Here is a 56277-nt window from a genome sequence, read left to right on the forward strand (position 1 = left end):
ACGGAAGAAATCGCTCAAGACTTATTGGGGTGTTTAGTCATCAAAGAAACTGATGAAGGGGTGACATCGGGTTGGATCGTTGAGACGGAAGCTTATTTAGGCGAAATAGATGGAGCGGCTCATAGTTATGGGTTAAAGAAGACGCCTCGTTTAGCATCTATGTACAAAGAATCAGGAACGATTTACATCTATAGTATGCACACTCATCTAATGTTGAATGTCGTTGTTCAAGAAGAAGGAAAACCAGAAGCAATTTTAATTCGAGCTATTGAACCTTATACAGGTATGGATTTAATGGCTGAACGGAGAGGGAAAGCTGGTTTTGTAGTAACCGATGGCCCTGGTAAATTAACAAAGGCAATGAACATCACTAAGTTGGATGACGGCACACTTGCCTGGGATCCTCCTTTAAGAATTGATGTCGACACAAGAAAAAGCCCTAAGAAAATTGAAGTATCGCCTAGAATTGGCATTCCAAATAAAGGGAAATGGACGGATGCGCCGCTTCGGTATACTGTTGCAGGAAATCCATATGTGTCAAGAAAAAAAGGTAAAATTGAAGCAGATTTCGGCTGGGATGAACCAACAAATTAATGGAGGCGAAAAAGAATGGCACAAGAAACACTAGTAGATTATTTAGGTGAAGCGTTAGAAGAAAGTGATTTTGAATTTGATTGGAAATTAGAATGGAATAAAAAACAGCATGTTATTGAGGTATATTTTTCAATTTTTGCAGAACAGAAAGAAAATAATATTATTATTGAAGATATTGAAGGAACAGCTACACAAAATGAAATCATTCAGTTTGAAGACGCAATCTGTTTCTTTGACCCTAAGAAATCAAAGATCCAAATGGATAATTATTTAAAAGCGTTTCCGTTTGATTTTAAAATGGGTGTCGAAAAAGGGTATATTGATGCCATACTTAAAACCTTGCGCATCGTTGTAACAGAAGGCCAATCTGATTTGTTAGATTTTGCTACTGATCCAGCAATTGAAGAATTTGAATTAAACTGGAATGATCTGAATTTTGACGGAACAATTAAAACGTTGAAAGATATCAATCGATATAGTGAAGAGAAACTACTTTATCCAAAATATTAAATTAACCGAAGAAAATTGTTAATTGGAGGCAAAGCGATAAAATGAAGTGGACTGAATTACAAATACAAACCTCAAATGAAGCGGTAGATGCTGTTTCAAATATTCTGATTGAATCTGGCTCGCAAGGAGTTGCGATTGAAGATAGACAAGATTTTTTAAATACACCGGATGATGGTTTTGGTGAAATCTGGGCCTTAGATGAAGCCGACTTTTCTAAAGAAGGCGTTATTATCAAAGCTTATTTTTCAGACACGCTTTTTTTACCTGAATTGGTTCCTAGCATTCAACAAAGAATCAAAGCTTTAGAGAGTTTTGGTTTAACGATTGCCCCAAATAGATTGAAAATTGAAGAAGTAACGGAAGAGAACTGGGCAACCGCTTGGAAAAAATATTACCGTCCATTGCAAGTGACCCGCTTTTTAACCGTTGTCCCAAGTTGGGAAGATTACGAAGTGCAACATGCGGATGAGCGTGTGATTCGCTTAGATCCAGGTTTAGCATTTGGTACAGGTACGCATCCAACGACGATTCTTTCCTTACAAGCTCTAGAAACCTATATTCGTGGAAATGAAACGATTTTAGATGTGGGGACAGGTTCAGGAGTATTGAGCATTGCAAGTAAAGCTTTAGGCGCTAAACATGTCCACGCGTATGACTTAGATGATGTTGCAGTCAAAGCAGCTGTGGAAAATATCGATTTAAATGACTATGCGAAAGATGTAGTTGTTAAAGCCAATGATTTGTTGAAAGGCGTAACGATTGAAGCTGATATCGTTGTAGCAAATATTTTAGCTGAGATTATTGTTCCTCTTATACCAGAAGCTTATGAAGCATTGAAACCAGGCGGGCTATTTTTAACGTCAGGGATTATTGAAGATAAAAAAGAACTGATTCTTTCAGATCAAAAGAAACAAGGTTTTACAATTATTCAAGTGCAACAAATGAAAGATTGGTGCAGTATTGTCGCTCAAAAACCTTTAGCGGAGGATGAATAGATGCAACGTTATTTTCTAAAAGATGACTTAACAGACTATCAAAATCAAACCATTTCAATTGATGGAGATAGTTTTCATCACATGGTAAAAGTGATGCGGATGAAAGTTGGTCATCGTGTCTACCTTGTAACCAAAGATCAAAAAGCTTTTATTGCTGAAATAAATGCAATTGAAGATCAAGAGGTTTTATTACATTGGGTAGAAGATGATCTTAGGCAACAAGAATTACCGATTGAAGTAACGATTGCAAGTGGATTACCTAAAGGAGATAAGTTGGATTTGATCATCCAAAAAGGAACTGAATTAGGTGCGCATGCGTTTATTCCATTTGCAGGTTCTTTTTCCATCACAAAATGGGATGCGAAAAAAGCGGCTAAGAAAACCGAGCGATTACAAAAAATTGCTCAAGAAGCAGCTGAACAATCGCATCGCACAAAAATACCGACCGTTCAACCACTTTCTTCAGTGAAGCAACTTGTTGAAATGAAAAATCAATTTGATGTGTGCTTAGTTGCTTATGAAGAAAGTGCTAAAGCAGGAGAAGACCAAAATTTTGTTAAAGGGTTGAAACTGTTGCCTGCTGGAGGGAAACTATTAATTGTTTTTGGTCCAGAAGGTGGTCTGTCTAAAGAAGAAGTTAATGCCTTTATTGAGAGTGGATTTTTGCCTTGTGCATTAGGTCCTAGAATCTTAAGAACAGAAACTGCTCCATTGTATGCATTAGCAGCGACGTCGTATCATTTTGAGTTAATGCATAAATGAGAAATTTCTTTTTTGTCCCAGACTGAAAAGTCAGGTATAATGAAAATGCTATCATCACTATAAGAAAGAGGGATATAATATGACAGTAGAATTAAATAAAACAATTGATCACACATTATTAAAACCAGAAGCAACGGAAGCACAAATCATCACACTTTGCGAAGAAGCAGCAGAATATAACTTTATGTCTGTATGTGTAAACCCAACTTGGGTAAAAAAAGCAGCAGAATTATTAGCAGGTACAGAAGTAGCTGTATGTACCGTTATTGGTTTTCCTTTAGGAGCTAATACAGCTGAAGTTAAAGCTTTTGAAGCAGAAAATGCGATTAAAAATGGTGCTACTGAAGTAGACATGGTTATCAACATTGGTGCGCTTAAAGGCGGAAACGACGCTTTAGTACAAAGTGATATTGAAAGTGTTGTAGCTGTTTCAAAAGGAAAAGCGTTATCTAAAGTTATTATTGAAACATCATTATTAACAGACGAAGAAAAAGTAAGAGCCTGTGAATTGGCTAAAAAAGCAGGAGCTGACTTTGTAAAAACATCTACTGGTTTTTCAACTGGCGGAGCAACTCTTGAAGATATCAAATTGATGCGTGCTACTGTTGGACCTGACATGGGCGTTAAAGCTAGTGGCGGAGTTCGTACGACTGAAGATGCTCACCAATTTATTGAAGCAGGAGCAACTCGCTTAGGTTCTTCAAATGGAGTAGCAATCGTAAAAGGTTAATTGGGTTCTAACTCGTATATGAAATAACTGAATAAATAAAGTAGAAAGAATGCGAGTCTGATGTGACTTGCATTCTTTTTTTCATAATTTTTTGATTTTTGAGTTTATATTGAAATTAATCATTAATATGAGTATAATATAGGGTGAATCAGTATTTAAAGCACCCATTTGGAGTGCTTATTTTTATACTAATCGAGTTGAAATAAGAAAGAATAATGAGGCTTAAATTAGTGATAAATGAAAAGAAGGTGACAAGATGCCCAAAAATAAAGATTACACTGCACAAGAAGTAATTGCGCTAACCGTTACTTACATGAATAGCAGTCATGTGGCTTTTGTCAAAAAGGCTTGTGATTTTGCTACAAATGCTCATAAAGATCAATTTAGAAAATCAGGAGAGCCTTACATTATCCACCCCATACAAGTTGCGGGTATTTTAGCTGAATTGAAAATGGATCCTGTAACTGTAGCAACTGGATTTCTTCATGATGTTGTAGAAGATACTGAGTATACTTTTGAAGATATTTCAAGAGAGTTTTCGCCAGAAGTTGCTATGCTAGTAGATGGTGTTACCAAGTTAGGAAAAATTAAATTTAAATCTCATGAAGAACAACAAGCAGAAAATCATCGTAAAATGTTGTTAGCGATGGCAAAAGATTTAAGAGTAATTATGGTTAAATTAGCTGACCGTTTGCATAATTTACGGACCTTAAAATTTCATAGACCAGAAAAACAAAGACGTATCGCTAATGAAACACTTGAAATTTACGCTCCGTTAGCTCATCGCTTAGGGATTAATTTAATTAAATGGGAATTAGAAGATACTTCGTTGCGCTATTTAAATCCTCAACAGTACTACCGAATTGTTCATTTAATGAATTCTAAAAGAGAAGAAAGAGAAGCTTATATCTCTGATTCTATTTCAAAAATTCAAGAGTCCGTTGAAGAGTTAAATATAACAGCCGATATCACTGGTAGACCGAAACACATCTACTCCATTTACCGCAAAATGCGCGATCAGAAAAAACAATTTGATCAAATTTACGATTTATTAGCAATTCGTGTTATTGTTGATTCAATTAAAGACTGTTATGCCGTATTAGGAGCGATTCATACTCGTTGGAAACCGATGCCTGGTAGATTTAAAGATTACATTGCTATGCCGAAATCAAATATGTATCAATCTATTCATACGACAGTTATTGGCCAATATGGTAAGCCTATCGAAGTTCAGATCCGAACAAAAGAAATGCATGCAGTAGCTGAGTATGGTGTTGCGGCTCACTGGGCATACAAAGAAGGCATTACTAAAAAAGTCGAAGATGATTCTGAAGGAAATAGAATATCGTGGTTTAGAGATATTATTGAGTTGCAAGATGATTCAAAAGATGCCAGCGACTTTATGGCAAGCGTAAAAGAAGATATTTTTAAAGATAAAGTTTACGTCTTTACACCTAAAGGAGATGTTAGTGAACTACCTTCTGGAGCAGGCCCGTTAGATTTTGCTTTTAATATTCATACAGAGATAGGCAATAAGACAATTGGTGCTAAAGTAAATGGAAAAATTGTTCCTTTAAATTATAAGTTGAAAACGGGAGATATCATTGAAATCTTAACGTCTCCAAATTCATACGGACCAAGTCGCGATTGGATTAATTTAGTCTCAACGAGTAAAGCTAAAAATAAAATCAAGCGTTTCTTTAAATTGCAAGATCGTGAAGTCAATGTCTTAAAAGGCCGCGATATGCTTGAAAAGCAATTGAATGACATGCAATTCCAACCGAAAAATTTCTTAACGAAAAACAATATCAAAATGCTTTTAGAACGCTTCAATTTTACAACAGAAGACGATTTATATGCTGCTATAGGGTATGGCGAGTTAACAGCTCTGGTTGTTGCGAACCGCTTAACTGAAAAAGAGCGTAGAGATCGAGACAATGAAAAGAAAATTCAAGAAGTTACATCTATTGAATTGAAAACTAAAAAAGAACCAGAAAAAATTAAAATAAAACACGAAGGCGGAATTGTCATTCAAGGAATTGACAATTTGCTTATCCGCATTAGTCGTTGTTGTAATCCTGTGCCAGGCGATGAAATTGTTGGCTATATTACAAAAGGACGAGGAGTTTCGATTCACCGGAAAAATTGTCCTAATGTTATTGCTGCAAAAGATGCAGAGAATCGCTTAATAGAAGTCGAATGGGAAGATACTACTTCTAAAAGTCAAGATTACAATGCTGAATTACAAATTATTGGCTATAATCGTTCAGGCCTATTGAATGAAGTCTTACAAATTGTAAACAGCATGACGAAAAACTTAAATAATGTAAATGGAAAAGTAGATAATAATAAAATGGCCACAATCACCTTAACAGTGGGTATTCAAAATATTCATCAGCTAGATAAAATAGTTGAAAAAATAAAATCTATTCCTGAAGTATACAGTGTGAGAAGGATGACTTCTTAATCCGTAACAGTAAAAAAGCAGAAAACGCCCTGTCCTTTAGGGCAAATTTCTGCTTTTTTAGTTTAAGTTGAATTTTTAATAAAAGCATAAGGGGATAGGTAAACATGAAAATTGTTATTCAAAGAACAAAAGAAGCAAGTGTGACCATTGAAGGGGCCATTGTGGGCGAAATTTCTCATGGATTAGTCTTATTAGTGGGCATTGAAGAGCAAGATCAACAGGAAGATGTTGATTATCTTGTGCGCAAAATCAGTAAAATGAGGATTTTTGAAGACAGCGAAGGAAAAATGAATTTAAGCATAGAAGATGTGGGTGGTGAAATCCTCTCTATATCCCAATTTACACTATACGCGGAGACGAAAAAAGGAAACCGCCCGAGCTTTATTAAAGCTGCAAAACCGGAAACAGCTATTCCATTATACGAAGCTCTTAATACTGGTTTAAGAGAAACAGGATTAACCGTTCAAACGGGTGGATTTGGCGCAGATATGAAAGTGTCTCTTTTAAATGATGGTCCGGTTACAATTATTATCGATAGTAAACAACACTGAAATTCCAGATGAAAAAGAGCTGATAAGTAGAGCACGTGCTCTACTTATCAGCTCTTCTTTTTTATGGGATAAAATATTGATTTAATGATTGATAAATGATTTCGGCAACGGTTGTTTGATAGTTTGAGGTATTAACCGTGAGTTGATCCACATCATTATTTAGATAACCCAACTCAATTAAAAGCGCTGGTTGAGTATTTTCTCTAGTGACATAGAAATCGCCAAAACGAACATCATTGTTAGGCAATAGCCCTTTTTCTTGGAAATTCCCACTAACGATTTCAGCTAAAGGCATATCTTTATCATGGTAGTAATACGTTGTCGTTCCGCTTATCTCATTAGCATGTTCAGTTGAATCATAGTGTAAACTGATAAAGACGTCTGCATTAGATTTGTTACTGATAACAGCTCGTTCATCTAAGCTCACAAATGTATCATCTGATCGAGTTAAAATTACATTTGCTCCAGCATCGCGTAAACGATTAGCAACAAGTTTAGCGGTATCTAACGTTACTTCTTTTTCATAAAAGGTATTCGCTAAGGCACCAGGATCGTTCCCACCGTGTCCTGCATCGATAACAATAGTAGCTTCAGCTAGTGAAGTAACACTTGCTGTAGGAGCTGGTGTTTGATCTGCAGATAAATCAACGACCCAATTGGCTACATAGCCTTTTTGACCATCTGGTAATTTCACTTGATACCAATCGCCTTCCGTAGAGAGGTAAGTGAAGCTTTCCCCTTTTTCAGCAGTTGTCACAACACCACTTTCTATTGAAGGGCTGTTTCTGATATTTGTGCCTGAACTACGCGTCGTAACCGTTTGGATAGGTGCGGAATCTTCTTCTTCTGCAACAGCAACTGTCGTTGTTTCTGTTGCAGACTCAGTCATTTTAATTAATTCTGAACTAATCCAAGCAACTTGGCCATAGTATTGAACTTGAGTCCAACCTTCTTGTTGAAACAGCACAGTTAATTCCGTTCCTTTTGTAACTTTTCCAAGAATATCCGAATCAGCATTGCTTTCACTCCGAATGTTTACTTCTTCTCCAGTCACAACACCAATTTTATTGGTTGCAGCACTCACTTCGGTATTTTCAATAAGCCAGCTGGCGATCCAGCCGATTTGATCGTTGCTTAAACGTACTTTATACCATTCGTTTTCCTCGGTTAACATGGTTACTTTTTCTCCACCAGTAACTTGTGTCATAATGTCGTAAGATAGTCCTGGTCCCGTTCGGACATTGACAACACTTGCATCCACTTTGATGGTTCCTTGATTAGCCAGAACAACGGTAGCGAAAGCAGTTAATCCGATAAACAATGCAATGATGAACAATGTGACAAACTTTTTTTGCTTTTTTAATATTAATTTATTTTCCACTGATAGTTTCACTACTTTCTTAATGGCGGTAACGCAACCAACTATAGATTCTATGTACTTTCCAATTATAGCAATGATGCGCTTTAATATGCAATTAAATCCTAATATTCCTTTGTATTTTTTTATTAATAGAGCAAAATGAAACCCATTTAGCTTTCTAGTCTTGACATTAGCTAGTCTTTCTTGTAACCTTACTTTAATATATAAGTACCCAATGACAGAAAAAGTAAGTAGTTCTGACGTGTGAATAGAGAGAATTTCCTTAGGCTGAAAGAAATTCCCGTAGAGTTAACTGAAAGACATTCTTGAGGGTTAGCAGTGAAAAGCTGTTACGTTACGAGCGTTAATCGTTGAGGAAAGCTTAGGCTTTCAAATAAAGGTGGTACCGCGTATAGTGAGCAATCATTCGTCCTTATTCTATTCAGAATAAGGATTTTTTTGTGTTTTTTTATAAATGATAATTGTATAAAATAAGGAGTGTTAAGGTATGGCAATTCAAAAACCAAAAGGAACCGCTGATTTATTACCAGAAGATTCAAGAAAATGGCAATATGTTGAAGAAATTTTAAATATGGTATTGGCTGACTATCAATTTGGAGAAATAAGAACACCAATTTTTGAGAGTTACGATTTATTTTCTCGTGGAGTAGGCGAAACAAGTGATATCGTTTCAAAAGAAATGTATGATTTTTATGATAAAGGCGAACGTCATATGTCGCTTCGTCCAGAAGGGACTGCACCAGTTGTCCGTGCGTTTGTTGAAAATAAATTATTTGGTCCAGAACACAATAAACCCTATAAAGTTTATTACAAAGGCCCAATGTTCCGCTATGAACGTCCTCAAGGCGGCAGAATGAGACAATTCCATCAATTAGGTGTGGAAGTTTTCGGTAGTACAAATTCAGCAACTGATGTAGAGTCAATGGCACTTGCAATGGCCTTATTTGAAGAACTTGGATTAGAAAAATTAACATTAGTTATCAATTCATTAGGAGATGCACAGAGTCGTTTAGCTTACAGAGAAGCTCTTATTGCTTATTTAGAACCTCATTTCGAAGAGTTGAGTTCAGATTCCCAAACACGTTTGCACAAAAATCCTTTACGTGTCTTAGATAGTAAAGATAAAAATGATAAAGAAATCGTGAAGAATGCACCATCTATTTTGGATTACTTAAGTGAAGAGTCAAAAACGCATTTCGAGGCAGTCAAAGCAATGTTAACGGCTTTGAATATTCCTTTTGTAGTAGACAGCAATATGGTTCGAGGTTTAGATTATTACACACATACAATTTTTGAAGTCATGAGCGATGCTCCTGGATTCGGCGCAATCACAACGATTTGTGCTGGTGGACGTTACGATGGTTTAGTAGAAGAAGTTGGCGGACCGGCTACACCTGGTTTTGGTTTCGCATTAGGTTTGGAACGTTTGATGATGACATTAGATGCAGAAGAAATTGACATACCCGATACGCATGAGGTAGATGTCTATGTCATTGGGTTAGGAGAAGCAACTAACCTTGAATCGCTTAAAATTGTTCAAGCGATTCGTGGAGCAGGATTGTCTGCTGAACGAGATTATATGAACCGTAAAATAAAAGGACAATTTAAAACAGCGTCAAAATTAAAAGCGAAAGTTGTTATTACTTTAGGTGATGCAGAACTTGAAAGAAAAGAAGCAAATTTTAAAGTGATGAAAACAGGCAAAGAATCAAGTGTTTCGCTAGCAGAAATTTATAAAGACTTCGAAAAATTATTCAATTTAAAAATAGCAGATATGACAGCTTTTAATGATTTTTTCAATAAAGAAGACTAAAACGATTAATTAGTGATAGGAGCTGGAATGAATGGGAAAAAGAACCGAATATTGCGGGAAAGTTTCGCGCGATTTATTAGGGCAAGAAATAGTATTAAAAGGATGGGTACAAAAAAGACGCGACTTAGGTGATTTAATTTTTATCGATCTACGCGACCGTGAAGGAATTGTTCAAATCGTTTTCAATCCAACTTTTTCAAAAGAAGCTTTAGCTATCGCTGAAGATATTCGGAGTGAATTTGTACTGGAAATTAAAGGGAAAGTTGTTGAACGGAGTGCCGCTGTTGTAAACAAGAATATTCCAACAGGTGAGCTTGAAGTAGAAGTATATGACGTAACTGTTTTAAATACGTCAAAAACAACGCCTTTTTATATCGAAGATGGTGTAGCTGTATCGGATGATAAGAGAATGCAATACCGTTACCTAGATCTTAGACGTCCAGAAATGACGCAAAATATGATTTTACGTCACCAAATGACAAAATCAATCCGTCATTATTTAGATGATCACAATTTTATTGACACTGAAACACCTTATTTAACAAAATCAACTCCAGAAGGTGCCAGAGATTACTTGGTTCCCTCACGTGTTCACCCAGGTCATTTTTATGCCTTACCGCAATCACCGCAATTGTTCAAACAACTGTTGATGGGTGCTGGGTTTGACCGTTATTATCAAATCGTGCGTTGTTTTAGAGATGAAGATTTGCGTGGAGACCGTCAACCTGAATTTACTCAAGTCGATATTGAAACGAGCTTTTTGGAGCCAGAAGAAATTCAATCATTTACGGAAGAGTTATTAGCTAAAGTATTAAAAGATACTAAAGGTGTTGAATTAACGTTACCATTCCCACGCATGGGGTATGACGAAGCCATTAGTCGTTATGGTAGTGATAAACCGGATGTTCGTTTTGGGCTAGAATTGGTTGACGTTAGTGCGTTAGTTAAAGACTCTAGTTTCAAGGTGTTTAGTGGTGCCGTTGAAAATGGTGGAGCTGTTAAGGCGATTAACGCTAAGGGTGCTGCTAGCAATTACTCTAGAAAAGATATCGACGCTTTAGGCGAATTTGTTTCTGTATACGGAGCTAAAGGCTTGGCATGGTTAAAAGTTGAAGAGGATGGTTTAAAAGGTCCTATCGCTAAATTCTTTAAAGATGATGCTGCAGCTTTGATTGAAAAAATGGGGGCAGAAACTGGCGACTTATTATTGTTTGTTGCAGATCAGAAATCAGTTGTTCACGATTCATTAGGTGCTTTGCGTTCGAAATTAGGCAAAGAATTAGAATTGATTGATGAATCAACGTACGCTTTCCTTTGGATTGTTGACTGGCCTTTATTGGAGTATGACGATGAAGCAAAACGCTATACTGCAGCGCATCATCCGTTTACGATGCCAAAAGAATCGGATATAGAATTATTGGAAACAGATCCTGGCAAAGTCTATGCTCAAGCCTATGATATCGTGTTAAATGGTTACGAATTAGGTGGAGGATCTATCAGAATTCATAAACGTGACTTACAAGAAAAAATGTTTGCTGCTTTAGGCTTTTCAAAAGAAGAAGCTGAAGAACAATTTGGTTTCTTATTAGAGGCATTAGAGTACGGCTTCCCACCACATGGTGGAATTGCACTAGGACTTGATCGTTTTGCTATGTTGCTTGCAGGCAAAGAAAATATTCGTGAAGTTATTGCTTTCCCTAAAAACGGAAAAGCAACAGATCCATTAACTTCAGCACCTAGTATAGTTAGTGAAGCACAATTGGATGAATTATCCATTCATACAACAAAAATTGAAGATTAACAGTCAAACAACGCGAGTAAACTAGTTTTATTCGCGTTGTTTTCTTTTTTTTTTAAAATATAAAGAAATCAATAAAAATATAACTTGTTATTCATAATCAGTTTTGTCAAAATAGACTAAGGAAACAAAATTTGGGAGGTTTATAGATGAATGCAAAAAGATGGAGTGCGATTGGTGTAGCGCTAGGTATTTTTATTTTCTCATTATTTTTCAGTAATTATTTTTCTTATACTGCAGATAAACAAGAAGCAACTGAATCATTAAGTGATAATTTATTAGGTGTATTCGGCACTACTGAACTGGAAGAAAGTATAATAGAAGCTGGAGACAGTTCAAAGCGAATCGTTGTATTGTCAGTAGATGGCACTATACTAGCAGGTCAAACAGCTAGTTTCACCGGTGACTCAGGATACGATCATAATGGATTCTTACAACAATTGGAACAAGTTTTGGTAGACGATACAATTAAAGGAATCATTTTGTCTGTTAATTCTCCAGGCGGCGGAACGTATGAAAGTGCCCAAATTAAAGATAAATTAGTTGAAATTCAAGAAAAAACTAAAAAACCTATTTATGTTTCGATGGGAAGCATGGCTGCCAGCGGCGGTTATTATATTTCAGCACCAGCAGAAAAAATATTTGCTGCTGAAGAAACGCTGACTGGCTCAATTGGAGTTATTATGTCTGGAACAAATCTCGCTGAATTATTTGAAAAGATAGGGATAGATGATACAACTATTAAAAGTGGCGAATTTAAAGATATCGGTTCTACCACTAGAGAAATGACTGAAGAGGATGCAGCCATTTTACAAACAATGGTAAATACATCATTTGATCGCTTTGTAGATGTAATTGTTAAGGGGCGAGGCATGGATGAAGATGTAGTTAGAACGATAGCTGATGGACGCATTTATGATGGTGCACAAGCTGTTGAACTTGGATTAGTCGATGAGATTGGTTACCAAGAAGATGCCCTTGAAACTATTCAAAAAGATTATAAACTAGAAGATGCAGAGATTTTCAGTTATCAAACACCTTCTTTATCATTTTCATCTTTGTTTAGTGCAAAAGTAAACAGTTTATTTCAAACAAGTGAAACAATGGAATCAGAGCTAGGTAAATTAGTGTCTGCTATTGGAACACCAGATTCTCCAAAGATGATGTATTATTACGGAGGTGAATAATATGTCTATAACTTCGGAAAATAATGAGCCAGAAAATGCAAAAGAATTGAAACAAACAAAAAAAGGCGATACCAAAGAATTAGATTTAGGTGAATTGAAGAAAGTATTAGCAACTGAAGAAGCAGAGCTTGAAAGAGCAAAACGGTTGAAAAAAGATGAAGAGAATAATGAAGTAACAACTCATTCAGAAAAAGCAGCATTTAAAACTTCCTCAAGTGAGATGAAAACAGAAGAGAAAAAACCAAAGAGTCCACAAGAACTTAGAGATGCTAGAAGAAAATATTGGCAAGAAAAACAAAAAGAAGAAGAACGTCATCGGAAGCCGTTTCACAATTTTCCTGCTTTTTTTTATGCGGGATTTTGGCTTAGATTATTTGCTTTTTCAGTTGATTCAATTGTTATTTGGAGTTTAAATCGATTAATTGTTAAAACGCTATTTTTAGTGTTGCGCTATCCACTTAACGAAGAGCCTTTTTCAGCGTTTTCATTAAGCAAATTGGCTGTATATCTCTTTTATTTTATTGTTGTAACAAAATGGACAAATGGACAGACAATTGGAAAAATTATTTTTGGAATTCGGGTCATCAGTTTTAAAGAAGAAAAATTAAGTTGGGGAACGGTTCTTGTTCGTGAAGGCTTTGGTCGTTACATTTTAAAAACATTCCCATTTATCTATTTGATGGTATTATTTACTCAAGAGAAACAACACTTAGCTGATTTTTTCAGTGATACATCCGTTGTTTCAGAGAATTTAGTTAGAGCAAGTAAACTTTCTCTCAAAGAGTAATTGAAAATAAATAAGTTAGTCTTAGTTGTTCTTTTGAAATAACTAGCTTAGAATGAAAGAAAATGCATTTAATGTTAGGAGAAAAAAAGATGGTTTTATTAGGTTCACATGTATCAATGGGTGGGAAAAAAATGTTGTTAGGTTCAGCGGAAGAAGCTGCTAGTTACAATGCTGAAACGTTTATGATTTATACTGGAGCTCCTCAAAACACAAGACGTAAATTGGTTGAAGATATGAACATTCCTCAAGGAACAGCGTTCATGGTAAAAAATAATTTGTCGAAAATGGTTGTTCATGCACCTTATATTATAAATTTTGGGAATACAATCAAACCCGAAAATTTTGCTTTTGCGATTGAATTTTTAAGAGCTGAAATTGTCAGAGCAGAAGCTCTTGGCGCAAGACAGATCACGATGCATCCGGGAGCGCATGTTGGTGCAGGGTCAGAAGCAGGGATTGCTCAAATTATCAAAGGATTGAATGAAGTGTTGCATAAAGATCAACTGGCACAGATTGCACTTGAAACGATGGCAGGTAAAGGAACCGAAATAGGGCGTAATTTTGAGGAACTTGCAAAAATTATTGAGGGTGTATCCTTAAATGATAAACTATCTGTAACGATGGATACTTGTCATATAAACGATGCTGGCTATAACGTTAAAGAGGATTTTGACGGCGTTTTAGAGGAATTTGATAAAATTATAGGATTAGAGCGTCTTAAAGTGGTCCATGTGAATGATTCGAAAAACCCACAAGGCAGTCACAAAGACCGTCATGCAAATATCGGTTTTGGCACGATTGGATTTGACGCTTTGAATAAAGTCGTTCATCACCCTCAGTTAACAGACTTGCCTAAAATATTAGAAACGCCTTATGTAGGAGAAGACAAGAAAGACAAAAAAGCCCCTTATGGCTATGAAATTAAAATGCTAAAAGAACAGACTTTTAATCCGAATTTATTAGAAGATATCTTAAATCAAGTAGGTTATTGATCAAAAGAGTGTCCGTTAAGGAGAAAAAGAAAAAAACTTTCTTTTTCTCTTTTCTTGTCTGTAATATTTCCTAAAAAAAAGGTTTTATGTCATACTTAATTCAAGAGAACAGGTTCGTTTAGAAGAAAGAGCTTAATGAGTAATGGTCTTACGACTATTTGATTGGCTATTACTTTTTCATTCTTTAGACGGATGCGCCAATCAATGAAATAAAGTATACTTAAATAAAAGAAAATAAATTAAGAAAGAAGGATGACACATGAAAAATATGAAAAGTGGCACAAAAATACTTATAGGAATCATCGTAGCAGTAGTGATTATCGCTATCCCTTTAATCAGCTCATACAATGGATTAATTAAAGAAGAAAGTAATGTAGATTTAGCTTGGTCGCAAGTTGAATCGCAATTGCAACGAAGAAATGATTTGATCCCAAATTTAGTTAATTCAGTTCAAGGAGCAATGGACCAAGAAAAAGAAGTCTTTTCGGCGATTGCAGATGCACGTGCTTCATTAAGTGGTGCGGGTTCTATGGAAGAGGAAGTAGAAGCTAATAACGAAATGAACTCAGCGCTGTCTCGTTTATTAGTCGTAGTTGAGAATTATCCAGAGTTGAAATCGAACGAAAATGTAACGGGGTTGATGGATGAACTTGCTGGAACAGAAAATCGAATTGCTGTTGAAAGAAAACGTTACAATGAAACTGTACAAGGATATAATAACAAAGTAAAACGTTTCCCAGGTTCTATTATTGCTAGAATAACAGGATTCTCAGAAAAACCTTACTTTGAAGCCGTTGATGGTGCAGAAATTGCGCCTGAAGTTAACTTCGATAATGAATAATCAACATTATGTCTTATGCGCGAGGAGAAAATCTAGTGAAAAAAATTAAGCCTATTTCAATTTTAAGCACCTTGTCGCTACTTTTCAGCTTATTGCTTTTAAGTATATTTCCTCTAACGGTTGAAGCTGCTGTTGATTATCCTGAACCATCTAATGAATTTTATGTTTTTGATGAAGCAAATTTACTATCAGATGAAACTGAAAAATTTATATTAGATGTTAATAAGCATTACGAAGATACTCAAGAAAAACCACAAATTGTAGTAGCTACCGTAGATAGTTTACAGGATGTTACAATTGAAGAATATACTGCTGAATTGTTTGAAAAATGGAAAATTGGTGGGGCTGATTTAGATAATGGTGTCTTAATTCTATTATCTGCTGAAGAACGTGAAATCCGATTTGAAATTGGGTATGGTTTAGAAGGGGCTCTTACCGATAGTGGAACCGGAGCCATATTAGACCGTAATATCGATGCTTTATCGAATAATGATTTTGATGGTGCCTTGAAAAATATTTTTACTGAAACAGCTGTAAAGGTTAATGAAGAGTATCAATTTGATAATGACACAATTTTTTCTGGTTATGAAGTCAATCCATCAGAATACAATGATGATGATGGTGGTTTTTCATCTATTATTATTGTGGTGATCATCTTTTTTGTTATCAGTAGCTTTTTTGGTGGCGGCGGATCTGGTGGAAGAAGAGGCGGTGGAATGTGGCCTTTACTATTAGGAATGTCTGGTGGAAGTCGTTACCGTGGTGGTGGCGGTTTTGGCGGCGGAGGTTTCGGTGGAGGTGGCTTCGGCGGCGGTGGAGGATTTGGTGGCGGCGGAAGTTCCGGTGGCGGCGGTTCCAGTCGTGGATTTTAAAGCGAAGCCAAATTTCTTTAACGTAAACCATTAGCAACAAACGATTAGATTGCACCTTGTCAACTAGACAGGGCAATCGGCAATTATGGAATAAATAGTGAAGTGTACGGTATGAAAGTAGAAACCGAATCAGAGGATTAAGAGGGATATAATGAGAAATATTAAAATGACAGTAGAGTACGATGGCGCTAGATATTTGGGTTGGCAGAGACTGACTGATTCAGATAAAACGATTCAAGGTAAAATAGAAAATACGATAACCGCAATGACAGGAACTAAAACTGAAATAGTCGGATCAGGGCGTACGGATGCTGGGGCTCACGCTAAAGGGCAGGTAGCCAATTTTAAAACAGAATCTACCATGGAGCTTCAAGCAATGTTGGACCATCTAAACCGTTATCTTCCCCGTGACATTGTGGTTAAGAAACTGGAAGAAGTACCGGAAAGATTCCATGCTAGATATAATGCTAGCGGTAAAAAATATAGCTACTATGTTTGGAATAACAGTGTACCTTCTGTATTTGAACGCAATTTCAGCTATGAGTACGCTGGTGACCTTGATATAGATAAAATGAATAAGGCTTGCGACAAACTTGTTGGAAAGCATGACTTTATCGGTTTCTCTTCTCTAAAGAAATCGAAAAAATCAACCGTTAGAACGATTAATGAAATCAAGATCCATAAAGAAGGCGACTTATTGCACTTTACGTTTATAGGAGAAGGTTTCTTATATAAAATGATTAGAATCATTATGGGTACAATTTTAGAAATTGGTGCTGGAACGACGGAGCTAGAATCGATTGATGCTATTTTCAAGAGTGGAATCAGAAGCGAGGCAGGTATGACTGTCCCTTCTCAAGGACTATTTTTAGATGAAGTTTATTACGATTAATAAGACTAAAATCCTCTAACAAAACCAAATAGAAACAACGAAAAAAAAGAACTTGAGAGATAACGCTTTAGGCGGTTATTCTTCAAGTTTTTTTATTTTGAGCAAGGAGTCTTTATTGACACAAATTAATTTTGTTCATGTGTCTTATGCGCAATTTGCAATGTATTAATAATAATAGCTGCTGTTTCTTCAATTGATTTATTCGAAACATTAATCACTAAACAATTTAATTTTTCATACAATTCTTTAGCAAAAGCTAATTCTCGATCAATACGGTCCAACTTAGAGTATTCTGTATCTGGATTCATTCCATAAGTTAACATTCGTTCTCGGCGAATAGAGTTTAACGCTTTTCGATCACTTGTTAAACCAACAATTTTTTTAGGATCTACTTGCCAGATCTGTTCAGGAATATGTGCTTCCGGTATAAGAGGTAGATTAGCTACTTTATAATTTTGATTAGCCAAAAACATACTTAATGGTGTTTTTGAGGTTCTAGAAATGCCGAGTAATACGATGTCTGCTTCTAAGAAACCTTTTGGATCACGGCCATCATCAAATTTAACTGCAAATTCAATAGCTTTTATTCGATTAAAATAAGTTTCATCTAAAAGATGTAATGCTCCTGGTTTTTGTAAAGGAGCTAGTTCAGAACGAGTTTCTATTTCTCTAATGATTGGAGATAATGGATCAAAACAAACTAATTCATGTTCTTTGCAAAAAACTTGAGCCATTTTATTCAGCTCTTCATCTACAAAAGTGTGAAGAACTAACGCATTATCAATGTCTGCTTTTTCTAATATGGATATGAGCGTATCTGTTCCACGGATAAAGGGGTATGCTGAAACCTTTATATCGGCATCAGGAAACTGAGTCATGGCTGCTTGACCGAGTTGATTAGCCGTTCCTCCTACTGAATCTGAAATAATATATAAATTAATTGTTTTTTGTGAAGACATTTTGTTCCTCCTCATTATTTCTACTTACTTTCCTAATAGTATACAGGAATACGGAGTGAAACGACAATGAATCACTTATGAAAGATGCAAGATTTACAACTTGATTAATACTAGACGGATAAGTTATACTACTTGATGGTAAATGGTTCATGTAAAGGAGGCGATCATCTATATGACAGCAGTTGAACAAGCTATTGAAACGTTAAAAGAACATGGATATAAATATACTGATAAACGCGAAAATATGTTATCCGTATTTGCCGCGGAAAATCGATATTTAACAGCAAAAGAAGTACAACTAGGTTTAAAAGAAAGATACCCTTCTATTAGTTATGATACAATTTATCGTAATATTTATACTTTTGTAGAATTAAATGTTCTTGAGGAAACGGAATTAAACGGAGAAAAAATGTTTCGTTTTGGATGCAAACACACTGGGCATCACCATCATTTTATTTGTACAAATTGTGGGAAAACAAAACAAATCGAAATGTGTCCAATGAATTTTTTCGAAAATCAATTAAATGGGTGCACAATTGAGTCCCATCGGTTTGAAATTTTCGGAAAATGTGAAAAATGTTCTTAAATAAAATGATAAAAGTGCAATAAACTTCAAAAAAAAGCAATAAAGTGTTCTTTTTTATTGAAATATGGAAATGTTGTATTGACGTAAAAAAATACATTCGATATAATAAGGAAGGACAGTGTTTATGAATGCAGTAATTTATTAGTGTGTTCTAAATAACGGTTACTTTTTCAAGCACGGAGGGAGGGAATTTATATGTCAAAAACAGTTATTAAGAAAAATGAATCTCTTGATGATGCTCTTCGTCGCTTTAAACGTTCCGTTTCAAAAACAGGTACTTTACAAGAAGCTCGTAAACGCGAATTCTATGAAAAACCAAGTGTGAAACGTAAGAAAAAATCTGAAGCAGCTAGAAAACGTAAATTCTAGTAAATTGCTTTTAGAATTGAGGGTGGGAAAGTCTTGTCACTTTTAGAAACCATTAATGACGACATTAAAACTGCGATGAAAGCCAGAGATAAAGAATCTTTAGCTGTACTACGTATGTTAAAAGCTGCATTGCAAAATGATCAAATCAGCAAAGGTAATGAATTAAGTGAGGATGAAGAGTTAACAGTTCTTTCTCGCGAAATGAAACAACGTCGTGAATCTCTTGCGGAGTTTAAAGATGCTGGTCGAGAAGACTTGGTTGAACAAACAGAAGCAGCTATTGATATCGTTGGAAACTATTTACCTCAACAACTTTCTGAAAACGAACTTAAAGCGATTATTCAAGAAGCTATTACTAAGGTAGATGCTAAGTCTATGAAAGATTTTGGGAAAGTTATGGGAGTTGTTATGCCTTTAACAAAAGGTAAAGCAGACGGTAACGAAGTAAATCGATTAGTAAAAGAACTATTGAATGCTTAAGGATAAGCAATTATCCTCTAAAAAAGATAAAGTTAAGATTTTTCTTAACTTTATCTTTTTTTTGCTCTTAATGTTCCCTAATTGCTCTTCTATCTAAGAAGGAAAGCTTCATTTTAGACAAAAAATGTGCTATTCTTTAAAGTATAGAAAGAAAAAGGAGAGTGTTGTTTGTTTGACTAACTTAATGAACGAAACACGTTTAGTAAATTTGAAAAACGAAAATACTGCAGCTATTCTATTTGGTACTCAAGATAAACATTTAGCTTTATTAGAAGACTCAATGGAAGTTGTCATTAACAGCCGTGGAAGCCATTTAGAAATTATCGGTACTGAAGAAAAGACAGCTGTAGTGGAAGCAATCCTTAATCAATTAGAAGAACTAATCAAACGTTCCATTAGTATAGGACCTGCGGATGTCGTAACGGCTATCAAAATGGCGAAAAATAACACTCTGCAATTCTTTATTAGTATGTATGAAGAAGAAATAGGAAAAGATCATGACGGTAAGCCCATAAGAGCAAAAACCTTTGGGCAACGTCAATACATCCAATCAATTAAAAAGAATGACATTACGTTTGGAGTGGGACCTGCTGGGACAGGTAAGACATACTTAGCGGTCGTTATGGCTGTTGCTGCGATGAAAAAAGGTGAAGTGAAAAAAATCATTCTTACTCGTCCGGCAGTTGAAGCAGGTGAAAGTCTAGGCTTTCTACCCGGAGACTTAAAAGAGAAAGTTGATCCATACTTACGTCCGATTTATGATGCGTTATATAACGTCTTTGGCTTAGAACATACCACTCGTCTAATGGATCGAAATGTGATTGAAATTGCTCCTTTAGCTTATATGAGAGGGCGAACCTTAGAAGATGCTTTCGTGATACTTGATGAAGCACAAAACACGACGAAAGCCCAAATGAAAATGTTCCTTACTCGCCTTGGTTTTGGTTCAAAGATGATCGTAAATGGAGATGTTACTCAAATTGATCTGCCAAGAGGAGCGATGAGTGGACTCGTTCATGCTGAAAAAGTTTTAAATCAAGTTAAAGGTATTCATTTTGTTCAATTTGACTCAAATGATGTTGTTCGTCATCCGGTAGTAGCAAATATTATCAATGCTTATAACGAAGAAAAAACATTAAGTGAAGGTAAAAAGAGCGATATTGAAAAATTGACTAGCGAAAAAAACGAATAGGAAGTGAATGAATGCGAAGAAATTTAATACGCCTTCAGAAAAAAATGGGCAAACTATATATTCCTTCTATTCTTTTGCTTACATCAGTCATTTTATTTTCAATCATGTACAGTGCTGTTAAACCAAAATCTTTAGATATTGAGCTCTTTCAAGTAGCTGAAGAAACCATAAGAGCAAATGCAACTGTTGAAGATAAAGAAAAAACAGCAGAAAATAAAACGACTGTTGCAGCGACTGTTGCTCCTGTATATACGTATAATGCCGATTTAAAAGATATTCAAACTGCAAAAGTAGAAGTTTTATTCGCTACGGTAGATGAAGTAATCCAAGAAGGAAACAAAGCATATGAAGACAATTTAAAGGAAACAAGAAAAAAGGCCTCAGAAAGTAACAGTTCGATATCTTCTCAAGAATTGTCAGAAATAAAAGTAGATCAATTAACGAATGATGCCCTATTAGGTATGTTCAATGAAAAGTTGAATAATCTAGACGAAGCTACAAAAGCTTTCATTGAGATGCTTCCTGATTGGGCGATTTTAGATTTAATCGCGACTGATGAAAAAATTTTAACCAGCATGAAAGAATCTATTGCTTTCGTGGTTTCTGATGCGATGACTCAACCCATAAAGAATGAAGAAATAAACGAAGTTAAATTGGAAGCAAATAATAATTTAGATTATTCTGATTTGGATTCAAATATGCAACGAATAGCAAGCTTGATTGTTGATAATGCAATTGTTGAAAATAACATTTACAACGAAAATGCTACTGAGCAGAAAAAAGAAGAAGAGATGGCAAACGTTCAACCGTCATTGATTTTACAAGGACAAGTAATCGTTCAAGAAGGTCATGTCGTTGATAGTAACGATATGCACCAGTTGGAGTTACTAGGCTTGTTAGATGATGATTCTTCTAAACAAGCTTTATATGGGCTAATTGTTTTGCTATTTACTCAAGCGCTATTATTGTTCTATTTAGGAAAATCAAGAAACATTGATAGGATAGAACATGGACGTCAAATTAGCTTTTACTCCATCGTTATGGTGGCTTCACTATTATTGATGAAAGGGTTACAGTTGATTCAAACGGCCGATATAGAATTTATTGGTTTATTGTTTCCAGCTGCATTGACCTCCATTTTATTGACCGCATTTGGTTCAAGACGTTTTGGTATTTTAGCTAATGGATTTACCGCAGCGTTTTCTATCTTTATTTTTAGCCCTGATTCAGGAACCAGTTTTAGTATTGTGTTGGTTCTGTTTTATCTACTAAGTGGCATGATGGGTACGATGATCACCCGTACTAAAATTACAAACCAATTTTGGTCAAGTTTTATATGGGTAACGGTTTTTAATGCCTTATTTATTAGCTCTTTTGTTTTATACTTAAATATGACTATTTGGTCTCAACAGACGTTTTTAATCGTTGTTTATGCCCTCTCAAGCGGCATCATATCTTACTTGCTAGCGGTACTTCTATCGCCTTATATTGAAGTATTGTTTAGTGAAAATGCGGTATTAACCTTAACAGAATTGTCTAACCCAAATAGCTCTTTGTTAAAAGAACTGCTAACGAAAGCTCCAGGAACCTATCATCATAGTTTGATGGTAGCGAACCTAAGCGCAAATGCTGTTGGGGCTATCGGAGGAGATTCATTATTTGCTCGCGTAGCTTGTTATTATCATGATGTTGGTAAATTACGTCATTCACTCTTTTTTGTCGAAAATTTACCGCCTGGAATGGAAAATCCACATAATTTATTGACTCCTTTTGAAAGTAAAGAAATTATTTTCGGACATGTTTCTGAAGGTGTGAAAATGTTAGAAGCAGCTAAATTACCTCAATCAATCATTGATATTTGTGCTCAGCATCATGGAACGACTCTTATGAAATATTTTTATGTTGCTGCTAAAGAGAAAGATGATACTGTTCTTGAGAGTGATTTTAGGTATCCTGGTCCGAAACCACAAACAAAAGAAGCAGCGGTCATCAATATTGCAGATAGTGCTGAGGCAGCTGTAAGGTCAATGTCACATCCTACTAAAGAAACCATTGAAAATTTTGTTCATAATTTAATTAATGGTAGAATTGTAGATGGTCAGTTTGATGAGTGTTCAATTTCTTTAAAAGAATTGAAAGTAGTTGAACAAGCCATCTGTACAGGATTAAACGGGACATTCCATTCGAGGATTGAATATCCGGCTTTAAAAAAAGAATGATTTTAAGCATAGAACAGTAAAATAAAAAGGAGTGAGGATAGCCCTTATGGAACTAGATTTGTATGATGAAACAAACCAAATTACAATGGAACAAAAAGAAATGGTGAATTCTTTATTGGAGTTTGCTGGTAAGCATATAGAGTTGCCAAAAGATACAGAGATGTCTGTGACCTTCGTAGACAACGAAAATATTCAAAAAATTAATAAAACTTATCGTGGCAAAGATCAGCCAACGGATGTTATAAGTTTTGCAATTGAAGATGAAGTAGAAGATGAATTAATGATCAATTTTGATGAATTAGATGAACCGATGCCAAGAAATATTGGCGATATCATCATTTCAGTTGATAAAACCGCAAGCCAAGCCAAAGAATATAACCATTCTTTTGATCGAGAATTAGGATTTCTTGCCTTACATGGTTTCTTACATCTAAATGGGTACGATCATATGAATCCTGAAGATGAAAAAGAAATGTTTGGGTTGCAGAAAGAGATATTAGAAGCTTATGGACTTAAAAGATAAAAGTGGAATTGGGAAAAATTCTACATTTCTTGACTCTTTTAAATATGCATTTAAGGGAGTTTTAACCGCATTTCAAGAAGAAAGAAATATGCGTTCACATATTTTGATTGGTTTAATTGTTTTGATTTTGTGTGCATTCCTTAATTTAGTCGTCAATGAATGGCTATGGGTTATTTTCAGTGTCTTCTTAGTTATCATAATGGAAGTTTGGAATACTGTAATCGAAAATGTAGTCGACTTAGCAGCTAAAGATCAGTATCATCCTTTGGCAAAGAAAGCAAAAGACATGGCAGCTGCAGCTGTTTTAGTTACCGCAACTTTTTCCATTGTTGTAGCTGCAATCATTATTTTACCTAAATTATGGCAAATACTATTTTAAAGGAGATTTTACTTATGCACTTGACAGATCAAAAAGTCGACACACTTATTAATAAAGCAACGGACATGTTAGAAAAGGCTTATGTCCCTTATTCTCATTTTCCAGTTGGAGCAGCTCTTTTAACGAAAGAGGGAGAAATTTTTTCAGGCTGCAATATTGAAAATGCTTCTTTTGGTTTAACCAATTGCGCAGAGCGAACAGCAATCTTCAAAGCTATTTCTGAGGGGAATAAAGAATTTGACTATTTAGTGGTAACGGGTGATACAGATGGTCCTATTTCTCCTTGTGGAGCATGTAGACAAGTACTGGCAGAATTCTGTGGGCCAGACATGCCAGTTTTATTAACAAATAATAAAGGCAACAAACAATTCACAACGGTTGGCGAATTGCTGCCGGGAGCTTTTAAATCGGAGGATATGGTTTAATGAAAAATATGAATGAGCACAAATCAGGTTTTGTTTCTATTGTTGGTCGTCCAAACGTCGGTAAATCAACTTTATTAAATAGAATTGTAGGACAAAAAATAGCAATCATGAGTGATAAAGCTCAAACAACAAGAAATAAAATTCAAGGTATTTACACTACACCAGAATCACAAATTGTGTTTATCGATACCCCAGGGATTCACAAACCAAAACACCGTCTTGGGGACTTTATGGTAGACTCAGCGTTTAGTGCTTTTAGAGAAGTGGATGTTATTTTGTTCATGGTAAATATTGCAGAAAAACGTGGCCCAGGAGATAACTTTATCATGGAAAGATTAAAAACAGTAAAAAGTCCTGTATTTTTAGTGCTGAATAAAATTGATAAAATCCATCCTGACCAGTTGTTGCCAATTATTGAGGATTACCGTTCATTAGTCGATTTTGAACAAGTTATTCCAATTTCTGCTGCAGATGGCAATAACGTAGAAACATTATTATCAGAAGTAACGAAATATTTGCCTGAAGGACCTCAATTCTATCCAGATGATCAAGTAACCGATCACCCAGAATATTTTATCGTTTCTGAATTGATTCGAGAAAAAGTTCTTGAACTAACAAGAGAAGAAGTACCTCACTCTGTAGCTGTAGTCGTTGAGAGTATGCAACGAAATGAATTGGGTAAAGTCCAAGTTCATGCAGCAATCATTGTTGAACGTTCTAGCCAAAAAGGAATTATCATTGGCAAAGGCGGTAAAATGTTAAAAGACATCGGTATCCGCGCTAGAAGAGATATTGAAGTGTTATTAGGCGATAAAATTTACTTAGATCTTTGGGTAAAAGTTCAAAAAGACTGGCGTGATCGTCAAACGAATTTGCAAGATTACGGTTACCGCAAAGATGATTACTAAAAAGGATTAATCGATTTAAAAAACAAACCATATTTTTTGGTTTGTTTTTTTAAATGAAGAGCATATCATAGGAGGATTCTATATGGCTCAAATAGAAGAGGTAGAGGGCATTGTATTATCGGTGCGCAATCATCGCGAAAACGATCAATTGGTCAAATTGTTTACGAGCCGCTTTGGCAAAAGAATGTTTTTCGTTAAAGGAACCCGAAAGCAAAAAAATAAACTTAAAACAGCGGTATTGCCTTTTACGAAAGCAACATACATCGCTGATATTCGAGATACTGGACTGTGCTTTATACGTGATGCAAAAGAAGTAGATCAGTATAAGAGTATGCAAACAGATATTTTTTTGAATGCCTATGCGACGTATATTTTAAATTTAGCGGATGCAGCTTTAGATGACGGTATCGTAGATGGAGCATTGTTTCATAAAATTGATCGCTGTTTAACTGAAATTGATGAAGAAACGGATCCTGAAATAGTTGTCAATATATTTGAAGTGCAGATTCTGCCATACTTTGGGGTTTCTCCTGAATTGAGAGGTTGTCGTGTATGTGGGGAGACTGAGGGACCGTTTGACTATTCAGGCAGTTATGGCGGTTTACTGTGTCAAAGTCATTGGCATTTAGACCGTTACCGTTACCATTCAAGTCAAAGAGCTATTCATTTTGTGCGGTTATTTTCGGTCGTTTCATTAGATCAATTAGGCTCTATTACCGTTAAAGAAGAAACAAAACGAGAAATTCGGACGTTGATTGACTTGATTTATGATGAATCTGTCGGAATTAAGCTGAAAAGTAAAAAATTTATTGATCAGATGCATACGTGGGGAAATCTCTTAGTCGATAAAAGAGTCCCTCCTAATGAAACAACCGGCGAGAATGAAAAGAAATGATTGACAAACGTTCTTGTTGCAAGCTATGATAGTAACAACTGAATAACCGGCGTTGAAAGAAAAAAGTAAAAATTTCACTCTAAATGAGCGAGTTTGGGATAGTGTAAGCCAAATATAGAGGAAGTTTTGAAAGGCATTCTGGAGCTGTTAAAAAAAAGAGATGCTAGTTTTTTAATAAACTAGAATTAGGGTGGAACCGCGATTGTATTATCGTCCCTATGCTGATAGTTGTCAGCATAGGGACTTTTTTGCGTTATTTTTTAGTTAACGAGTAAAATGTGAAATGAAAAGGAGAATGCGATAATGAAAGAAAACAGTCTAACGTTTCAGGAAATTATTTTAACATTACAAAATTATTGGTCAGATCAAGGATGCCTGTTGCTTCAAGCTTATGACACAGAAAAAGGGGCCGGTACGATGAGCCCGTATACATTCTTACGTGCTATTGGACCTGAACCATGGAATGCGGCATATGTAGAACCTTCAAGACGTCCAGCAGATGGTCGTTATGGTGAAAACCCAAACCGTTTATTCCAACACCACCAATTTCAAGTGGTTATGAAGCCATCACCTGATAATATTCAAGAACTGTATTTAGGAAGTCTTCGTTTATTAGGAATTGATCCTTTAGAACATGATATTCGTTTCGTTGAAGACAACTGGGAAAATCCATCAATGGGTTGTGCTGGTTTAGGCTGGGAAGTTTGGCTTGATGGAATGGAAATCACTCAGTTTACGTACTTCCAACAAGTTGGAGGATTAGAATGCAATCCTGTAACTAGTGAAATTACTTATGGATTAGAACGTTTAGCTTCATACATTCAAGACGTAGACAGCGTCTATGATATTCAATGGACTAAAGGCGTAAAATACGGTGAGATCTTTATTCAACCTGAATATGAGCATTCAAAATACGCATTTGAAAATAGCAATCAAGAGTTGCTTTTGATGTTGTTTAATGAATATGAAAAAGAAGCTCTCGTTCAAATTGAAGCTGGTCTGGTTCATCCTGCTTACGATTATGTTTTAAAATGTAGCCACACTTTCAATTTGTTAGATGCAAGAGGAGCAGTATCGGTTACAGAACGTGCGGGTTACTTAGCGCGCATTCGTAATATGGCTCGTTCGATTGCAAAAGCTTTTGTCACAGAACGTGAAAAATTAGGCTTCCCTTTGCTTCAAGATCAATCAATCGAAACTAAGGAGGCAAACTAATATGACAAAAAACCTATTACTCGAAATTGGGTTAGAAGAAATTCCAGCGCACATCGTTACCCCAAGTAGCCAACAATTAGTGCAAAAAATAACAGCCTTTTTAAAAGAAAACCGCTTAGAACATGGAGAAGTGATTCCTTTTTCAACTCCAAGACGATTAGCGGTTATTGTCAAAGATATTGCTGAAAAACAAGAAGATGTTCAAGAATCTGTTAAAGGGCCCGCTCAAAAAATTGCACAAGATGCTGAAGGCAATTGGAGTAAAGCCGCTATTGGATTTGCCCGTGGTCAAGGGGCAACAACAGATGATATCTACTTTAAATCAATTAAAGACGTTGATTACGTTTATGTAGATAAATTTATTTCTGGAAAAACCGTTAATGAAATTTTGGTTGGCTTAGATAAAGTAATCACTTCACTGACGTTCCCTGTAAGCATGCATTGGGCAGACCATACATTTAAATACATCCGTCCATTCCACTGGTTAACAGCGATGTTAGATGACGAAGTGATTCCTTTTGAATTACTGGATATCCAAACAGCGAACACATCACGTGGCCACCGCTTTTTGGGACATGATGTAACGTTTGCTGATGCTTTAGCATACGAAGAAACCTTAGAAAGTGTCTTTGTGATTGCGGACAGTACAAAACGTAAACAAATGATCGTTAATCAAATTGAAGAGCTTGTCAAAGCAAATCAATGGTCTGTTTCGATGGATGAAGAATTGCTAGAAGAAGTTAACAACTTAATCGAATACCCAACGGCCTTTTATGGTTCATTTGATCAAAAATACTTGAATCTGCCAGAAGAAGTTTTGATCACTTCAATGAAAGACCACCAACGTTACTTTGGGGTAAGAGATAGTGAAGGAGCTGTTTTACCTTACTTTATTTCTGTTCGTAATGGAAATGCTAATCACATTGAAACCGTTGCTAGAGGAAACGAAAAAGTATTAACGGCTCGTTTGGATGATGGTCAATTTTTCTTTGAAGAAGACCAAAAATTAACAATTGCTGCTTGTGTCGAACGCTTAAAACAAGTAACATTCCATGAAAAAATTGGTTCTATTTATGAAAAAATGAATCGAGTGCAAGCTATTGCGCAACTTATTGGAAAACAAGTTGGCTTAAACGAAACGGAATTAACTGATCTGAAACGTGCTTCTGAAATTTATAAATTTGATTTGGTAACGAATATGGTTGGTGAGTTTCCTGAGTTACAAGGAATCATGGGTGAGAAGTATGCTTTGACGCAAGGAGAAACGCCAGCAGTAGCTGCAGCTATTAGAGAACACTACATGCCGGTATCCAGTGAGGGAGAACTGCCAAAAACATCTGTAGGGGCTGTTTTAGCGATTGCAGATAAATTGGAAAGTGTCTTAAGTTTCTTTGCGGTTGGAATGACTCCAACTGGATCAAATGATCCTTATGCCTTGAGACGCCAAACGTATGGTATTGTCCGCATCATTGAATCAAAAAATTGGAATTTCCCAATGGAATCTTTGAAAGAGGCTATTTTATCGACTTCGGTTATCGCACAAAGCGCTTTATTCGAAGGGTACAAGTCGAGTACAGCTGAAGTTGTTGACTTCATCAAAGCTCGTATCCGTCAATTATTATTGGCAGAAAGTATCCGTCATGATGTCATTGATGCGGCTTTGAATTCCCGCCAAGAAGATTTACTTAAATTAGTAGAAGCTGGACGTATTATCAATAGTCATTTATCAGATACTATTTTTAAACCGACAATCGAAGCTTTAACTCGTGTAGTAAATCTAGCAAATAAAGGTGAAGCGATGCTTGATCAAGACCAACTTTCAGTTGACCCGGCTTTATTTGAAACAAATTCTGAACAAGAATTGTATGAAGCATTTGTAGAAATTGAAAAAACAGTCAATAATGAAAATAGCAAACAAAGTTACACTTCTTTTGAACAGTTGCAACCCTTGATTGAAGCCTTTTTCAATGAAAATATGGTGATGGCTGATAATCAAGCTGTTCGGAATAATAGACTAGCTTTACTAATGAAAATTTCTAGTTTTGTATTATCTTTTGCAAGTGTAGACAAATTGGTTGTTAAGTAATTCCTAGCAAATTTGTTTACTTTAAACCCTATTAAGGATAGAATTTTCCTTAATAGGGTTTAATTTTTTAGCCTGTTAATAGGGGGATTAGAAATGTCTAGTTATCGACTAAATATGAAAAGAGTCTATGAGAAAGCTGAAAAAGAAGATGGTTACCGTATTTTAGTAGATCGAATGTGGCCCAGAGGAGTGTCAAAAGAAAACGCCAGTATCGATGACTGGGTAAAAGAGATTACGCCAACGACGGCCATTCGTAAAGAGTTTAATCATCAACCACAAAAGTTTGAGTGGTTTAAAAAAGTTTATTTGGCTGAATTAGAATCAAATCCTGATACAAAAAGTTTTGTTAAACAAGTTTTTGAACAATTAAAGCGCACCCCGGTCACCTTTGTTTATGCAGCAAAAGATGAACAATTCAATCATGTGGTGGTTTTAATGGAGTTTGCTCAAAATCAAAAATAGACTTAATGTTTTGGTTGGAAAATAAATAAACTCGTTTGGAGGATAATATGTTAAAACGTTTTTTTAGTTATTATAAGCCGTATAAAAAGTTATTTATACTGGATTTTGGATGTGCGATACTAGCAGCCATTTTAGAGTTGTCTTTCCCAGTTGTGGTTAATCGAGTAATCGATGATTTATTGCCTTCGGAAAATTGGACATTGATTGTAACGGTTTCGTTATCCTTACTATTTTTGTATATCGTGAACACTTCTTTGCAGTATGTTGTCGTTTATTTTGGACACAAACTGGGAGTGAATATTGAAACAGATATGCGCCGTGAATTGTATGGGCATTTGCAAGAGCAACCGTTTAGTTATTACGACAATCAAAAAACGGGCAAATTAATGACGCGCCTGACGAACGACTTATTTGAAATATCAGAAGTTGCTCACCATGGTCCAGAAGATGTGTTTATCACGTTCATTACGTTAGGTGGAGCTTTTTTATTGATGTTGAATGTTCATGTTCAGCTTGCTTTAGCAACGTTTGTGATGATTCCTTTTATCACGATTGCATTAGTATTTTTTAATAAACGAATGACTAAAATCAATACAAAAATTTTTAATGATTTAGGCGAATTTAGTGCGGGCATCGAAGCTTCCGTCAGTGGAATACGCGTTGTTCAAGCTTTCGCTAATGAAGAACATGAAGCCGGGAAATTTGAAGTTTTAAACCAAGCTTATCGAAAATCAAAAATCCTTTTCTATAAAATGATGGCAATCAGCTCTTCGTATAATTATTTGTTGATCCGTTTGATTAATTTATTTGCGTTATTTTTTGGTGCTTATTATACGATTCAAGGCGAAATTAGTTACGGAGATTTTGTAGGTTTTATCTTATTGTCTAATATTTTTGTTCGACCAATCGAAAAAGTAAATACGATGATTGAAAGTTACCCTAAAGGAATTGCAGGATTCAAGCGTTTAACAGAAGAACTTGACAAAGAGCCTGCTATTCAAGATAAGGAAAATGCAATTGAAGTAGAACGTTTAGAAGGAAATATTGACTATAAGCATGTTTCTTTTTGGTATGATTCATCAAAAAAAGTTTTGGATGGTATTGATCTATCCATTCGAACGGGCGAAACCGTGGCTTTTGTTGGACCGAGTGGTGCAGGTAAAACGACAATCTGTAACTTACTGCCTCGATTCTATGAAGTTAATGCAGGTGAAGTAACCATTGATGGAATCAATATTCAAGATATGACTATGCAGTCATTACGAGAGCAAGTTGGTGTAGTTCAACAAGATGTTTATCTTTTCCCGGGAAGTATCAAAGAAAATGTTGCTTACGGAAAATTGGATGCAAGTGAGGAAGAAATACAAGAAGCCGTGCGGTTGGCTCATTTAGAGAAAGTTGTGAACGATATGCCAGAAGGTTTAAACACCATTATTGGTGAAAGAGGCGTTAAGTTGTCTGGTGGACAAAAACAACGCTTGTCTATTGCGCGTATGTTCTTGAAAAATCCGCCCATTCTGATTTTAGATGAAGCGACTTCAGCTTTAGATACTGAAACAGAACAAGTAATTCAAGAATCGCTCAATTCGTTAGCTGAAGGTCGGACAACGTTAATCATTGCCCATCGATTAGCAACCATTAAACATGCGACGCGTATTGTTGTGGTAACGGAAGAGGGAATCGCTGAACAAGGCAGTCACGAGAAATTGCTAGCAAATGACGGACCGTATAAAAAATTGTATGAAGCACAATTTAGCCAATAACACTTAAAACCATTGATATAAAAGCATTTACAGTGCTATATATCAATGGTTTTTTTACGTTCAGGGCAGATAAAGGGCATAAACTGTTTTTTTACTTAAATAAAACATCAAAAGTAGCGGAGGCACTTTGATCCATTTCGTCTTGAACGTGAGTGTAGACATTCATAGAAGTTTTAATGTCGCTATGACCTAAACGCTCTTGGATAACTTTAATGTTTACATTTTGCGAGAGCAACCAAGTAGCATTAGTATGCCTCAAATCATGGAATCGTATGTGCCTTAAATTATTTCTTTTTAAAAATCGTTTCCACATCCTTGTAATTCCATCAGCTAACTTAGCATCTCCATTAGCATTACAAAATAAAAATTCTCGTTTCGGTTTTATAGAGACCGCTAATAAATCACTTCTACGTTTATCGTCGAATAATTTAATTTTAGTTATTAAGTCCCCTGGAACTGAAACTACTTTTGCAACACCGGTCTTAGTAGTATGATGTAGTGTTGCACCTTTGCCAGCTTCGTCAATGATCATTTGTTCGAAAGTGATGGTGTTGTTTCTGGAATCGATATGTTTACTTTCTAAAGCAGCTATTTCACCTCTTCGAGCGCCGGTTACTAATGCGATTAATACAATTAGTTGTAATTCCTCGCGTTCTCCGTCTAATGCGTTGATCAGAAGAGTTATCTCTTTAACGTTGTAATACCCTATTTTATTGCTATCTAGAGTTCTTTTTTTTGCAAGATTAACTTTATCTATCGGGTTGTCTTTTAAAAACTGGTAGTCTGTAGCGAATTTAAAGACGGACTTAATAGCAGAAAACCGCCTATTTTGGCTAGACCTAGAAAGGGGTTGTTTGTTGCCATCGAATCTAGTTAGATCATCTACAATTTTTTTAATGTGAATAGGTTTAATCTCGTTCATTTTTTTATATCCTATAGTAGGCATAAAATAATACTCTAACACTTCCTTATAACCAGTTGCAGTATGATAACTGTATTCTTTTTTAGCGTAGTTAGGATACCATTCTTTGTAAATAAAATCCTCGAATCTCATATTTGTATATGATTGATAATTATCTTTTTCTAAATAATTGATAAAATCTATCAGCATTTTTTCAGCTTTCTTATCACTTTTGGCAATAACCGTTTTGCTTTTACGAATAGGATTTCCGTTGCCGTTGTATCCAACAGTAACGCGAAGCCTGTATTTATCTTTATCTATAGCTTCTATAGATCCATTCAGTCTCCGTTTTCCCATGTCTTCACATCCTTGTAACTTAATTTTGCATGCAGCTGCTGCTTTTCTTCATTGATCCACATATCTACGACGTCGGTTAAACCGACATCAGGATAAATCGTGCCGACATCTCGTAATTGTTCCCAAACTTCATCACTAATGTCTTTGTCGTCGTACCTGGATAAAGAGAGGTGGATGTAGTCCTTGAAGTAATAGACGAATAAACTATACTCCATGTCGATATCCATTGACCTCACACGTACTGAACCAGTATTAACCGTAGCTTGACGACAGAAATCCGATTCTAGCGTAGATAAGTCTTTAATGATCATGTTATTTCCTCCAATAATCGTAGTTTGTACCATTGGTATGCGAATGTATGTTCTTTTTGTATTAAAAAGAAAAGGCTGTTAAGCCTAATCTTTTATTTAACTTCAAAATTTACTGTTCCCATTTCTTCGCCCGTAATCATATCTTCTGCAGTTAAAGTAACAGGAGTAACATCATCGTCTAATTCATAAGCTACAGCATTAGAAACCGTTCCGTCTTTTTTGATGATTTCCATTTGAGAATCTAAGAAAGCATCATCTGGAAGTGATGCCATATTTAATTCGTTTATACTATCTGCATTATTATCTTGGAAAGCTCTAAACGCAAAAATCCAAGCAGTTGAAGGGTCTAATTCTTCATCAGATAAGTTAGTTGTTTCATACCAAAATGCAATGACTGGTTTTTCTCCGTATTCGTTACCAGCTTCTCCAACAGGAATAATTCTTGTTTCCGTTATCTTGATTTTCATATCTGGTGTAACTAATTCATTATCTTTAAAGGTTGAACCTGCATTACTTGATTCTGATTCAACTACGCTGCTTTCTTCTGTCGAAACCGCTACTTGAGAAGTTGATTCTTTTTCTGGTGCCGCAGCTTCCTCAGAACTACAAGCTCCTAATACCAAACCGCAAACTCCTAATGCTACTAATAATTTAACTTTCTTCATATGTATTTCCTCCTAGTGTTTTTTAATCAATATATGTTTCTAAGATATCTTTAGGTATACCGTATAAATTGTAGAGTTCATCGTATGAGCTAGGGTACAACCCGTATTCTTCAACGTATCTATTCGCTAGCAAGTTAACCGCAAATTTATTTGCTTCTGTTTCTAGCTTTCCTCTTGAAAAAGAGTTTTGTATGTAATAACCCGACAACTCCGAATGCATTAATGCGTGGTAAAGTTCGTGAGCCATTACAAAGTATCTCTCATTGCTATCTGCCAATTCGTTATTGATTAAAATAATTTTTTGATCGTGAATAACAACGTATTGACCAGAAGGGCTTTTTAAAAAAGACTCATACCTAATTTCGATATTGCAACTTTCAGCGATTTCAAAAGGGTCTAAAGTATTGTATTTAGTATAAATATTTTTTATTGAATCGTTAAAAAGGTTTGTCATATGAAATCACTTCTTTTTAATTTTTTCTAATTTTTCCCAGAAGATGCCGGTAAGTATATCTTTAACTCGTTGTTTTTCTTCTTCTGTCAAATTTTCGCCACCGTAAGCCATATTAACGTTCGAATCTAACATTTTATATAAATCTAAGATATCCGATTGATTAGCCCATCTAGGAACGTCTCTTCCTAAAAGGTAATCAATTGAGACGTTAAATAATTCTGCTATTTCTATCAGCGTATCGTTATCTGGTTCTCTATTGCCTTGTTCGTACATCGCATAAGTTGTTCTGCCTATACCAAGTTTTTTTGCAACTTCCTCTTGGTTAAGACCTGTTTCAGCTCTTAAATCTCTTAATCTTCCTATATTCATATTTAAAACTCCTTATTCGGTATATGCAAATTATAGTACACAATACGTGTAAAAACAGTTAATTTAAAACAATTTCACGAAACGTGTAAATAATAGTTGACGATACACGAAATGTGTACTACTATGTAATTACACACAACGTGACATTAGGAGGTGACAGGAAATGAGAGAATGGTTGAAAGAAATTCGCTTGAATGAAAATTTAACTCAAGGTGAATTTGCTGACAAACTTCATATAGCCCGTACCACTTACGCTATGTATGAACAAGGTGAACGTACACCGTCAGTTGCAAACGCTAAGAAAATGGCAGAGGAATTAGACATCGATTGGACTATTTTTTTTACGAACAAGGTTCACGAAACGTGTAGTTAATTATCTTACTAAGTTAATTATATAACGTAATCAATCGTATCAAAATACAGGTTAATACGGAAATGGAGGACTTTGAATGAACGGATTAATTAAAACGCACGAAAGTGAAACGGGAGAGATCCTTATCAACGGAAAAGAGCTTCATGAATTTTTAGAAGTAGGTACGCCTTATAAAAGATGGTTTGAAAGAATGGTCGATTACGGTTTTGAAGAAAACACAGACTTTATTGCAGTTGGTCAAAAAAGTCCAATCGCGAATGGTGGGTTTCAAACTATAACTAATCATCATGTGAAACTGGATATGGCAAAAGAAATTAGTATGATCCAACGAACTGACAAAGGAAAAGAAGCTAGACGTCACTTTTTAGAAATCGAACGAAAGTGGAATAGTCCTGAAATGGTTATGAAACGAGCTTTAGAGTTTGCGGATAAACGAGTTAAGCAATTAGAAATTGAACAAGAACAAAATAAACCATATACAAACTTTGGTTTAATCGTTTCTAACTCAGATGGAGCAATAAACATTGGTGAGTTTTGCAAGAATATTTTCGATAAACACGGGATCAATATTGGTAGAAATAAAATGTTTAAGTGGTTACGTGATAAAGGTTACCTAATTAATACAGGTAGAGAAAAGAACAATCCCAAACAAAAATATATTGAACAAGGATTATTCAAATCAATGCCGGTAATCATAGCTAGAAGTGCTGGAAACGTTCAAGATTCAACAACTTTAATTACTGGAAAAGGGCAAATTAAACTAACTGAAAAACTACTAAACGAAATGGAAGTGAAGAAATGACATCTATCAACGTAAGCGCAGAATTAAAGCAAGCAGCAACAAGACAGAATGTAACTCAATTATTACTAGCTAGAAAGACTTTTAAAGCACATACGACAGTGAGTGGGTACTTCAATAAAGAAGAAACACCGTTAGATGCAATACAAGACTTATCAAATGTGCTGCAAGATTCAACTTTCACACACCAAATGGCCCACAAAACTTACGGTACTTTACCAGTTATGGAATCTGAAACGTATCACGAAACACCACATGTATTAGAAATGCTTTCTGTTAAGGAATCAAACGAGCGTCAAACACGAAAAAATGAAGCTCTTATGATTCTTTGCAAGCAAGATGAGTATTTAACTGAACAAGATAAAGCGGAGCTTAGAGCTTATGTAAATGAGTTTTTAGATGAAATGTTAATCGAAATGAAATTAATATTATCCATTCTCAGCAAAACAGGCGTTTCATTCATGCAAGCGGTCAAAGACAGAACACCTTATTGGATCGTTCAAAAATATTTGAAAGGATGATTGCATGCCAACGAAAGTATTATTCGTTAAACCAAAACAAGCGTTAAACGCAGAAGAAGCTTGTGCGTTTCTCCAAATCAGTAAACCAACGCTTTACAAATACGCACGAATCGGAGTTATACCGGGTAGAAAAATTGGTACAGAATGGCGGTTCAGTAAAGCAGCGTTAGAAAAATGGCTATCAGAATTTGAAAACGAAAGAGGTGGGAAACATGAAAATAATCATTACTGAGGAGTTTAAAGAAAAAGTAAAAACGTTCATTGCTGGCGCGTTGATTATCGGATTTATTCTTTTGTTAGCTGGAATTGCTGGTGGAATTGAAATGGGAACAATTGGATAGAAAGGGTGATTTTGTGGCTAATTTAAGGAGAAAAAAAGCACATATAGATACTAAAAAAATGTGTAGGGTTTGTAACGCAAAGAAAGCAGATTGGGTAGTTACTGGTCAAGGGTATGAAGGAAGTTATTGTACTGATTGTTTAAAAATTGTGTCTAGTAAATTTAAGGAAGAAAGGTACAAAACACAAATAGAATCGCAATCAGAAGCAGAGTGGTCAATAGGTAAAAGATACAACCTATAAGGAGTGAACTAGATGGTAGAAGAACTATTCAAACAACTAGCTTGGAAATGCCAACTCAATGGATTTCATTTCAACTCTCAACCTCCTGGAATAATCAATATATTTTCTATTGAGGACAACGATTACACAATCATTTCAAGAGGATACATTGCTAATTACCGATGGGAAACGCCAGAGGAAGTATTAGAAAGAATGAACGAAGAAGTGGATTTGCGCATAAAAAAGACCGACAAGGCAGCCACCTAGTCAGTCAGTTGAGAAATAAAAGTTAACCCTATTATATCAGTATTTAGGAGGAAAGTCTATGCCAGTAGAAGTTAGGACAGACAAAATTAAAGATAAGCACGGCGCTTGTTTAGAAATCGAAGAATACACCCACAAAGGTGAAAAACGTGTACAGGTATCAACTGCAGGTTTTGAGAATGAAACAGAAACAGTTGATTTGAGTAAAAAAGATTGGATTGAGTTTCTGAAAGAACAACTAGGAGGAACATACAATGAAAACAAGTGAAAAGATTGACGAGTTAGCAGCAGCTTTAGCCGGTTTCCAAAAGATCGTTGGTAGTCCTAAAAAAAGCGCTGAAAATCCAGCATTTAAACGCGAAGGTAAAACTCTTAAATACGCTGATTTAGATGCCATTATCAAAGTTATAACACCAGCACTAAGCGAAAACGGATTATCACAAATGCAATTTACTAGTTCTGATATTGAAACGAAAACGGTCACTGTTAACACAATGTTGCTACACAGTTCTGGACAGTTCATGACAAGTGATGATCTAATCCTACCAGCTGAGAATTTTGGTAAATTCAACGCTCAAACAATTGGTTCATCTATCACCTATGGCAGACGTTATAGCTTATCAGCAATGTTAGGAATCGCCAGTGAAGATGATGACGATGCCAATACACAAAGCTTGGCAGATAACAAAAACGGTAAAGAAGCACCTATTAATAAGCCTCAACCAACGAACAGCGATAACGATTTCTTTAAAAATAAAAAAGAAGTTGAGGATCGCATTCGTGCAGTAGCTGCTAAAACAGGCAGTACCTTTGAAACGCTTAAAAAATACGTTATAGACAAGTCTAACGAACAAATGCATAAAGAGTTCAAGGATTTCAATTCAAGCAACCTACCTTCTTCAATGGGGTATGTGAAGGTATTGGAAACCAAAGCAAACAATCAACCAGAAGTGAATAACAAACCAGAAGCAAAACAAGGTGCAATCTTAGACGGTATGACAAGTCAGCCGACACAAACAGTTGATTGGGGGAATAAATAATGGCAAATGAATTAATGGAAACAGGTGAAGTAGAATTTTTCGGAGTTGACTTCACTCCTTCTAAAATTGTAATCAACAACGAAGATGAACTGACTAAAACGATCGAGGACTATGCAGCTAAGTATAAAGGACTTGTTGTTAACGAAGAAGATGTAAATGACGCTAAAAAGGTACGTGCTGAAATGCGTGGTGTTGCTAAATCGCTAGATGATAAACGTAAAGAGGTTAAGAAAGAATACAACAAGCCTTTAGCACTATTCGAGAAACGAATTAAGAAGTTAACTGAAACAATTCAAGAAGTAATTACTCCAATTGACGAAGGAATCAAGAACTTAGAAGAACGCGAAAGATTATCCAAGCAAAATGAAATTGAAACACAGGTAAATAAGTTGTTAGAAGAACAATCTGATTACGTTAAAGAATCATTCTTGCACAACCCTAAATGGTTAAATAAGACGGTTGCAATGAAAAAAGTTGCAGAAGAAGTTGCAGAACAAATCAAGTTGCTGCAGAAAGAAGAACAACAAATCAAAGCAAATGAGGACATCATCACCAACTATTGCAAAGCAGTCAAAGTTGAGCCACAAGGTTGGTTGAGCGTGTTAAAAAATGGCAATTCAGCGCCAGAAGTTATGAAGATGATTGATAAGTCGCTAGCGGATGCAAAAGAGCGTGAACAAGCTGAAATCGACCGTAAGCAACGCGAAGAAGAGTTAGCAAGAATCAAACAAGATAGCTACGTTGAGTTAAGTGTAGAAAGCGTACAAGAAACACCATACGAACCAGATTTCACGGATTTAGAAGAACCAGAAGTACAGACGTATCATTTAGAAGTTACTGGAACAATCGATCAGTTAAGCGCGTTAAACAGCTTCATGGTAGATAACGGAATAAAGGTTAAATCAGTTTAGGAAGTGAGCAAATGGAATTTGTCGGAAAGCTTGAATCGTATTCTGGTAACAAGATGATAATCGACATCCCGAGCGGTTTTGATATGGATGAAATCGTTCGGAAAAGTAAGCAAGGTGAGTTGGTTGTTGATTTCTACGAGAAAGACACGATAACAGACTTGCAACGCAATCACTATTGGGCATTAGTTGGAGATATAGAAGAGTATACAGGCTACACAGCAGACGTGATTGATTCATATTTAAGAGTTCAGTTTATGAAGTTAATCAGCTTAGAAGAGTATCCAAGTTTGAAACGTAACCAGATGAAAAAAACGGTCGCTAGCGAGCTTTTAGAATACGTTATCGACTTATGTATCGTCAATGATATTCCATTCCGCAAACAGCAGTTTTACTTAACTATCAATACTAGCAAGATGCTATATGCATTGACATTAAAAAGGCTTTGTTGGGTTTGTGGTAAGCCTTATTCAGACATTCATCATACAAATGGATCAACTGTAGGTATGGGAAATGATAGAACGAAAGTTAATCATGTTGGAAGAGGAGCTATGTGTTTATGTAGAGAACACCATACAGAAATGCATTCCATGACTGAAATAGATTTTTTTAATAAATACCACATATTGCCAATAAAATTGAATGAAGAAGCAGTTATAACTTTAGGATTAATGACTAAAAAAAGAGTTGAAGAAATGGAGGCAATCGAAATTGGCTGACAACAAGAAATATTACTATATCAAATTAAAAGAAAATTTCTTTGAAACAGAGGAAATGATTGTTTTAGAAAGCATGCCAGACGGCTACAAGTATTCAAATATATTGCTGAAAATGTATCTGAAAAGCTTGAAGCACGACGGTAAGGTGATGTTAAACGAACGCATACCTTACAACTCAGATATGTTGGCAAGTGTTACCAGACACAGCGTTGGTGATGTTGAGAAATCGATTAAGATTTTTAGAGAATTAGGGTTAATAGAAACATTTGATAACGGGACTATCTTTATCTCTGATATACAAACATTTATTGGTAAATCGAGCACAGAAGCAGAACGTAAAAAGCAGTATAGAGAACGTATAAAAGCTGAAAATTTAGCACTTGGACAAATGTCCGGACAAACGTCGGACGTTAGTACACCAGAGATAGAGTTAGAGAAAGAGATAGAGTTAGATATAGAGCTAGAGAAAGAGATAGATAATACAGCTAGCTATTCAAATAAAAGAAATCAGCAACTAATAAAAGAGTTAAAAGAATCGTCGTCGTCAAATTTGTTCAAATTTTATGAAGATAACGGTTTTGGAACCCTGTCATCTATTGTTGTTCAATCAGTAGATGGTTGGTTGGATGATATTACAGATACAGGAACTGAAGTCGAAGAAGCTGAAAAAGTCGTATTAAAAGCAATGACTATTGCGGTATTTAATAACGCTAGAAATTGGAACTACGTTAATAAGATACTGATTAATTGGGAGCAAAAAGGATTGAATACAGTCGCTAGCATAGACGCTGCAGAAAAAGCGCGTGAAAAAAATAAGAATAAAGGTTTTAAACAGCAACCTATCAGAAAAGAAACTTTACCAGATTGGGCTAAAAGTGATTACCAAGAGTCACAAAAAGAAACAAGTAGTTGGACAGCAGATAAAGAAGCAGAATTCCAAAAACTAGCTAGAGGTGAGTAGATGAATAATTGGGCCAAGAGTATTATGGCTTATCCGTTACCAGACAGATTTCCGAATAGTTACATTGAAGTGATCAAAGATGAAGTTAGGGATCATGTTGAAAATGGCGGGAAAGTTACCGACGAAAGAACGTCAAAATTATTTTTGAAGCTATGCAGATTTGTAGATACTTTTCTCCACCAAGATATTGATTGGACGAAACAACCTAACGATTACTTAGAAGAAATTGGAGGTGCGAGCTATGACAATTATTCTTGAGGAACGCAAATTCATTTGGGAAGACGCGGAGCTGAGAGAGTTCCGCGAAATGTGGGAGCAAGGCGATAGCGTGAATAAGATGGCTAAGCGTTTTAGATGTAAGGAGATTGATATTGCGATGTTGGTACTGGACCAAGCGGAGAAAAAGCTGATTAGGTCGAGACCTGCAGGATTGATTGGAGGAGTAAACCAATGAAATACGAATTAGGCGACAAAGTACTAATCAAAAAGCATTGGCAACGTAAAGGAGCTACTGAACAGTTAAAACTCCAAGGTATATCAAACCTCGAAAAACATCTAATGTCTGATGATATGGCTGGTGGATATGTCCAAATTGACAAGTATAAGAAAGAATCAATCAGAGAAATTGGTTATATATGTGGAATTAGGGAATTTAAAACTAGTTATAAATTGGAATATATCTTTGAAGAACCTTATGTAAAAGACGGCATTCAACAAATGGATTATCAAACAGAAAAAGTTTATTTAGTAGCAACTAGAATGAACGGATTAAGACGTGTCAGTTTTGAAGATATTGAATACATGAATTAAAAATCGTATGGGAGTCTAATATATGACCACAGTAAAAGTCAAACTAACCGAAGATTGCGAAACAACGATCATGAAGCTTATCACGTCACAATTAATCCTGGCTGACATGGTTGGACCAGAACAGAAGAAGGAAGTTTTGAAGGAATTAGGGCATTTAGGGATAACGATAGTTGATAAGGGGGAGAAGTAGAGATGGATCGATTAAGTTACAGACAATCGTTGTGGCCTATGACAGACGAACAAGTAGAAAAAGAGTACAACGAAAAAAGCGATTGGAAAAATATGGATGATTTAGAATTATTCCGCGAAGTTGAATCTGAGCACGGAAAACGCAAATACAGGCAAGAACAGAAAATGAACAGAAAAAAAGAGGAAGAACGAGTAGGTGTTTTGGTTTTAGAATATGACAAGATATTGAAAAAATGGTTAAAACAAGGCGTTAAAAAGATAAACGGTGCTTATAAATATAATGGAAGAACGATGTACTGGAATGTTTCTAGCAAACATATAGATGAAATTATCGTGAAACTTAGAGAAGAAGATGAAAAATTCCAAATTATAAAACTAACGGAGGAACAATCTAAATGAAAAAACTACTAAAAGCAACACTTATCACATTAATTGCAGTATTTGCATTACTTGGAGCGAGTCAACGCTAAAACGCAGGAAAATAAAGCCTTAAAGAAAGAGAACGACAAGTTAAAGGAAACATCTACTAACGAAGCAAACAAGCTTAAACAGGCTGAAATGGATATGTCAGACGTAGACCAGAAGTCTAAAGATGTGCTGAATAAGTTGAGATAGGGGTGAAGTAAGTGACTAAAACATTCGCAGTATATAAAGGATATGAAATACTCGCAGAAGGCACAGCTAAACAGTGTGCAGAAAAGTTAAACGTAAAAGTAGAGACGATTTGGTATTACAAGAGCGCTACTTATCAGAAGAAGGGTAGCGGTAAAAATAGACGGATTGCTATTGAATTGGAGGAAGCTAAATGAATGAACGTTACCATTTTTACCGTTGCACAGACCCAAAAAATGCTCCGCCTTACGCATTCATAGACTACAGTAACGGTTTAGTCGGCTATCCGAACAAACTAGCACAGGCGGTATCGAATTATGCAGGAGCCTATTATCTAGGATTTATGACAGAAAAAGAAGTGTTGAATAGGCCGAAAAGCGGGAGACGACCAGCTAAGTTGGTTAAAACTAGAGCTAATAGATCTTAGGGGGATTAAATTGTGATCAAAATACTTGAATTGTTTGGAGGGATTGGGGCACCTAGAAAAGCGTTAATCAATCTAGGTGTGGAGCATAAATCAATCGATTATGTGGAATGGAATGAGAAAGCGGTTCGTAGTTATAACGCGATGTTTGATAATCGGTACAAACCAGAATCCGTTGTTGGGTACAACTTAAAACCTGATATCTTGGTCCACGGCTCTCCTTGTCAAGATTTCAGTATTGCTGGAAAACAATACGGTGGAAATGTAGAGGATGGTACAAGATCCAGTCTAATGTTTGAAACAATAAAAATTATCGAAAATTTAGGAAATTGGAAGCCTAAAGTCGTTGTTTGGGAAAATGTGAAAAATACTTTATCTAAAAAGATGTCTAGTGCTTTTAATTTATATTTAACAGATTTGGAAAGATTAGGTTATACAAATTCTTATAAAGTTTTGGATGCGCGAGAGTTTGGAATACCTCAAGCTAGAGAAAGGTTGTTTACTGTATCTGTTCTAAACGGAGAGTGGTTTAATTTCGATTTGTTAGAAAGAAAACCTATGAGATCAATAGATGAGTTTTTAGTAAAGGAATTTAGCGATAAACATCTTATTACTCAACCTAGTATGTTAAGTAAATTGCCTGGTAAAAAAGTTTCTGGAACATATGGCGGAAGAATGTTGACGGAAATAAAAGAATATACATGGACAATCACGACTAAACAAATGAGATCTCCTAATAGTGGTGTGATAAGAGTTGAAGGTAATAAATTTAGATATTTAACTGAGCTTGAATGTTGGCGGTTAATGGGGTTTGATGATATAGACTTTGAAAGAGCGCTGAAGGAACATCCTGGTCAAATGAATAAACTTAATGGAACTCTTTATCATCAAGCGGGAAACAGCATAGTAGTAGATGTTTTAGAGGCTATTTTTAAATCAATTATAAGTAATCATTTAAACGTTAAGGAGGACTAACCATGAAACTATCAACCGAAAAAAAAGCTGATAATGCGAAAGATTACGACTTAAGCAAGGTTAAGAACCCCGAATTAGTAAGTTTCATGAACGACTTGCTGAAAGTGAATGAGCGGATAAAGATGGAGGAATCAGTGAAAGACATAGCATCTCATTATGGCGGAACTAATCCGAATGACTAGGAGTGGAGAAATGAAACTAACAGTAGATTTAAATAAAGTAGAAAATAAGGTATTAAATATTGTTGAAATTGCTGACGAAGATATCAAAGAAGCATTGAAAGAGTCTTTAGAAGAAATGAATACAGAAGAAATGGTAACTGCGTTTGAGGACAATCTAGCTTTAGGTTTAGTTCAAGGGTTAATGAAAACTTACAGTAAGGATGTGAAATTTAAAAAATGATAAACAATATTGTACTTACAGGAAGATTAACAAAGGATGCTGATTTAAGATATACGCCAGCAGGAAAAGCAGTAGCAACATTCAATTTAGCAGTCAATAGACAGTTTGCGAACGCTAAAGGAGAACATGAAGCAGATTTCCCTAATGTAGTTATATGGGGCAAGTCAGCTGAGACTTTAGCTAACTTTACTCGTAAAGGAACGTTGATAGGTATCACAGGGCGTATTCAAACACGTTCATACGATAATCAGCAAGGGCAGCGAGTATATGTAACGGAAGTGGTAGCTGAAAGTTTTACATTCTTAGAAAAGAAAGCAGACAATGTGCAATCTAACGGTTCATCTCATAACCAATCAAGTAACGAGCAAAGAGATCCATTTGAAAAGAACGGTCAACCAATTGATATTCAAGATGATGATTTACCATTCTAAGGAGCTGACAAGATGAAGAAGACGAATGATAAAATAGGTTATGCAATCGGAACAGCATTTGCAATGTGTGCAGCAGTATTGGTATCTCTTTTAATACTAGGAGCAATTGCTATCGCAGTGATCAAAATATGGACATTCTTCTTTCAATTACTCTAGAAATATTAGGCGGTGAATAAGTGGAATTTAGGCAAATATACCCCGACGAAATAGCGACATTACAAGGAAAACATGGTATAATAGTACTATCAAATGGCACAAGTTATTTTAAAGAATTACCGGATTTCGGCAAGACGAACATAACACTAACGAACGCTGATGGAAAAGTTATGTACATCGAAGAAGAGACGAAGGTAAAGACTAAATTATAATTGAATAAGCTGACTAGACATACTAGAGGCAATGATTAATTCCTAGAAATAGGTTTAATTGTTGCCTCTTTTTTTGCGTTTAAAGGGGGAGTGAGAAGTGAAGTACACCTATGACATTGCAAATGAATACCGAGAAGATTTGAAACGATTAAACAAAGAGAAGTTTAGTAGAGATCGAGAGAGAGCGTTTCTAAAAGAAATAGAATATTTATCAATGGACCAACTGCAGCGATTGACAGATTTAGAAGCAGACATTAGCCAGATTAGCGGAATGATATCAAGTACAGAATACGCATTGTTTTGGATTGAGAGTGGACATGAACGGATGGCGGGTGAGAAACGACCTATCACGAACCAGAGCAAGAAGAAGCGCACTCAATTGTGGGGGAATATAGAACATAGCAAATATCTATCGTATGAAGCGCCTAGAGAGTTAGAAAGAGAAGAGTTGCAACTAATAGATGATGTGATGAGAGAGCTGTCAGAAGTCGAGAGAGTGGCATATATCTCCATTTACGGTAAGTGCAATACTTATGCAGAGACAGCTGAATACATGAACGTGCCAAGAAGTACCGTGCAGCGTTATATAGAGAGAGCCAAGAAGAAGATAGATCATGAGTTACTCTATGGAGCGCAACTACAATTGGTTTAGCGTACAAAAACTACTAACAAGTGAAGGAGACTTTAATAAGGTAGGTGGTGACTAGATGTGATTTGGGAAGAGATACGTAAGGAATATGAAACAAGCGATATTACGATGAAGGATTTAGCAGAGAAGCATAATGCTAAGTTAGGTACGTTAAAGAGTAGAGCAAGTAGAGAGAAATGGTTAAGCAACCCTAAGAAGAAAGTTGCAACCAAAAAGGCAACCGAACGTAAAAAGGTTGCAACCAAAAAAGCTGAAAAGATTATCGAAAGCAATAGTGAGTTAAAGGGATGGGAAATTGAATTCTGTTATGAATATATAAAGAGTTGGAATGCCACTAAGTCCTACATGAAAGTAAGAGATACCACTTATAACACAGCTCGAACAGAAGGTAACAAACTACTTACAAAGCCTTGCATTATCAAGGCAATCAAAGATATCAAGAAAGAAACAGATACAGAACTGCTGATTAGTGTTGAAGATATCAAAAGAGAATACTTTAAACAGTCATTTGCTGATGTAACAGATTTCGTAGAGTACGGAGCAAATGAAATACAGGTTCACGATAAGCATGGCAATCCGTTAATGAACACTAATGGCGAGCTAGTCACTTACAAGGATTCGTACGTTAACTTTAAGGATATGAGTGAAATAGATGGCAGGCTAATCAAAGAAGTACGAATGGGTAAAGATGGTCCAGTGATTCAGTTGTACGATAAACAGAAAGCTATGCAAGAGTTACTTAAGCTAATGGCTGGTGGAGACGATGAAAACACTGGTGTAGTATTCGTTGACAATGAAGAAGCAATGAATCAATACATGGCCGAACATGGTGAAGCTTATGCCGATTAAAGTTAACGATCCATTCAAGAAGCTAAACCCTAAATTTTATCCGGTTTGGATTACAAAGAAGTCTGACATCATTCTAACGGGTGGTCGTTCAAGCACGAAGTCTTCTGTAGTCAGTCAAAAGCTTGTAGAAAAGAAGATGCGCTATCCAATGGGGAATGCGGTTATCTTGAGGCAGGTTGCAAATACGTTGCGTAAATCAGTCTATTCTCAAATATCATGGGCCTTGCACGATGCAGGAGTTGCAAATCAATTTATATTTAAAGCTAATCCAATGGAGATTATTCATAAAAAATGGGGAACGGGTTTCCATTTTAGTGGAGCTGATGATCCAGAGAAACTAAAGTCATTAATTATTCCAGTTGGTTACGTTCAAGATTTATGGTTTGAAGAAGCAAACTCTTTCGATGGAGAAAAAGCTTTAGATACTATTCAAGATACCTTTATCCGTAAGGTGTTGCCAGATGGTCGAGAAATGCAGACGTGGTACTCATGGAACCCAGAACGCAACCCGTATCATTGGAGTAATGAATTTGCTAAGAAGCATAAGAATAATGAAAGTTACCTAGTCCATCATTCAACTTACATGGATGATATTCGAGGATATAATTCGAAACAAATCCTTAATAAGATTGAGAACTACAAAAAGAATGATATCGATTATTGGCGATGGATGTATAAAGGTGAAGTTATTGGAATGGGCGACAACGTTTATAATGCCGATTTATTCCATCTAATAGACGAGTTACCAGAAGATGAGCATTTATATGGATTGTACTTTGCAACAGATACTGGGCACATGGTATCAGCTACAGCGACGATTGCGGTTGGTATCACTAACAAACAAAACATCGTGATATTAGATACTGATTACTATTCGCCAAAAGGTAAAACGCACAAGAAGCCTCCAAGTGAAATGACAAAAGACTTATATGATTTCTACGAAAAAGTAAGAAAAAAATACAATGTGCCTATTTACCAGAAAACAATTGATTCTGCCGAGGGTGGGATTCGTAACCAATATTTCAACGATTACGGTGAACATATCCATGCAGTAGCAAAAAGTAAGAAGGTAGACATGATTGACTACGTCCATGATTTATTGGCACAAGGTCGCGTTTATGTAATGAACATACTAAGCAATAAAATATTCATGGATGAACACAAGAAATACCAGTGGGATCAAAAGACGTTGCAACCAGGAAGAGAACCGGAAGTTATCAAAGACGATGACCATACGTGCGACTGCTTCCAATATTTCGTTAAAGACAATTTGAGACAATTAGGACTTAAATTTTAGGAGGGTTGGATATGAAAATTGAAACGATGTTTTCGAATGTACCAAAAGAGTTTGGAATTAATCTTCAACCAAAAGAAATTTGTATTTATTGCAACGGAACTGGTCAACTGAAGCAAATGGAAAGAGTTTCTTATTTTAATGGTGGAGGTATTTCGAAAGACAGTAAACAAACAGTTCCTTGTAATGTGTGCAACGGAACAGGTGGGCGGTGATTAAATGTTCGATAAGACAATCGCAAAAGTAAAGGGGTGGTTAACTAGAATGGGGATTATCAAACAACTAAAGACGATTACGGAACATAAGGATATCAATGTGGATGATAAAGCATATGATCGTATCGCAAAGAATAAAGCTATCTATAGCGGGTATTTATCGGAGTGGCACGACATCGAATTTAGAACGTCTGCAGGAGAAAAGAAGAAACGCAACATGCTATCAATGGGAATGGGTAAAAAGGTTGCTGAGGAAATGGCAACGTTGATATTCAACGAGAAAGCAACGATTACAATTGCTAATGAAGCGGCACAGATGTTTGTTGACGAAACTTTGAGGAAAAATGGATTTCATAAGAACTTTTCACGCTACCTCGAATATGCTTATGCGACTGGTGGCATGGCCGTTAAAGTATTTGCTTATGATGGACAAGTCAAACTAGCTTATGCAGTAGCAGATGCTTTTTATCCACTGTCTAGCGATTCAGAGAGCATTGACGAAGCTTTATTCATCAGCGAAGAAACGAAAGGCGACAAACACTATACATTGCTTGAGTGGAATGAATGGGAAGGTAACCAATATATTGTTACGAATGAATTGTATCAATCAACTGTCAAAGGTGAGTTAGGTACAAAAGTGGGGTTAGGAGTTCTTTATCCAGACTTACAGGAAAAGACATACATTAACAACTTAAGACGTTCATTGTTCGTGTATTTCAAGCCAAACATTGCAAACAACAAAGATATGACAAGCCCTTTAGGGATTAGCTTATTCGAGAATTGCTACGATGATTTGTATTTATTGGATTATATGTATGACTTCTTCTTTCATGAGTTTAAGTTAGGTAAACGACGTATTGCAGTAGATAGAAGCATGGTCAAACCTTATCCAGATATGAACGGGAATATTGTAAATGTGTTAGATCCAGAAGAAACGGTATTCGATGCGTTTACTTTACAAGAAGGTAAAGGTGTTACTGATATGTCTGTAGATATCCGCTCAACTGACATTATCAATTCGATTAACTCCGTCTTAGACGTGTTAAGCATGAAGATAGGATTTAACCCGGGTTCGTTTAGATTCGACGGTACAGGTATTAAAACAGCAACAGAAGTAGTGTCTCAGAACTCTAAGACGTATCAAACAAAGAACAAGCACGAGGTTTTGATTGAAGAAGGATTGAAAGAATTAATTACGTCCATTATTGACGTAGCAAAACTATATAAATTATATGGTGGTCCAAGTGAATTTGAAATCGGCATTGATTTCGATGATTCAATTGCTCAAGACAGACAAGAAAACTTTAATTACTATTCAGCGATGGCGGGTGCTGGCTTCATTCCTAAATTGATTGCTATTCAAAAAACATCCGACGTTCCAGAAGAGACAGCAAAAAAATGGTTAGACATGATTAAAGAAGAGCAATCCAGAACGGTTAATGCTGATGTCTCAGATTTATTCGGAGTAGCAGCAACAAACGTTAGGGAGTGATTGAATGGCGATTCAAGGGAATATATTCGTAGAAAGAATGTATCAGCAAATTGAATTGGAAATGCTCCAGAATATTGGCAAAGTAATTGGAAATGGCGAAGGCGTAGACAAGGACGGAGTTACTCAGTGGCGAGTGGCTAAATTATCTCAGTTAGGCGTATTAAGAAACGATCAATTGAAAGTATTGGCTAAGTACAGCGACATGACGGTTCAAGAATTAATCAATTATATTAACGAGCTAGGTGTGACAGAAATCGAAGCATTCGAAGGACGCAATAAAGCGTTGGTAGATGCTGGTGTCGATTATGTTCCGCCTAGCAATAACGTTTATGATCGTTTACTAGCATTAGAAAAACAATCTAAGGACGTTACGAACATGGTTAATTCAAATATGCTGACATTCAGCGAACAGGCATACATTGACATCATAACTAAGGCTAGTACAGATGTTTTAACCGGTAACTCAACACTTTACCAGTCGTTGATTAAGGTTGCGGGAGAATGGGCAGAAAGCGGCATTCCAGCAATCATTGATAAAGCGGGTAAGGAGTGGAGTACAGAGGCTTATATCAGCATGGTGTTGCGTGCTACTCAAAAGAATGTGGTAAACGAAATGCAAGAAGGGCGCATGGATGATTACGACATTGATTTAGTCGAGTTCAGCAGTCATACAGGAAGCCGTCCTTCACATGTTGAGTTTCAAGGGAAAGTTTATTCTAGGAGTGGAAAGTCTAAGAAGTATCCAGCAAGAAGTGAAACAACTTATGGTATCGGTGCTGATGGAATGATTACTGGTATTGCGTGCGGTCACCAAGAATACGCGTATGTTGAAGGGATCTCAACGAAACGTTATAAATCTTACGATAAAAAAGAATCAGAAGAAAAGTATATCGAATCTCAAAGGCAACGACATTTAGAAAGGAATATCCGTAAAGCTAGGAAAGAACGTGAAATGCTTGACGCTATGGAAGTTAGCAAAGAAGATTTGCTGAAAGCTGACGAAAAAATCGAGAAGAGAAAACGAGAAATGACTAAATTTATCAAAGAGTCTGGCAGAACTAGGCGTAAGCAGAAAGAAAATATCGTTTGATTTGCGTACAGAAGCGACTAATAGATGAAAGAAGAAATGCGTATGCTTCATTTACACCAAGCGAGTTATCCAAGTTGTAAGAAAGGAAGTGGTCCATTTCTCTAAGCTAGTTAGTGACTAGCCTTTGTAAAATAAGAAAGGGTGAGTTAGTGGGTAATGTAATAGATTTAAAAGAAGTTAAACAAAAAGAAAGAGCGAGGGGTTTCAGTAAACGAATTAGTTAAAGAGTTAAATGAAACTAAACAGAATTACGATGAAATTATTATTTTGGGAATCACGTCGGATAAAGAAGTAGATATATCTTTTTCGACGGATGACACTTCTTCTGTTATAGGTCTTTTAGAGGTTACTAAATCAATATTAGTAGATGAAATAATAGGCTAGGAGGTTATTAAATGATTAAACATCACATGACAAAGTATCGTGAAAATGGATCGCTATTCATTGAATCATGGTTGCAAATTGATTTGTTCAGACGTTGCTATTGTTTTTCTAGAAAGAAATACTTAATCGATAAACGAGGAAACGCTATCGCTTGTTAATCTCCAAGCCCAACCATGCTCAAGGCTATAAACTGGCAAGAGACAGTCAAACAAGACTTAAAAAAGGAGAATGATTATGACTAAATTGTTTAAAATTCCTATGAGATTACAATTCTTTGCTGATGGTGATGAAACTACTCCACCAGCTGATGAATCGAAATCATTCACTCAAGAAGAAGTAGATCAAATAGTTGCAGATAGAGTTGATAGAGCAGAAAAGAAATCAGGCAAAGTAGCAACTGGATTGCAAGCTAAATTAGACGAAGCAACTGCTAAGTTGGATAACGCTGGCAAAAGTAAAGAAGAACAAGACAACGCTGATTTAGAAGCTTTAAAAGGCAACCTATCTGCAAAAGAAGAAGAATTAGCGAATACAAAAGCTGAACTTGAAGCTTTAAAACAAGGTGTACCAGCTGATAAGCTTGAAAAGGTAATTAAACTTGCTAAGTTATCAGACGAAGAAGATATCGAAACTGCTATTGCTGGAGTTTTAGAAGAATTTCCGATGTTTAAGGAGAGTAAAGAAGACGAAAAAGGTCCTTACTTTTCCAAAAAAGGGAATAAAAATAAAGACGATAAAGAAACCAACGCTTTTGAGTTGGTGGCAAAAAAATACAAAAAATAAGGGGATAAAAAAACATGGCGATTAAATTATACACATTAGAATACATGAGTCTTTTCCAGAATATCTTTGCTAAACGAGCACGTTTCTTGCGTTCATTTGGTGGAACTATTCAAGTAACTGATGGGGTTAAAGATACTGACAATTTCTTGCATTTGAAAACAACTGATTCAGAAGTGGTTATCCAAACGTATAACACAGGAGCTAACGTTGGATTTGGAACAGGAACTGGAAATACAAGCCGTTTTGGTCCTCGTAAAGAAATCAAAGCAGTTGATACTACAGTTCCTTATGATGGCGCATTATCAATCCATGAAGGTGTTGATAACGTAACAGTTAACGACATCCCAGACCAAGTTGTTGCTGAACGTTTAGAAGCGCAAGCTTTAGCGTGGACTGAGCATGTAAACAAATTCCTTTTCACTTTGTTATCTACTTCTGCAAGCGAAACATTAGCAGGCGTGTTGTCAGAAGATGGCGTTACAGCTTTATTTGCGGCAGCTCACAAAAAAATGGTCAATAACAACGTTTCTAGTGCTATTCCTTGGGTTGCTTATGTTAATCCAGATGTGTTCAACTTCCTAGTTGATAGCCGTTTAGCTACTACTGGTAAAAATTCTTCAGCTAATATTGATTCTCAAACGTTGTACGCATTCAAAGGTTTCATTTTGGAAGAAACTCCAGATGCTTACTTTGTAACTGGTGAACAAGCTGTTTTCGCAGCAGATAACGTAGGAGTTGTAGGAACTGGCTTCTCAATGGTTCGTACAATCGATTCAGAAGACTTTTACGGTGTTGCTATTCAAGGAGCCGCTAAATACGGTAAGTACATTCCGGATAACAACAAAAAAGCTATCTTAAAAGCTAAGTTAACAGAAGCGGAAGTAATTCCAGCAGGTTAGGAGGAAATTGATAATGGCTAAACAAGAAGCATTAATCAAATGGCGTGATCTACAAGACAAAGCAAAAACGTTCCCTCTAGGACGAGTTTACGAGGCGGGGGATTTATTCCCTGCAACTAAACGTAAAGTGCCTGATGATCGTATCGAAGAACTTAAACAAAAGGGTTTCATCGGTGACATTGAAGAAGAAAAAGAAGAACAAAAAGCAGCAGATGAAACGGAACAACCAAAAGAATAGAGGTGTCTTATGTACGTGGACGCAGATTATTATAAAAATGACTATGTCGGTGTCGCTATTAGCGATGCCGATTTTTTAACGAAACTAATTAAACGTGCTGAGCGTGATATTAACGTACTCACTCAGTATCGCATAACTGATTTCGATAAGTTGACCACATTCCAAAAAGAGCGCGTTAAAGAGGCTGTATGTGCTCAAGTTGAGTTCTTGTCTGAGAATGGTGAATTATCATCTACCGTTTCAGATAGTGGCGGTTCGGTAAGTATCGGATCGTATTCGGAAAGTAGCGGTTCAAGTGGTAGCAATAGCAATAAGTTGTTAATTGCAGATAGTGTAAAAGGTTATTTATGGCCCACTGGTTTGCTTTATGGAGGAGTTGGTGTAATTGGCTAATCCTATCAAAAGAAGATTGCTGATTCATTCAATTGAGTACAAGAAGAAACAAGAAGATGACGGTTGGGGTAATGAATATGCTGAGCCGTTAACTATTGAAAAAGTTAGAGTTGAACCAAAAACGAAACTCGTTCGTTCTGGTACAGGTGAAAGCGTAGAGAGCACGACAACTGTTTTTTGGGATGTTGTATTTAGCACACCGACAACATTCGTTAAAGGTTCTAAACTAACGTTTAACGGCAATGAAATGGAATTAAGACAAGTTGACGAGTTTTACGATGGCGAGAAACTTCACCATTTAGAATTGAGGTTGATTTAATGGGAATTAGTGTTAAGTCAAACTTTGCTGGAGCATTTAAGAAGGTTAAACGCAAAACTGAACGTACTCAATTTATATTGGATCAGCAGATTGTAAAAGATTCTAACTTTTACGCACCGTTTGCTGATGGTTTATTAATCGGTAGCTCATTAGTTGCGTCAGAGTTCGGTAAAGGTAAGTTGGTTTGGGATACGCCATACAGTCGTAAATTGTACTGGAATCCGCAGTTTAACTTTAGTACCGATAAAAACCCTAATGCAGGTGCTATGTGGTTTGAGAGAGCAAAAGCAGAGCATATAGGAGAATGGTTACAAATAGCGCAATCGGAGGTGAAAAAGTAGTGTTTGAATTTTATAAAGCTTTGAAAACTCATTTAGAATCGAACATGACTTTGTTCACAACGGTTGCTTTAAATGGTTTGACTACAAACGAAAGGAGTATCTCGATTGGTTCTATGCCGTCAACTTTAGGAACGAAATTCTATGACGATGAAAGACAACGAGTGATCCAAATTCAAGTATTGGTTAAAAGTCCAAACCCAGAGGAAGCGATGAACACTGCAGAAGCAATCGATACTTTTTTAGATGGTAATTCATTTAGCGTTACCGGATATAAAGTCGAAAGTTGTGAAAGTTATGTTCCGCCTTCTTTATTAGAAAAAACAACAGCAAGCGAATGGAAATACACAGCTGCTTATAAAGCGGAAATTATGAAGGAGAGTGAATAGGAATGGCAAGAACAAAAAACGCCCTACGAAAACATGAAATCGCACCAAGAATTGACGAAACAATTCCGGTAGAAGGATATGTTGAGTTAGCTAAATATATTAGTTCGATCACAGATGACACAGAAGAAGAAAAAGACGATGCTGTTTATTATGATGGTGATGGTACGCCAAGTAATGAAGTTATCTCGTTGGCGGAAGCATGGACAGTTGAAGGGACATACGACCCCGAAGATGCAGCTCAAAAAATGGTTGATCGCATGAAACGTAAATTAGGCGCTGACCGTAATATTTGGCATAGAATCACGTACACAAGCGGAGTAGTGGTGGAAGGTCCTGCGACTGTTAATGATATTATAACTGGCGGTGGAGATGCTGCAGATTACGATGCATTTAGTTGTGTATTAAATTATACACGTATCCCGACTGTTACAGCAGCTATCCCAGAAGTCTAAGAAGTGAAGGTTATCCGAAAAGGGTAGCCTTTTTTTATTTGAAAAATTAGGAGGAGTTTAATCATGGCAATCAAAATTCAATTAGGTAGTTCACTCGTAGATGTGGATTTAGGTGGAAAAATATTTGAAGCAGATATTTCAGATAAAAATGTTGAGAAATTTACAAAAGCGATTGCAACATTGGAAAACTCGTTTGATAAATACGAACAATCAGAAACAGAACAAGAAGTTTACGACTTGTTGACAGAAGATTTCAGAGGTGTTTTAGCTATCTTATTTGCAGAAAACCCTTGTGATTACATCTTAGAAAAAGTTGGTCGTGCAGTCGGTTTGCTAGATGTTGTTATTGACATCAGAGAAGGTATTACAAACGAATTAGGAAATTCTACAAAACAGAAAATTGCCAAGTATTCTGCTAAACCTAAAAAGAAAAAAAGATAGAGGTGGCTAAATGCTGTCACTTGCATATCAAACAGAAAACGAAATCGAGATAAACGATAAAAAGTATGTAGTTGATATGTCGTATGATAATATCATTCGATTATTTGATTTGCTGGAAGATACGACTATTGATGATTTGAACAAGATATTTATCGGCATGAAGATGTTGCTTGATTGCAACGTACTAGAAAAAGATAAAACTTGTGACATGGAAATGCTTGTTGCAGCTTTCTTGACCATCAAAACAGAGTTCATCATCGATAAAGGAAACGGAGAATCGCTTTTAGATTTGCAAGGTAATCCAATGCCACAACCGAAAAGCAAAGAGTTGTATTCTTTAAACCACGATGCAGACTACATATATGCGTCGTTTGTTCAAGCGTACGGAATTGATCTAATCGAAGTGCAAGGCGAGTTAGATTGGCGAAAGTTTAATGCGTTGCTGCAAGGGTTGCCGTCTGATACACGTTTTAAAGAAGTGGTAGATATTAGACAACGTCCTTTTGCAACTGGTAAAGGTAGCCAAAAAGAAAACAAGAATTTAAGAGATTTAAAGAATATGTATGCATTGCCTGGCCACAACGTGGAAGAAGGTGAATAAATTTGGCAGATGGTAAAGTTCTAATAGAAGTAGATTTGAATGATGATGGTGTAAATAAAGCACTAAGTAGAGTAGAAGATAAGGCGATTAGTAGTAGCAATAAGATTGGCAATTCGGTCAATAAGTTATCTGAACAATCCGTCAACATGGCTAAAAATGCTGCATTAGGCATACTAGCTATTGCGGGTGCTTTTGGTGGATTCAGTATCAAAGCAGCTGGTGATTTACAAGCTACTAACGCACAATTTGACGCTGTTTTTAGTGGCATGGAAGAAAATGCTTCTAAAAGTGTTGATAAAATAGCGAAAGATACTGGTATGTTGCCAAGTCGATTGAAAGGCACATTTACTCAAATGGCCGCCTTTGCTAAAACGACTGGTTTAGAAACAGCAGATGCGCTTAAG

Annotated in this window: 79 protein-coding genes and 2 other annotated features (2 of these 81 running past the window's edge); of the genes, 72 read left to right on the forward strand and 7 right to left on the reverse strand. The window is 36.0% G+C overall.

Annotated features, from left to right (window positions below):
* From BP18_RS05225 to dtd, 7 genes are all read left to right on the forward strand, one after another.
* Positions 1-594, forward strand: partial view of a DNA-3-methyladenine glycosylase gene (locus tag BP18_RS05225; protein ID WP_029278314.1) — the 3' portion only. Its footprint begins 30 nt before the window's first position; the window shows 594 of its 624 coding nt (coding positions 31-624); its start codon lies off the left edge, out of view; the stop codon is at positions 592-594.
* Between the two features lie 15 nt (positions 595-609).
* Positions 610-1104, forward strand: coding sequence for a DUF3013 family protein (locus BP18_RS05230; RefSeq protein ID WP_007724459.1), 495 nt, complete (start codon positions 610-612; stop codon positions 1102-1104).
* Between the two features lie 41 nt (positions 1105-1145).
* A complete protein-coding gene (gene prmA / locus BP18_RS05235) occupies positions 1146-2099 on the forward strand; it encodes a 50S ribosomal protein L11 methyltransferase (protein WP_029278312.1) in 954 nt (317 codons plus the stop codon).
* Positions 2100-2861, forward strand: coding sequence for a 16S rRNA (uracil(1498)-N(3))-methyltransferase (locus tag BP18_RS05240; protein WP_029278310.1), 762 nt, complete (start codon positions 2100-2102; stop codon positions 2859-2861).
* 79 nt (positions 2862-2940) lie between these two features.
* On the forward strand, positions 2941-3591 hold the full coding sequence (gene deoC / locus BP18_RS05245; protein WP_029278308.1) for a deoxyribose-phosphate aldolase: 651 nt from the start codon (positions 2941-2943) through the stop codon (positions 3589-3591).
* Positions 3592-3847: 256 nt separating this feature from the next.
* Positions 3848-6058, forward strand: coding sequence for a RelA/SpoT family protein (locus tag BP18_RS05250; protein WP_029278306.1), 2211 nt, complete (start codon positions 3848-3850; stop codon positions 6056-6058).
* Between the two features lie 104 nt (positions 6059-6162).
* Complete coding sequence (dtd, locus tag BP18_RS05255; RefSeq protein WP_029278304.1) at positions 6163-6609, forward strand: D-aminoacyl-tRNA deacylase; 447 nt, start codon at positions 6163-6165, stop codon at positions 6607-6609.
* Between the two features lie 61 nt (positions 6610-6670).
* Here dtd and BP18_RS05260 read toward each other — a convergent pair whose 3' ends face one another.
* Positions 6671-7990, reverse strand: a complete 1320-nt coding sequence (locus BP18_RS05260; protein WP_029277575.1) for an N-acetylmuramoyl-L-alanine amidase — start codon at positions 7988-7990, stop codon at positions 6671-6673.
* Between the two features lie 205 nt (positions 7991-8195).
* Positions 8196-8407, forward strand: a binding site (T-box leader).
* Between the two features lie 70 nt (positions 8408-8477).
* On the opposite strand from BP18_RS05260, the gene hisS reads away from it, so the two are divergent.
* The 8 genes from hisS to truA all read left to right on the forward strand — a co-directional run bounded on the left by hisS (position 8478) and on the right by truA (position 17172).
* Positions 8478-9803 (forward strand): histidine--tRNA ligase, encoded by a 1326-nt coding sequence (hisS, locus tag BP18_RS05265; RefSeq protein WP_029277573.1) that lies wholly within the window; start codon positions 8478-8480, stop codon positions 9801-9803.
* 31 nt (positions 9804-9834) lie between these two features.
* Positions 9835-11604 (forward strand): aspartate--tRNA ligase, encoded by a 1770-nt coding sequence (gene aspS / locus BP18_RS05270; RefSeq protein WP_029277571.1) that lies wholly within the window; start codon positions 9835-9837, stop codon positions 11602-11604.
* Positions 11605-11750: 146 nt separating this feature from the next.
* Positions 11751-12788: a signal peptide peptidase SppA gene (gene sppA, locus BP18_RS05275; protein ID WP_029277569.1), complete on the forward strand. Its 1038-nt coding sequence runs from the start codon at positions 11751-11753 to the stop codon at positions 12786-12788.
* A gap of 1 nt (position 12789) precedes the next feature.
* A complete protein-coding gene (locus BP18_RS05280; protein WP_051926201.1) occupies positions 12790-13575 on the forward strand; it encodes an RDD family protein in 786 nt (261 codons plus the stop codon).
* 89 nt (positions 13576-13664) lie between these two features.
* On the forward strand, positions 13665-14567 hold the full coding sequence (locus tag BP18_RS05285) for a deoxyribonuclease IV (protein ID WP_029277565.1): 903 nt from the start codon (positions 13665-13667) through the stop codon (positions 14565-14567).
* A gap of 259 nt (positions 14568-14826) precedes the next feature.
* The gene (locus BP18_RS05290) at positions 14827-15408 is read left to right on the forward strand and encodes a LemA family protein (protein ID WP_007725255.1); all 582 of its coding nucleotides are present in this window, start codon (positions 14827-14829) and stop codon (positions 15406-15408) included.
* Between the two features lie 35 nt (positions 15409-15443).
* Positions 15444-16280 carry a TPM domain-containing protein gene (locus BP18_RS05295; RefSeq protein WP_007725252.1) on the forward strand — a complete coding sequence of 279 codons (837 nt, stop codon included), beginning with the start codon at positions 15444-15446 and terminating at the stop codon, positions 16278-16280.
* 151 nt (positions 16281-16431) lie between these two features.
* Positions 16432-17172 carry a tRNA pseudouridine(38-40) synthase TruA gene (gene truA, locus BP18_RS05300; RefSeq protein WP_007725250.1) on the forward strand — a complete coding sequence of 247 codons (741 nt, stop codon included), beginning with the start codon at positions 16432-16434 and terminating at the stop codon, positions 17170-17172.
* A gap of 125 nt (positions 17173-17297) precedes the next feature.
* Here the strand turns inward: truA and BP18_RS05305 are convergent, their stop codons facing one another.
* Entirely contained in the window at positions 17298-18131 is an 834-nt protein-coding gene (locus BP18_RS05305; protein ID WP_007725247.1) for a pyruvate, water dikinase regulatory protein, read from the reverse strand.
* 163 nt (positions 18132-18294) lie between these two features.
* On the opposite strand from BP18_RS05305, the gene BP18_RS05310 reads away from it, so the two are divergent.
* The 14 genes from BP18_RS05310 to BP18_RS05375 all read left to right on the forward strand — a co-directional run bounded on the left by BP18_RS05310 (position 18295) and on the right by BP18_RS05375 (position 31633).
* A complete protein-coding gene (locus tag BP18_RS05310; protein WP_269319406.1) occupies positions 18295-18717 on the forward strand; it encodes a Fur family transcriptional regulator in 423 nt (140 codons plus the stop codon).
* 195 nt (positions 18718-18912) lie between these two features.
* The gene (rpsU, locus tag BP18_RS05315; RefSeq protein ID WP_007725241.1) at positions 18913-19086 is read left to right on the forward strand and encodes a 30S ribosomal protein S21; all 174 of its coding nucleotides are present in this window, start codon (positions 18913-18915) and stop codon (positions 19084-19086) included.
* 33 nt (positions 19087-19119) lie between these two features.
* Positions 19120-19566: a GatB/YqeY domain-containing protein gene (locus BP18_RS05320; protein ID WP_007725239.1), complete on the forward strand. Its 447-nt coding sequence runs from the start codon at positions 19120-19122 to the stop codon at positions 19564-19566.
* Positions 19567-19750: 184 nt separating this feature from the next.
* Positions 19751-20758, forward strand: coding sequence for a PhoH family protein (locus BP18_RS05325; protein ID WP_029277559.1), 1008 nt, complete (start codon positions 19751-19753; stop codon positions 20756-20758).
* A gap of 11 nt (positions 20759-20769) precedes the next feature.
* Positions 20770-22977 (forward strand): HD family phosphohydrolase, encoded by a 2208-nt coding sequence (locus tag BP18_RS05330; RefSeq protein WP_029277557.1) that lies wholly within the window; start codon positions 20770-20772, stop codon positions 22975-22977.
* A gap of 46 nt (positions 22978-23023) precedes the next feature.
* On the forward strand, positions 23024-23500 hold the full coding sequence (gene ybeY / locus BP18_RS05335; protein WP_007725233.1) for an rRNA maturation RNase YbeY: 477 nt from the start codon (positions 23024-23026) through the stop codon (positions 23498-23500).
* Positions 23484-23879, forward strand: a complete 396-nt coding sequence (locus BP18_RS05340) for a diacylglycerol kinase family protein (RefSeq protein WP_029277554.1) — start codon at positions 23484-23486, stop codon at positions 23877-23879. The genes ybeY and BP18_RS05340 overlap by 17 nt, the downstream gene beginning before the upstream one ends.
* Before the next feature lie 14 nt (positions 23880-23893).
* Positions 23894-24304 carry a cytidine deaminase gene (locus BP18_RS05345; RefSeq protein WP_007725229.1) on the forward strand — a complete coding sequence of 137 codons (411 nt, stop codon included), beginning with the start codon at positions 23894-23896 and terminating at the stop codon, positions 24302-24304.
* 8 nt (positions 24305-24312) lie between these two features.
* Positions 24313-25212 carry a GTPase Era gene (gene era, locus BP18_RS05350; protein WP_007725225.1) on the forward strand — a complete coding sequence of 300 codons (900 nt, stop codon included), beginning with the start codon at positions 24313-24315 and terminating at the stop codon, positions 25210-25212.
* 82 nt (positions 25213-25294) lie between these two features.
* A complete protein-coding gene (gene recO, locus BP18_RS05355) occupies positions 25295-26107 on the forward strand; it encodes a DNA repair protein RecO (protein ID WP_029277552.1) in 813 nt (270 codons plus the stop codon).
* Between the two features lie 43 nt (positions 26108-26150).
* Positions 26151-26328: a binding site (T-box leader), on the forward strand.
* A gap of 82 nt (positions 26329-26410) precedes the next feature.
* Positions 26411-27322 (forward strand): glycine--tRNA ligase subunit alpha, encoded by a 912-nt coding sequence (gene glyQ, locus BP18_RS05360; protein WP_007725219.1) that lies wholly within the window; start codon positions 26411-26413, stop codon positions 27320-27322.
* Position 27323: 1 nt separating this feature from the next.
* The gene (gene glyS / locus BP18_RS05365; protein WP_007725216.1) at positions 27324-29408 is read left to right on the forward strand and encodes a glycine--tRNA ligase subunit beta; all 2085 of its coding nucleotides are present in this window, start codon (positions 27324-27326) and stop codon (positions 29406-29408) included.
* Between the two features lie 93 nt (positions 29409-29501).
* The gene (locus BP18_RS05370; RefSeq protein WP_029277550.1) at positions 29502-29870 is read left to right on the forward strand and encodes a DUF488 domain-containing protein; all 369 of its coding nucleotides are present in this window, start codon (positions 29502-29504) and stop codon (positions 29868-29870) included.
* Between the two features lie 47 nt (positions 29871-29917).
* Positions 29918-31633 carry an ABC transporter ATP-binding protein gene (locus BP18_RS05375; protein ID WP_029277548.1) on the forward strand — a complete coding sequence of 572 codons (1716 nt, stop codon included), beginning with the start codon at positions 29918-29920 and terminating at the stop codon, positions 31631-31633.
* Between the two features lie 91 nt (positions 31634-31724).
* Here the strand turns inward: BP18_RS05375 and BP18_RS05380 are convergent, their stop codons facing one another.
* From BP18_RS05380 to BP18_RS05400, 5 genes are all read right to left on the reverse strand, one after another.
* A complete protein-coding gene (locus BP18_RS05380) occupies positions 31725-32891 on the reverse strand; it encodes a tyrosine-type recombinase/integrase (protein WP_029277545.1) in 1167 nt (388 codons plus the stop codon).
* On the reverse strand, positions 32873-33202 hold the full coding sequence (locus BP18_RS05385; protein WP_029277543.1) for a hypothetical protein: 330 nt from the start codon (positions 33200-33202) through the stop codon (positions 32873-32875). The genes BP18_RS05380 and BP18_RS05385 overlap by 19 nt, the downstream gene beginning before the upstream one ends.
* 92 nt (positions 33203-33294) lie before the next feature.
* Positions 33295-33867: a DUF5067 domain-containing protein gene (locus BP18_RS05390; RefSeq protein WP_029277541.1), complete on the reverse strand. Its 573-nt coding sequence runs from the start codon at positions 33865-33867 to the stop codon at positions 33295-33297.
* A gap of 22 nt (positions 33868-33889) precedes the next feature.
* Positions 33890-34321 carry an ImmA/IrrE family metallo-endopeptidase gene (locus tag BP18_RS05395; RefSeq protein ID WP_029277540.1) on the reverse strand — a complete coding sequence of 144 codons (432 nt, stop codon included), beginning with the start codon at positions 34319-34321 and terminating at the stop codon, positions 33890-33892.
* A gap of 6 nt (positions 34322-34327) precedes the next feature.
* Complete coding sequence (locus BP18_RS05400; RefSeq protein ID WP_029277537.1) at positions 34328-34690, reverse strand: helix-turn-helix domain-containing protein; 363 nt, start codon at positions 34688-34690, stop codon at positions 34328-34330.
* A 163-nt stretch (positions 34691-34853) separates the two neighbouring features.
* On the opposite strand from BP18_RS05400, the gene BP18_RS05405 reads away from it, so the two are divergent.
* The 43 genes from BP18_RS05405 to BP18_RS12325 all read left to right on the forward strand — a co-directional run.
* Entirely contained in the window at positions 34854-35063 is a 210-nt protein-coding gene (locus BP18_RS05405; RefSeq protein WP_029277535.1) for a helix-turn-helix transcriptional regulator, read from the forward strand.
* A 76-nt stretch (positions 35064-35139) separates the two neighbouring features.
* Positions 35140-35865, forward strand: coding sequence for an antA/AntB antirepressor family protein (locus BP18_RS05410; protein WP_029277533.1), 726 nt, complete (start codon positions 35140-35142; stop codon positions 35863-35865).
* Positions 35862-36383: a hypothetical protein gene (locus BP18_RS05415; protein WP_029277532.1), complete on the forward strand. Its 522-nt coding sequence runs from the start codon at positions 35862-35864 to the stop codon at positions 36381-36383. Before BP18_RS05410 ends, BP18_RS05415 begins: the two co-directional genes overlap by 4 nt.
* Before the next feature lie 4 nt (positions 36384-36387).
* Positions 36388-36615 (forward strand): helix-turn-helix domain-containing protein, encoded by a 228-nt coding sequence (locus BP18_RS05420; RefSeq protein ID WP_051669241.1) that lies wholly within the window; start codon positions 36388-36390, stop codon positions 36613-36615.
* Positions 36596-36724 (forward strand): hypothetical protein, encoded by a 129-nt coding sequence (locus tag BP18_RS12920; RefSeq protein WP_269319401.1) that lies wholly within the window; start codon positions 36596-36598, stop codon positions 36722-36724. Before BP18_RS05420 ends, BP18_RS12920 begins: the two co-directional genes overlap by 20 nt.
* Positions 36696-36965: a hypothetical protein gene (locus BP18_RS05425; RefSeq protein ID WP_156097220.1), complete on the forward strand. Its 270-nt coding sequence runs from the start codon at positions 36696-36698 to the stop codon at positions 36963-36965. Before BP18_RS12920 ends, BP18_RS05425 begins: the two co-directional genes overlap by 29 nt.
* A 12-nt stretch (positions 36966-36977) precedes the next feature.
* Positions 36978-37211, forward strand: a complete 234-nt coding sequence (locus BP18_RS05430) for a hypothetical protein (RefSeq protein ID WP_029277529.1) — start codon at positions 36978-36980, stop codon at positions 37209-37211.
* A gap of 58 nt (positions 37212-37269) precedes the next feature.
* On the forward strand, positions 37270-37476 hold the full coding sequence (locus BP18_RS05435; RefSeq protein WP_029277527.1) for a hypothetical protein: 207 nt from the start codon (positions 37270-37272) through the stop codon (positions 37474-37476).
* Entirely contained in the window at positions 37463-38248 is a 786-nt protein-coding gene (locus BP18_RS12310; RefSeq protein WP_051669240.1) for an ERF family protein, read from the forward strand. Before BP18_RS05435 ends, BP18_RS12310 begins: the two co-directional genes overlap by 14 nt.
* On the forward strand, positions 38248-39159 hold the full coding sequence (locus tag BP18_RS05445) for a DUF1351 domain-containing protein (protein WP_029277524.1): 912 nt from the start codon (positions 38248-38250) through the stop codon (positions 39157-39159). The genes BP18_RS12310 and BP18_RS05445 overlap by 1 nt, the downstream gene beginning before the upstream one ends.
* Before the next feature lie 11 nt (positions 39160-39170).
* Positions 39171-39875, forward strand: coding sequence for a putative HNHc nuclease (locus tag BP18_RS12315; protein WP_051669239.1), 705 nt, complete (start codon positions 39171-39173; stop codon positions 39873-39875).
* On the forward strand, positions 39868-40836 hold the full coding sequence (locus BP18_RS05455) for a phage replisome organizer N-terminal domain-containing protein (protein ID WP_029277521.1): 969 nt from the start codon (positions 39868-39870) through the stop codon (positions 40834-40836). The genes BP18_RS12315 and BP18_RS05455 overlap by 8 nt, the downstream gene beginning before the upstream one ends.
* A complete protein-coding gene (locus BP18_RS12320; RefSeq protein ID WP_051669238.1) occupies positions 40837-41094 on the forward strand; it encodes a hypothetical protein in 258 nt (85 codons plus the stop codon).
* Positions 41078-41290 (forward strand): hypothetical protein, encoded by a 213-nt coding sequence (locus BP18_RS05460; protein ID WP_051669237.1) that lies wholly within the window; start codon positions 41078-41080, stop codon positions 41288-41290. The genes BP18_RS12320 and BP18_RS05460 overlap by 17 nt, the downstream gene beginning before the upstream one ends.
* The gene (locus BP18_RS05465) at positions 41287-41646 is read left to right on the forward strand and encodes a hypothetical protein (RefSeq protein ID WP_029277519.1); all 360 of its coding nucleotides are present in this window, start codon (positions 41287-41289) and stop codon (positions 41644-41646) included. The genes BP18_RS05460 and BP18_RS05465 overlap by 4 nt, the downstream gene beginning before the upstream one ends.
* 22 nt (positions 41647-41668) lie before the next feature.
* Positions 41669-41836: a hypothetical protein gene (locus BP18_RS12565; protein WP_155860419.1), complete on the forward strand. Its 168-nt coding sequence runs from the start codon at positions 41669-41671 to the stop codon at positions 41834-41836.
* A 2-nt stretch (positions 41837-41838) separates the two neighbouring features.
* The gene (locus BP18_RS05470) at positions 41839-42234 is read left to right on the forward strand and encodes a hypothetical protein (protein ID WP_029277517.1); all 396 of its coding nucleotides are present in this window, start codon (positions 41839-41841) and stop codon (positions 42232-42234) included.
* Between the two features lie 227 nt (positions 42235-42461).
* On the forward strand, positions 42462-42644 hold the full coding sequence (locus tag BP18_RS05475) for a hypothetical protein (RefSeq protein WP_029277515.1): 183 nt from the start codon (positions 42462-42464) through the stop codon (positions 42642-42644).
* Complete coding sequence (locus tag BP18_RS05480; protein WP_029277513.1) at positions 42641-42874, forward strand: hypothetical protein; 234 nt, start codon at positions 42641-42643, stop codon at positions 42872-42874. The genes BP18_RS05475 and BP18_RS05480 overlap by 4 nt, the downstream gene beginning before the upstream one ends.
* A gap of 12 nt (positions 42875-42886) precedes the next feature.
* Positions 42887-43846, forward strand: a complete 960-nt coding sequence (locus BP18_RS05485; protein WP_029277511.1) for a DNA cytosine methyltransferase — start codon at positions 42887-42889, stop codon at positions 43844-43846.
* A 2-nt stretch (positions 43847-43848) separates the two neighbouring features.
* Positions 43849-44028, forward strand: coding sequence for a hypothetical protein (locus BP18_RS05490; protein ID WP_029277510.1), 180 nt, complete (start codon positions 43849-43851; stop codon positions 44026-44028).
* A gap of 10 nt (positions 44029-44038) precedes the next feature.
* On the forward strand, positions 44039-44248 hold the full coding sequence (locus tag BP18_RS05495) for a hypothetical protein (protein WP_029277509.1): 210 nt from the start codon (positions 44039-44041) through the stop codon (positions 44246-44248).
* Complete coding sequence (gene ssb, locus BP18_RS05500; RefSeq protein ID WP_029277505.1) at positions 44245-44679, forward strand: single-stranded DNA-binding protein; 435 nt, start codon at positions 44245-44247, stop codon at positions 44677-44679. The genes BP18_RS05495 and ssb overlap by 4 nt, the downstream gene beginning before the upstream one ends.
* Positions 44680-44691: 12 nt before the next feature.
* Positions 44692-44835, forward strand: coding sequence for a hypothetical protein (locus BP18_RS12570; protein WP_155860418.1), 144 nt, complete (start codon positions 44692-44694; stop codon positions 44833-44835).
* Positions 44836-44855: 20 nt separating this feature from the next.
* Positions 44856-45047, forward strand: coding sequence for an XtrA/YqaO family protein (locus BP18_RS12705; protein ID WP_029277503.1), 192 nt, complete (start codon positions 44856-44858; stop codon positions 45045-45047).
* A 97-nt stretch (positions 45048-45144) separates the two neighbouring features.
* Entirely contained in the window at positions 45145-45699 is a 555-nt protein-coding gene (locus BP18_RS05510; RefSeq protein WP_029277501.1) for a sigma factor-like helix-turn-helix DNA-binding protein, read from the forward strand.
* Between the two features lie 57 nt (positions 45700-45756).
* The gene (locus tag BP18_RS05515; protein WP_051669236.1) at positions 45757-46545 is read left to right on the forward strand and encodes a terminase small subunit; all 789 of its coding nucleotides are present in this window, start codon (positions 45757-45759) and stop codon (positions 46543-46545) included.
* Positions 46535-47842, forward strand: coding sequence for a PBSX family phage terminase large subunit (locus BP18_RS05520; RefSeq protein WP_197050079.1), 1308 nt, complete (start codon positions 46535-46537; stop codon positions 47840-47842). The genes BP18_RS05515 and BP18_RS05520 overlap by 11 nt, the downstream gene beginning before the upstream one ends.
* A gap of 11 nt (positions 47843-47853) precedes the next feature.
* Complete coding sequence (locus BP18_RS05525; RefSeq protein ID WP_029277497.1) at positions 47854-48054, forward strand: hypothetical protein; 201 nt, start codon at positions 47854-47856, stop codon at positions 48052-48054.
* Between the two features lie 4 nt (positions 48055-48058).
* Positions 48059-49546 (forward strand): phage portal protein, encoded by a 1488-nt coding sequence (locus BP18_RS05530; RefSeq protein ID WP_029277496.1) that lies wholly within the window; start codon positions 48059-48061, stop codon positions 49544-49546.
* Between the two features lie 4 nt (positions 49547-49550).
* A complete protein-coding gene (locus BP18_RS05535; protein WP_029277494.1) occupies positions 49551-50636 on the forward strand; it encodes a phage minor capsid protein in 1086 nt (361 codons plus the stop codon).
* Between the two features lie 395 nt (positions 50637-51031).
* The gene (locus BP18_RS12580) at positions 51032-51178 is read left to right on the forward strand and encodes a hypothetical protein (RefSeq protein ID WP_155860417.1); all 147 of its coding nucleotides are present in this window, start codon (positions 51032-51034) and stop codon (positions 51176-51178) included.
* Between the two features lie 76 nt (positions 51179-51254).
* A complete protein-coding gene (locus tag BP18_RS05540; RefSeq protein WP_029277493.1) occupies positions 51255-51803 on the forward strand; it encodes a hypothetical protein in 549 nt (182 codons plus the stop codon).
* Between the two features lie 14 nt (positions 51804-51817).
* Positions 51818-52702, forward strand: a complete 885-nt coding sequence (locus BP18_RS05545; protein ID WP_029277492.1) for a hypothetical protein — start codon at positions 51818-51820, stop codon at positions 52700-52702.
* A 13-nt stretch (positions 52703-52715) separates the two neighbouring features.
* Entirely contained in the window at positions 52716-52940 is a 225-nt protein-coding gene (locus BP18_RS05550) for a hypothetical protein (protein WP_029277490.1), read from the forward strand.
* 9 nt (positions 52941-52949) lie between these two features.
* Entirely contained in the window at positions 52950-53333 is a 384-nt protein-coding gene (locus BP18_RS05555; protein ID WP_029277489.1) for a head-tail connector protein, read from the forward strand.
* On the forward strand, positions 53326-53652 hold the full coding sequence (locus BP18_RS05560) for a putative minor capsid protein (protein WP_029277488.1): 327 nt from the start codon (positions 53326-53328) through the stop codon (positions 53650-53652). Before BP18_RS05555 ends, BP18_RS05560 begins: the two co-directional genes overlap by 8 nt.
* Complete coding sequence (locus BP18_RS05565; RefSeq protein ID WP_029277487.1) at positions 53652-53993, forward strand: minor capsid protein; 342 nt, start codon at positions 53652-53654, stop codon at positions 53991-53993. Before BP18_RS05560 ends, BP18_RS05565 begins: the two co-directional genes overlap by 1 nt.
* Positions 53993-54379, forward strand: coding sequence for a minor capsid protein (locus BP18_RS05570; RefSeq protein WP_029277486.1), 387 nt, complete (start codon positions 53993-53995; stop codon positions 54377-54379). Before BP18_RS05565 ends, BP18_RS05570 begins: the two co-directional genes overlap by 1 nt.
* 2 nt (positions 54380-54381) lie before the next feature.
* Positions 54382-54831, forward strand: coding sequence for a phage tail tube protein (locus BP18_RS05575; protein WP_029277485.1), 450 nt, complete (start codon positions 54382-54384; stop codon positions 54829-54831).
* Positions 54832-54894: 63 nt separating this feature from the next.
* On the forward strand, positions 54895-55272 hold the full coding sequence (locus BP18_RS05580; protein WP_029277480.1) for a hypothetical protein: 378 nt from the start codon (positions 54895-54897) through the stop codon (positions 55270-55272).
* Positions 55273-55282: 10 nt separating this feature from the next.
* Entirely contained in the window at positions 55283-55873 is a 591-nt protein-coding gene (locus BP18_RS05585; RefSeq protein ID WP_029277479.1) for a Gp15 family bacteriophage protein, read from the forward strand.
* 2 nt (positions 55874-55875) lie between these two features.
* Positions 55876-56277: the beginning of a phage tail protein gene (locus tag BP18_RS12325; RefSeq protein ID WP_051669235.1), read on the forward strand. The gene runs 2526 nt beyond the window's last position; only the first 402 of its 2928 coding nucleotides appear in the window; the start codon lies at positions 55876-55878; its stop codon lies off the right edge, out of view.

The organism is Carnobacterium jeotgali MS3 (assembly GCF_000745125.1).
Taxonomy (GTDB): domain Bacteria; phylum Bacillota; class Bacilli; order Lactobacillales; family Carnobacteriaceae; genus Carnobacterium_B; species Carnobacterium_B jeotgali.

Coding starts and splice junctions, on each gene's coding strand:
- BP18_RS05405 (WP_029277535.1), top strand. CDS start 34,854: ATGAGAGAATGGTTGAAAGAAATTCGCTTGAATGAAAATTTAACTCAA.
- BP18_RS05410 (WP_029277533.1), top strand. CDS start 35,140: ATGAACGGATTAATTAAAACGCACGAAAGTGAAACGGGAGAGATCCTT.
- BP18_RS05520 (WP_197050079.1), top strand. CDS start 46,535: ATGCCGATTAAAGTTAACGATCCATTCAAGAAGCTAAACCCTAAATTT.
- BP18_RS05285 (WP_029277565.1), top strand. CDS start 13,665: ATGGTTTTATTAGGTTCACATGTATCAATGGGTGGGAAAAAAATGTTG.
- era (WP_007725225.1), top strand. CDS start 24,313: ATGAATGAGCACAAATCAGGTTTTGTTTCTATTGTTGGTCGTCCAAAC.
- BP18_RS05495 (WP_029277509.1), top strand. CDS start 44,039: ATGAAACTAACAGTAGATTTAAATAAAGTAGAAAATAAGGTATTAAAT.
- BP18_RS12315 (WP_051669239.1), top strand. CDS start 39,171: ATGGAATTTGTCGGAAAGCTTGAATCGTATTCTGGTAACAAGATGATA.
- BP18_RS12565 (WP_155860419.1), top strand. CDS start 41,669: ATGACCACAGTAAAAGTCAAACTAACCGAAGATTGCGAAACAACGATC.
- BP18_RS05240 (WP_029278310.1), top strand. CDS start 2,100: ATGCAACGTTATTTTCTAAAAGATGACTTAACAGACTATCAAAATCAA.
- deoC (WP_029278308.1), top strand. CDS start 2,941: ATGACAGTAGAATTAAATAAAACAATTGATCACACATTATTAAAACCA.
- BP18_RS12570 (WP_155860418.1), top strand. CDS start 44,692: ATGAAGAAGACGAATGATAAAATAGGTTATGCAATCGGAACAGCATTT.
- BP18_RS05395 (WP_029277540.1), bottom strand. CDS start 34,321: ATGACAAACCTTTTTAACGATTCAATAAAAAATATTTATACTAAATAC.
- BP18_RS12920 (WP_269319401.1), top strand. CDS start 36,596: ATGAAAATAATCATTACTGAGGAGTTTAAAGAAAAAGTAAAAACGTTC.
- BP18_RS05420 (WP_051669241.1), top strand. CDS start 36,388: ATGCCAACGAAAGTATTATTCGTTAAACCAAAACAAGCGTTAAACGCA.
- BP18_RS05330 (WP_029277557.1), top strand. CDS start 20,770: ATGCGAAGAAATTTAATACGCCTTCAGAAAAAAATGGGCAAACTATAT.
- BP18_RS05465 (WP_029277519.1), top strand. CDS start 41,287: ATGAAATACGAATTAGGCGACAAAGTACTAATCAAAAAGCATTGGCAA.
- BP18_RS05545 (WP_029277492.1), top strand. CDS start 51,818: ATGGCGATTAAATTATACACATTAGAATACATGAGTCTTTTCCAGAAT.
- BP18_RS05400 (WP_029277537.1), bottom strand. CDS start 34,690: ATGAATATAGGAAGATTAAGAGATTTAAGAGCTGAAACAGGTCTTAAC.
- BP18_RS05435 (WP_029277527.1), top strand. CDS start 37,270: ATGCCAGTAGAAGTTAGGACAGACAAAATTAAAGATAAGCACGGCGCT.
- BP18_RS05370 (WP_029277550.1), top strand. CDS start 29,502: ATGTCTAGTTATCGACTAAATATGAAAAGAGTCTATGAGAAAGCTGAA.
- BP18_RS05490 (WP_029277510.1), top strand. CDS start 43,849: ATGAAACTATCAACCGAAAAAAAAGCTGATAATGCGAAAGATTACGAC.
- BP18_RS05550 (WP_029277490.1), top strand. CDS start 52,716: ATGGCTAAACAAGAAGCATTAATCAAATGGCGTGATCTACAAGACAAA.
- sppA (WP_029277569.1), top strand. CDS start 11,751: ATGAATGCAAAAAGATGGAGTGCGATTGGTGTAGCGCTAGGTATTTTT.
- BP18_RS05290 (WP_007725255.1), top strand. CDS start 14,827: ATGAAAAATATGAAAAGTGGCACAAAAATACTTATAGGAATCATCGTA.
- BP18_RS05230 (WP_007724459.1), top strand. CDS start 610: ATGGCACAAGAAACACTAGTAGATTATTTAGGTGAAGCGTTAGAAGAA.
- ssb (WP_029277505.1), top strand. CDS start 44,245: ATGATAAACAATATTGTACTTACAGGAAGATTAACAAAGGATGCTGAT.
- prmA (WP_029278312.1), top strand. CDS start 1,146: ATGAAGTGGACTGAATTACAAATACAAACCTCAAATGAAGCGGTAGAT.
- recO (WP_029277552.1), top strand. CDS start 25,295: ATGGCTCAAATAGAAGAGGTAGAGGGCATTGTATTATCGGTGCGCAAT.
- BP18_RS05530 (WP_029277496.1), top strand. CDS start 48,059: ATGTTCGATAAGACAATCGCAAAAGTAAAGGGGTGGTTAACTAGAATG.
- BP18_RS05340 (WP_029277554.1), top strand. CDS start 23,484: ATGGACTTAAAAGATAAAAGTGGAATTGGGAAAAATTCTACATTTCTT.
- BP18_RS12320 (WP_051669238.1), top strand. CDS start 40,837: ATGAATAATTGGGCCAAGAGTATTATGGCTTATCCGTTACCAGACAGA.
- BP18_RS05585 (WP_029277479.1), top strand. CDS start 55,283: ATGCTGTCACTTGCATATCAAACAGAAAACGAAATCGAGATAAACGAT.
- BP18_RS05480 (WP_029277513.1), top strand. CDS start 42,641: ATGAATGAACGTTACCATTTTTACCGTTGCACAGACCCAAAAAATGCT.
- truA (WP_007725250.1), top strand. CDS start 16,432: ATGAGAAATATTAAAATGACAGTAGAGTACGATGGCGCTAGATATTTG.
- BP18_RS05250 (WP_029278306.1), top strand. CDS start 3,848: ATGCCCAAAAATAAAGATTACACTGCACAAGAAGTAATTGCGCTAACC.
- BP18_RS05375 (WP_029277548.1), top strand. CDS start 29,918: ATGTTAAAACGTTTTTTTAGTTATTATAAGCCGTATAAAAAGTTATTT.
- BP18_RS12310 (WP_051669240.1), top strand. CDS start 37,463: ATGAAAACAAGTGAAAAGATTGACGAGTTAGCAGCAGCTTTAGCCGGT.
- BP18_RS05535 (WP_029277494.1), top strand. CDS start 49,551: ATGGCGATTCAAGGGAATATATTCGTAGAAAGAATGTATCAGCAAATT.
- glyQ (WP_007725219.1), top strand. CDS start 26,411: ATGAAAGAAAACAGTCTAACGTTTCAGGAAATTATTTTAACATTACAA.
- BP18_RS05580 (WP_029277480.1), top strand. CDS start 54,895: ATGGCAATCAAAATTCAATTAGGTAGTTCACTCGTAGATGTGGATTTA.
- BP18_RS05305 (WP_007725247.1), bottom strand. CDS start 18,131: ATGTCTTCACAAAAAACAATTAATTTATATATTATTTCAGATTCAGTA.
- BP18_RS12580 (WP_155860417.1), top strand. CDS start 51,032: ATGATTAAACATCACATGACAAAGTATCGTGAAAATGGATCGCTATTC.
- dtd (WP_029278304.1), top strand. CDS start 6,163: ATGAAAATTGTTATTCAAAGAACAAAAGAAGCAAGTGTGACCATTGAA.
- BP18_RS05540 (WP_029277493.1), top strand. CDS start 51,255: ATGACTAAATTGTTTAAAATTCCTATGAGATTACAATTCTTTGCTGAT.
- hisS (WP_029277573.1), top strand. CDS start 8,478: ATGGCAATTCAAAAACCAAAAGGAACCGCTGATTTATTACCAGAAGAT.
- BP18_RS05470 (WP_029277517.1), top strand. CDS start 41,839: ATGGATCGATTAAGTTACAGACAATCGTTGTGGCCTATGACAGACGAA.
- BP18_RS05460 (WP_051669237.1), top strand. CDS start 41,078: ATGACAATTATTCTTGAGGAACGCAAATTCATTTGGGAAGACGCGGAG.
- BP18_RS05430 (WP_029277529.1), top strand. CDS start 36,978: ATGGTAGAAGAACTATTCAAACAACTAGCTTGGAAATGCCAACTCAAT.
- BP18_RS05565 (WP_029277487.1), top strand. CDS start 53,652: ATGGGAATTAGTGTTAAGTCAAACTTTGCTGGAGCATTTAAGAAGGTT.
- glyS (WP_007725216.1), top strand. CDS start 27,324: ATGACAAAAAACCTATTACTCGAAATTGGGTTAGAAGAAATTCCAGCG.
- BP18_RS05575 (WP_029277485.1), top strand. CDS start 54,382: ATGGCAAGAACAAAAAACGCCCTACGAAAACATGAAATCGCACCAAGA.
- aspS (WP_029277571.1), top strand. CDS start 9,835: ATGGGAAAAAGAACCGAATATTGCGGGAAAGTTTCGCGCGATTTATTA.
- BP18_RS05415 (WP_029277532.1), top strand. CDS start 35,862: ATGACATCTATCAACGTAAGCGCAGAATTAAAGCAAGCAGCAACAAGA.
- BP18_RS05445 (WP_029277524.1), top strand. CDS start 38,248: ATGGCAAATGAATTAATGGAAACAGGTGAAGTAGAATTTTTCGGAGTT.
- rpsU (WP_007725241.1), top strand. CDS start 18,913: ATGTCAAAAACAGTTATTAAGAAAAATGAATCTCTTGATGATGCTCTT.
- BP18_RS05380 (WP_029277545.1), bottom strand. CDS start 32,891: ATGGGAAAACGGAGACTGAATGGATCTATAGAAGCTATAGATAAAGAT.
- BP18_RS05345 (WP_007725229.1), top strand. CDS start 23,894: ATGCACTTGACAGATCAAAAAGTCGACACACTTATTAATAAAGCAACG.
- ybeY (WP_007725233.1), top strand. CDS start 23,024: ATGGAACTAGATTTGTATGATGAAACAAACCAAATTACAATGGAACAA.
- BP18_RS05325 (WP_029277559.1), top strand. CDS start 19,751: ATGAACGAAACACGTTTAGTAAATTTGAAAAACGAAAATACTGCAGCT.
- BP18_RS05525 (WP_029277497.1), top strand. CDS start 47,854: ATGAAAATTGAAACGATGTTTTCGAATGTACCAAAAGAGTTTGGAATT.
- BP18_RS05280 (WP_051926201.1), top strand. CDS start 12,790: ATGTCTATAACTTCGGAAAATAATGAGCCAGAAAATGCAAAAGAATTG.
- BP18_RS05390 (WP_029277541.1), bottom strand. CDS start 33,867: ATGAAGAAAGTTAAATTATTAGTAGCATTAGGAGTTTGCGGTTTGGTA.
- BP18_RS05555 (WP_029277489.1), top strand. CDS start 52,950: ATGTACGTGGACGCAGATTATTATAAAAATGACTATGTCGGTGTCGCT.
- BP18_RS05385 (WP_029277543.1), bottom strand. CDS start 33,202: ATGATCATTAAAGACTTATCTACGCTAGAATCGGATTTCTGTCGTCAA.